Genomic DNA, 57,671 nt, shown 5'->3' with positions numbered 1-57,671 from the left:
GGTCGATCCGCCGTCGGCCTTGGCAAATCGACAGCACGACCATGGCAAAGATCGATGTTGGAAGCAACGACAAAAGCAAGCCGGTCAACAACATCGATGCATGCGGCCGCGGGAAGAGTTCCAACGAATCGGCGATCACCGGACCATGATCGGTGGCAACGGAGCCCTGTGCAGCCAAACTGTTGGCGACGGAATTGGCATTGTCGGAGCTCCCCGAATCGGTGCTACCTAATAAATCGAACAAGGTATCGATGCTTGCGCCAAGATAGCTTTGATAGAGCGCGACGAGTGGGCCCGCCATCAGGCACCAAAAGATAACTGTCCCGATCAGCCCGCTGACCAGAGCAAACGTTCCCGACACACTGCCCTTTTGAATCGCTTCGTCAAACGCGGATTGGGATTGTTCTTGTAGGGCGTCCACGCCTGAAAGCCGCGCCGGCGGAGTGTCGTCGATTTCGTCGCGACCGTCCTCGGCGCCGACTTGTCCGCGACGCAATTGGTTCAGTTCGGATCGAAAGCGATGGGCCATCGGTCCCAGGCGATCGGTGACGGCGGCGGAGGCCCGTTGGCGAAGCCCGTTTCGCAAGTCGTGACCGGTTTCGTGCTGACCACGGATGTTTTGCACGCCGGTGTAGACGGCACCGACCAGCGACGGAATCGAGCCGGAAAATGACAACAGGACTCGGTCCCAGGCCCCGTGAGTCAAATTTAAGAGTGACAAGATCGTACGAAAAGGAAACCAAATCGCAGCGGTGTCGGACAATAGTTCCAGTCGCAAACGATTGCGAACCGCCGCTCGCAACGGGATCGGACCGCCGAGCAGGGTCGACGCAATTTGGGTTGGTAGCTTACGGGCTTCGGCATCGAGACGATCAATCGCGTTCGTCAAATCCGGAAGTTGATTCTGGAGCACTGAGGCGACGGCGGCGGTGAACCGGGCGTCCATGGCAGACAGGCGTGTGCCACGTCGGTGGTCGCCTGAGCCGGCTTCTTCGATGGCGAATTCGATCGATTTGCTAAGTGCTTCCGCCGCCGCCTTTCCAACTGCTTCTTCGCTTCGCGGGTCAATTTCAAAGTCGGGGACAATGACGGCGGGTTGGATACTGCTTTGCGGGGCTGTCTCTCTTAGGCGAGACACCAGTGTCTCGATATCCGCAGCCAGATCGGTTCCTGCCACACTGGATGACGATGTGTTAGACGTTGGTTGAGCACCGGACGAGCTAGCGGCTTCGACCGGGGCCATGTTCACGACGGGAATCACGATCGTGCCTTCGGATGCCGCGGCTAAGCCCGTCACCCGCTGGGAACGCAATTGGTCACGGCGAATCACCAACACCAAAACCGACGCTAATGATAAGGCTCGTTCGGCAACTCCCGCGATTCCGCGTCGATCGTCCGTTGCACCGGGGGCATCGACGATCAAGTAAGGCATTCCAATCGACTGCATCTTGGACGCGGCGCAGGCCACAAAGCGTTCGTGACGCGAATCAAGATCAGCGGGCGGTCGCGGCCCAATCCAGGTCAGCTTTTCGGTCGCTTCGTCGAGATTGTTGCCGCTTCGAATGGTCGCGGCGACCGATGCGTCGCTGAGTAATTGGCGGGTCAGCCACGATTTTCCTTGGCCGGTTGCGCCCACGATCGCAACGACGGTTGCGTCTTCGGCTCGGTCGGCCAAAACCATCTCGCGTGCATCTTCGTGTGAACGACAAAGGTCAAGGATCTCGGTGCCCGCCTCGCTATTGCCTAATACTCGAGTTGCGGCATGGCGAACCCGTTGGACAAACTGCGAACCTGCATCGGAATGGGACGTCTGCATTACACGTTCTCCGATCGAGGTAATAGCTTTTTCAGCTCGGACACAAATTCTTTCCGCACTCGGTACACGGCAATCGACGGGCCGCTGGTTTCGCTGCGGCTGATCTTGGATGTGGGTAACGCAATCTCGCTACCGCCCACTTGCACCCGCATCGGCGGATCAGGACGTGCGATGCCAAGTTCGTCACACAATACGGCGAGAAAGTCCGCGAGTTGTTGTCGGGCGGCTTGTTGTCCTACGTCTCGGGCCCCACGGTCGCTGGCCCACATCGCTGCCAATGTAGACAGCCCGGCGGCAGCCAATAGCTCGGGGATCGACGCGGCTAGGAACAAGTTGGCACCAAAGTCGATCGGCACCATCAGGACGGCACCGAACGTGGCGAATAATGCAGCCAACGGTGTCAGCCCAGTAGCGATCTTTTTGTGGACAGGAACCTCTTTCCACATTTGACGAATCGCGTCATCGAGCCGGCGCGGATCCAGCGTGGTGAAATCGTCTTGTTCGAATCGCGTCACCGCGCGTTCAATCGGCGGCAGAAGCAGGCTGTCTTGAATGATCGCCTCTAAATCGACATCGGTAGCATGGGCAGTCAACGGTGACGGTGCACCGGATTGGTTATCGCGATAATGTGATAGGACAATCGTGCCACCGTGACGCTGGATTTCACGCAGAAGTCCTTTCGGTTCGATCAGGCCGCCGTATTCGCCAGAACGAAATCGTCCTTTGATCTCGTCGGCAGTTTTTCGTGACAGGCCGGACGGCGTCAGGCTGCGCACCAAGTCGCCTGCGCCGCCCACGATTCGCCGCACAGTTGAGTTTAAACGCACGCCCCAGCGAGCATACCAGGGCGCCGTCGCAGCGAACGATTCGGATAGTTGCCGGATGATTCGTTCGCTTTGATGCAGGCGAAGTTCCATAACCTCGCCGCCGACTTTTCGGTTAGCGAAAAATTCTAGCGACGCATCCAATAGAACCCGTTGGCATTCACGGGTCTTGGCGAATGATTCTTCCGCGTCATCGCGAATCGCCTCCAAGCCTTCATCCCAAATCGTTTTTTCAAGATTAATTCGAAGGGCTCGGTGTAGTTGAGCGAACAGTTCGCCTCGATCCAGCTTCATCGGCAATGACGACAACAAGCGGTCGCTGGAGATCGCCGCTGGCGGATTGTCGTCTGGGCTTTCGGCCAACTCAAAGAACACGGGCAGTGGTTCGGTTTCGTCTTCGCCGTCCGGATTGGCGACCGGTTCGTCATCCAGTTTCGGGATGAACGGGCGAGAGGCAGGGACGTCGAAATCGTAGGCTGCGTAGATCGACGATAAGCCAAACTTCTTGGACAGTGGCGAAAACGTTTCGTGAACCTGATCGGGTGTTTGTCGGGGACGCACTTTATTGACGGCCAGCATCCGAGGTACGCCGGGCATCAAATCCGATGCGATTCGAACCAAATCCGCCAGCGTCGTGTCGCGTGAAGATGCCGCGTCGGTGACGATTAAGAACGCACTGCATAAAGTTGCGGCCCGTCCGAGCAAAGCTTTGCGTTCGGCGGGGGAGCCCAATCCGAGTTCCTCATCGGAAACAATATCGGGGCAATCCAACAAGCCGACGCCCACATCGTCCAGACCCGGGTCGGTGGCCAGCAACGCGACTGACAAACTGGAAACATCGCCGGCGCGATTGTTGTACTGGGCCGCGGCGGCTTCAGGATCCTCGGCAAGGTCTTCAGGCGGACTGCCCAATGAATCACCGATCCGCTGAACCAGCAAACTCCACAAGTCCACGTCGTCTCGCCAAGATTGGGGCAACCACAACACGAACCGGTGCGTGCCTTCACGGTTGGATGTGCCGCGGAGCGTGCGAGCTTGGCCGGCCGGACTCAAGAATGAACTGACCAGACTCGTCTTGCCGCTGTTGAGCATGCCGGCGACGGCCACCGTTGGACGCTGAATCAAGCGGCCCGAACTTTCCAGCCGACGACCCGAAGTCATCGTGTCTTTAACAACGGCCGGGCTAATACGGCGAAGTGCGGCAAGGAAACTTTCGCGTCCCTCCGTAGGTGCCAATCGAGCCAATGTGGCACGTCGGTCGTCGTCTTCGAGTAATGCCAGCAGTGCCGGCCAATCGATGTCCGGTTCTTTCGAAGAGCGACGAAGCGGGAACATCAAGCGGAAAGCAACAGGTAGGGGGGAGGAAAAGTCTAGGCAAACTGAAGAAGCGACTCAGTGAAATGCAGTGCCAATCGAGGCCCTTATCATCCTAGTTGAGCGTGCACAGCACAACCGGAGCCCGCAAAATGCACTCACAGTGTAATCGAGACGACTTTGTAGCGAATTCACGCATCTAGCTGGCTGCATAACTCGTGCCAGGGACAGGGCAATCTTTTCAGCTTGTTGCTCGTCATCTGTTGATGCGCAAGGAGGTTCTTGTGAGTGGGGGCGCGGGTAGCGGTGGTCCGGACACGCGGTCCGACACAACATTATCGCGTCGGTTGTCCTATACTTTGCCGCGGCGCCGGTCCTTTCCGTCGTCCGTATCCACCCTTTTCAAGTTGCTTTGGCAGCCGAGTCGATCGCTATGAAGTTCTTTCAACTTCAACCTGCATTCACCGTTGATGTCGAATTCTCGAAAGACGCTGCTATTGAACGCATGAAGGCTGCGATTGCAAGTGATGAGATGTTAGGGTTGGCGGAATCCGCCGGTACGGTTTTCGACTTCAAGATCGAGCGTCGCGAGCGGCGGTTCTGGTCACCGCATCTTTCAGTCCAGCTCAGTTCAACGGACAGCGGTTCTCAGCTTTTCGCCAGGTTTTCGCCACGTCCAGAAATCTGGACCATGTTCATGGCGTTCTATTTCGTTGTTGCTGTGTTAATGCTACTGGCGGCGATCGTCGGCTACGTGCAGTGGAGCCTCGGCTATCAGCCCTCGTGTTTGCTCGTGATCCCGGCAGGAGCGGTTCTGATTGTCGGGCTGCATGTTGCCAGTTTGGTCGGCCAGAGTCTTAGTGCCGATCAAATGACGTTACTGCGAGAGCGGTTTGACCGAGCGGTTGAGATCGCATTTAGCGATTCGTCCTGTGCGGAATGACGCCGGGCGGCTTGCGCCGTTCCGCCAAGTTACGAAGCATCTGGGCTTGAATCCTTCGGTTCCGGGGATCCTAAATCAATAGCCGCTTAGAACTACGCGATCAGCCGAGCTTTGTTGTCGGCATTCTTAGTCGCTTTGCTCGGGCGTTCTGACAAGCGATCGACAAGCAAGCCATCTTGCATTCGGTAGCAGCGATCGGCGCGAGTGGCGATTGCATCGTCGTGGGTGATCATGACAATCGTCAGTCCATCGTCGACGTTGAGCTGTTGCAGCAATTCCAGGATCGACTCACCGGTTTCGGTGTCTAGGTTGCCGGTCGGTTCGTCGGCAAGCAATAGCTGAGGTTCGGACATCAACGATCGGGCGATCGCGACCCGCTGCATTTCGCCGCCGGACATTTCCGATGGCTTGTGCCCTCTTCGTTCGAGCAAGCCAACACGATCCAGCATCGCTTCGGCGCGTTTGGTTAACGAGCGACGTTCACGAAGATAGCCCAGCACGCTGCGGCTGATCATCGCCGGTGCCAGTACGTTTTCCAGTGCGGTCAGTTCCGGCAGCAAGTGATAGAACTGGAAAATGATGCCGATGTCTTGGTTGCGATAGGAATCGCGAACCCGCCGAGACAGATGGTCGATGCGATTGCCGTTGAACCAAACTTCACCCGAATCGGGTTGGTCGAGCGTCGCCAGCAAGTGCATCAGCGTGCTTTTGCCACTGCCGCTGCGGCCGACCAGTGCCGAAAGTTCGCCACGGTGAAACGCAACGTCGACTCCCCGCAAAACGGGCAGTTCGATTTGGTTTTTGTAGTAGCTCTTGCGAATGTCGCGAGCTTCTAAGATGGGCGTGTCGCTGGATGAAGTCATGTGAATCGATCGTGGGGGAGATGCACTATTCAAAACGCAGTGCCGTTACCGGGTGCATTCGGGCCGCACGCATGGCGGGTAACACGCTGGCACCGGCCGCGATCGCGACCGCGCCGGCCATCACCCAGCAAAGGGTGAACGGGTTGATAATCGTTGGGATTTCAGTGAAGTAGTAGACCGTGGGGTCGAAGACTTCTTGGCCGGTGATTCTTTCGATCAAGCCAGCCACATCGTTGATTCGGTGCACAAACAGGACGCCACCAATCAGGCCAACGCCGCTGCCGACGATGCCTAACAACAATCCGTAGCTTAAGAAAATGCTCATCACGCCGGTGCCGCTCGCACCGAGTGCTTTTAGCGTTCCGATGTCACGAGTCTTTTCGACGACGATCATGAAAAACGTTGCCAGGATGCCAAAGCCAGCAACCGCGATGATCAGGAACAAAAGGATGTTCAGGATCGTTGTTTCCAAGCGGACGGCCGCAAGTAGTGGGCCCTGCATATCACGCCAGGTTTGGATGCTGTACGCGTAGGTGTCTGGTGGGAACCGCTGTCGTAGTGCGTCGCGAACGGCGTTGAGGTTGGCGCCCTCGGCCAGTTTCAGTTGGATCGTTGTGATGCTCTTGCCGCCGGAGATCGGATCGATCATGCCGCGGAAGTCTTGCAGGTGATCTAAGCGGACAAACGCAAACGTGCTGTCATATTCGCTCATTCCCGACTCGTACAAATCCACCACAGTGAACTTTTGGTTAACGACCTTCGGGTTTTCCGACGCGTTGGGGAACATCATCCGCACGTCGTCGCCGGGACGGCAATAGTAGTGATCGCGAACGGTGCCGGAATCGTCTCGAAGCTTGTTGCTACAAGTTGAAATGCCCAGAATAATCCCGGGGTATTGTTCTTTGGAGGGATCGAACATTTCGATCTCACCGTCGTCGTTGGTGCCCACGCCGCCAAGCATTTCTGCTGGAATCATGCGGCCCGTTGATGGTCCGTCGGCTGCTGTGTCGAAGCTGTTGGCGGCCGCATCATCGGATGGGGGTTCGGTGGACGAATCTTCGTTAGCCAGAAGTTCACCCGTGGAGCGTTGCAGCGATTCGTTTTCAAGCCGGCTAACAGCTCGGTCCATTTCTTCGATGCGGGCGCGTTCTTCGGAGAGTGCCTTTTCGTAAGCCAGGCGAGCTTTGCGGTATTGCCAGCCCGATGCGGGGAAGTTTTCGCGTTCGTCGCTGAAGCCATCCTCGCGAAGGTCGAATGAAACTTGTTTTTGGTTGTCTGGGTGAATCAGGTAACGCCCAAAGTGGCTGACCGTGTCGTAGGTCTTCGCGTCGATCCCGACCAAATTGACGTGGCGGGTGATCAACTGGCCATTGAAGTCAATTCCCAGCATGCTAGGGACGTGGACGCTGACCGATGAACCGACCAAGTCGTCGCCAACGATGCGTTCGATTTCCTCCAGGTGCCCTTCTGGGTCTGGCATGCCGCCGCTGGCGTGACACTCGATCAAAATATCTGACGCCAGACCGTGCAGGCGTTCGTGCATTTCAGCCGAAAAGCCAGCCATGACGCTGTTGACGACAATCAACGTCGCCACGCCGAGCGTCACGCTGATGATCGACGCGAGCGCGATATACCGGGTGCGAAGATATCGAAAACAGAGCAGCAGTCGGTACATCCGTGTGCCTTTGCGAGTATGGATTGTCCGTCTCGGTCGAATCGGCAGCCTAAAACAGGGCGATTTCCTTGGTGACCAAGCGGCATCAATCGCTAGTCTACGCGTGGGGCCGGGCTCGTAACAACGTCAAAAATGACCGGTCGCATGACTGTGGGCTAGCCGATTCCGGCTTACGCGTTCATTCTTAGCGGAATCCCTCTCGATGGCCTCGCGATGTCGTATTGCTTGGCCTGATTTCGTCAGATTACGAATTTCCTCAGCAATATTGACCATGATTCGAACTCGTTTCGCGCCCAGCCCGACCGGTTACCTGCATATCGGCGGAGTCCGCACCGCATTGTTTAACTGGTTGTTGGCCAAACAGTCCGGCGGCCAATTCGTGCTTCGTATTGATGACACCGACGCCGGGCGAAATGTCGAGGCGGCGTTGGAGCCGATTCTGGAGGGCTTTCGTTGGTTGGGTATGGACTGGGACGAAGGGCCTCAAGTTGGCGGGCCGCACGCTCCCTATTTTCAATCTGAAAGAGGCGAGTTGTACCGGGAGGCAATCGCTCAATTACTAGAGTCGGGCCACGCGTACAAGGATTTCGCCAAGCCCGACGAGCTGCAAACGCTCCGTGATGCGGCCCGCGAAAGCGGTGGCAACTTCGTTTACGATCGTCGCTGGATGGCGGAGTCCGAAGCCGACATTGCCCGCTTCGAAGCCGAAGGCCGGGAAGGCGTCGTGCGTTTGAAGATGCCACGTGAAGGTCAATGCGTGATGAACGATTTGATCCGCGGCGAAGTGATTGTCGAATGGGCCGGCGAACCGGATCACGTCGTTGCTCGCGCTGATGGCAGCCCGCTGTATCACCTTGCCAGTGTGGTCGATGACCATGCGTTCGAAATCACTCACGTCGTTCGGGCGGCGGAGCACCTACCCAACACACCGCGGCAAATCTTCATTGCGCAATCGCTCGGTTACCCGCTGCCAACCTACGCTCACTTGCCTTACGTCGCTGAACCCGGCGGTTCAGCCAAGCTCAGTAAGCGCAAGCTGGACAAGTACCTCAAGAATCGCGACTTTGCCAATCTGATGGCTCGCGGCCAAGCGATTGCAGATCGCTGCCAAATGGAAACCGACGCGGATACATTCAATCCTGTGTTGGTCGACTTCTATCGTGAGATCGGGTTCTTGCCCGACGCGCTGCTGAATTACCTGATGCTACTGGGATGGTCACTCGATGGTGAGCGTGAAAAGTTCACGCGAGCGGAAATGATCGAACTGTTCAAGCTTGAACGAGTCAATAAGGCGCCCGCCTCGTTCGATCCGGCTAAGTTGTCCTCGTTCCAAGGCGATGCGTTCGCGGCACTCAGCGACACCGAGCGTGCTGAACGAGTCAAGCCGTTCGCGGCCGCCGCTGGCTGGGTAGTGTCCGGCGATGCTGAATCCGAACAACGTTTGTTGGATGTCGTGACCGCCGCTGGGGATCGGCTGAAGATGGCCGGTGATATCATCGATTTCGATTATTGCTTCGTCGACGATTACGAAGTTAACCAGAAGGCCTATCAAAAACGATTGGTGAAGCCCGAGCGAGCCGTTGAGCTTCTTGGCAAGTTGCGAACTCATCTTGCCGAAGCGGATGACTTCCAGGCCGAAGCGGTTGAAGCTGAAGTGAAGCAGTTTTGTGAAAACGAATCGATCGGAATCGGCGACATCATCCACGCCTTGCGAGTCGCCACGACAGGCGCCGCTGGCGGTTTCGGGATGTTTGAAACGCTGAGCGTCCTAGGCAAGGAACGAACGTTGGCAAGGATCGATCAAACGCTAGCAGGTTTGGCGGAGGCGTAGTCGCTCTCGCATCAATCTCGATGGCCAGTTAGGCCATCAAGATCGCTATTTCAAAGAGCGGGCTGCCGCTCTGTAATCCAAACGCGAGTTCAATCCAAGCACGAGTTCCTGGTTGGCGCTTCGTCGCCAGCCAGGCGAGCCCCCAAACAATAGATAGCCCCCGAACGCCAGGTCGGCGGCGGGGCGGAATACGTTCAAAGTGCCTAAGTCTAAGCGGCTAAACGGCAAGTAGAGCCGGACTCAGGAAACGGCCCCAGTAATCACCCCATACTACCCCGCCGCTCCCAGTCTCCACGCCAGGCCCGGTTTCTATTGCTATTTATGTTGGCTTAAGGCAAACCTTGCCCCACCCCACGAAATAGCCCAGAACCTATTCTTTTCCCCCGGGCGCCCCTGCGTTTATCACGACAGGCTGTCGCCTATACACATGTTGTCCGGACGAGGCGTATCTTGGTTGCTGTCATCTGCCCCTACTGTGGTGCCGGCATGGACGCTACTCCTGACTCGCGTGACATCGCCCAATGGTACGCAGACCATCATCCGCACCTTCCGGTTCATTCGATCATTCCCGACGCGTGCGCAGATTGCGCTCGTCCATACTCAATCGGCGAATCGGTTATTCTTCGCTCCGAACCTGACGGTGACGTTTACACTGTGATCGCGGTGATTGCTTCGCCCGACAATCCCGAACTTGTGACCGTACAACACCCAGACGGCCCCGAACCGACGTTCGCGAAATCGCAGATTCGACTCTACATCCCTTCAGAGCCAGAACCCCCGCACGACGTCAAACAGGATGGCTTTTTCTGATGGAACGTCTGCTGGCAGTTCCGCCGGACAACATGGTTTTTACGCTAGGCCTTCGGCACACCTTCCTTGGTTGGTCACGCGGCCTGGCACTGGTACAATCTTCTCGTAGTTCAGGCATCACTCGCTTCGTTCAGGGCGGTGTCGTAAAAACCTTCCGTTGTCGGTCGCTAGTTTTTCTCTACTTCGATGCTCATTTCCTGACCGCCGCGTAGCACTCGGATCACCTCAATCGTTTCCTCTCGCTCAATATAAAACACAACGTGGCTGGGGAAATCCTTCACCAATTTCGTCCGCAGTCCCTCAAGCTCAGGAACGCGAGAGGGGAACGGTGCGCCGCTCGCTGGAAACAATGCCAAGCCCTTGATTGTCTGCTCGGTCCGCTCCAGAAATCGCAGCGCTGCGTCGATACTTCCGTCGGCAATGTACATCGCGTGTTGCTCGACATCTTCTGCGGCTTTAGGACGTCGAAAGATTGGTTTCAAGCTACTCACTTACCAGATGCCTTTGACACCACGCGGCTCTTAATTGCTTGCCATTGGTCGTCCGTCCAAGGTTCCGCTGGGCCACTTGCGATTCCCGCCATCAGCGATTGTTCGATTTCACCCTGCTTCTCGCTGGCCGCTGCAACCAGCGCCGCGATGTATTCGCCGGCGCTGGAATAGCCGGCTTGTTCGGCTCCCTGGGAGACATATGTTACTAAATGTTCTGGCAATTCTACGGGGATGCTTGACATCGAAATTCAACCTTTTCTCTCGTGGCTCGCGACCGGCAACATGGTTTTTACGCTGAGGCCCTTCGGGCACACCTTCGCCGTAGTGCTAGCCTCGTTTTCATTATACAATCAAATCGGCTCCAAACCACCTTCGCTTCGGTTGCGTCGGTGTCTTAAAAACCTTCCGTTGGCCGCCACGGTCGAAAATGAATTCACCCGACAACGACGACCTCCAGCGAATCGCCGCGCAAATTGGAGCTGAATACCGCGACAGGCTCACTCGTGCTGACTTTGCGTCGTTTGAATCGGCGACGGGCCTACAACTGCCGGATTCCCTCCGTGCGTTGTATTCCAATACGTCTCTGCTGCTTTCGACGCCCGGGTGTTTCGCCCCCGATTTCTGGATTCAAAGCTTCTCCCCACTTCCTCCCTTCACGGAAACGTTCATCTTCAATGGCCGCACAATGATGCATCTCGCTTGTGGCGAGGACGGTGAACCAATACTCGCGGAATTGACCGGTGACGCCTCTGGTATTCCATTGTTAGTGCAATGGGATCAGCCGGACCATCCCGCCCATGATATCGAGGATTTGGGCATAACACTTGAGGCCTTACTCCAGCGCGAGTGGCGGCCAACATAGTTTTTACGCAAAGGCTCTTCGGGCACACCTTGGCTCTTCGGGCACACCTTGGCTCTTTGGCAACGGGCCATGGCCTTGGTACAATCTCTCGTAGTTCAGGCATCGTTCGCTTCGTTTAGGGCGGTGTCGTAAAAACCTTCCGTTATGCGGCCTACGCTCGATTGAAATCCGACCCTTACCGCAGTCCAGCCTCAATACCCGACGACACCGCCGTCTCGAAGGTGTCTGAACGCGGTTTGCGTTTCATCCGCTTCACACTTTACGGACACCTGACCGCCGTCGTGCTAACCGCGGTTGCATTGGCTCACGACTCCGAAACGTGGGTGTGGTCTGATCGATGGGAGCCGATTCTTGAAGTCCTCCTTCTGATTGGGCTGCTCGGTTTCGTTATCTGCCCGATTTTACTGCTCGTCGGCATTCTTCGCTCCACTCTCTCGCCCGCTCGACGATTCATGGTTCTCTGTGTCGGCGGCGGGATAGCGTTTGCACACTTGCTTGTTCTCCTGCCTGGTGTCCAGTAGTTGCCGGGCGCTTAACATGGTTTTTACGCGAGGTCGTGCCTGTCGTCGTTGGAAAATCTTTCGGTTCGCGAACGTCAATTGATTCGGTCACACTCCCTCTGCTGCAAACCCGTGATTGCTTTCGCTGTTTGGCAGCGTGCGTTCGCGTTGGTAGATTCTTTTCGTAGTTCAATGTCGTACTCTTCAGTGGAGAACGGCGACGTAAAAAACTCCCTTTCTACGCCCTAAGCAAATCCCCATGAGTATCGACCTATCCGACCTCAGGAACCTGCCGGTATCCGAGAAACTCCGCATCGTCGAAGCGTTATGGGACGACATCAGTACGTCCGATGAACCGGTGGTGCTTCAACCATGGCAGCGAGACGAATCGCGACGCCGCAGCGAGGAACTGAAAGCTGATCCTTCGATCGCTATCGACCGTGATGAGCTTTGGCGGCGAGTCAATGGCTGAACCGCTACGCTTCCATCCGCTGGTAGCCGACGACTTGGAAGCCGCCTCGAACTAGTACGACAACATTTCTCCCGAACTTGGAAACCGCGTCCGAGCTACGGTCGATGCCCGCTTTGGCTCCATCGAACTACGCCACGAGTCCTACGGAATGGTTGACCCACCCTGGCGTGCTGCTCGTATTGACCGGTATCCTTTTTTCGTTGTAGTCGAACACTTTAGACTTGCAACGGAAGTTGTCGGAGTATTCCATTGTGGGTCCGACCCGGCTAAGTGTCAGTCGCGAAAACGATAGCAGGACTGGTGAACAACATTGTTTTTGTGTTAGGACCATGGCACACCTTCCATGTTTGGCGACGCGGGCTGACATTGATGCAGTTCCTTGTAGTTTAGTCGTCGTGTGATTCGTTCAGGGCGGTGTCGTAAAACTCTGTGTTCTCCGCTGCTAGTCGAGTTGTGATCGCTTGAAACGTCGACGTCTCATCGCTGCTTTGGCCTCCGTCGCTGTTCTCGCAATATTTGCGTTTTTCGTGCTGTCACCCGCCCCGCCGACTGTCAGCGTTACAACGCATGTCATCGTCGTCGACGACGTTGAACGTTCTTACCGTATCGCGTTGCCGCTAGAACTTCCTGGGATCGCGTCTGTCGTTTTTGCGTTTCACGGAATTGGCGATTCTCCCGATTCGATGGCAACATACTCGCAACTGGATCGCTTCGCGTCCGATCATGGCTGCCTCTTGGTCTATCCAACAGGGCTCAACGCGATGTGGGCCGCGATTGACGTCGACCCTAAAAACCTGGACGAAAACCGTGACGTTCGGTTTTTCGATGCCATGCTCGAGCATATTACTGCGCAATATGCGATTGACCGTGAACGCATCTACCTAACTGGAATGTCCAACGGCGCGTCTTTCGCCCAACTCCTAGCCAATGTTCGGTCGGCTGAAGTTGCTGCGGTTGTCGCATGCTCCGGCCCGAGGCCTCGTGCTCTCAACGTCGCTCGACGTCCGTTTCCAATTCTGTTGATCGTTGGCGATGACGATTTGGCGTCTGGTTCAATGCAATCTGATTTCGACTACTATCGGACCGCTGGGCATGATGCAGGATTGATCGTCGTTCGTGGGCTCGGTCACGAGTGGTCGACCCGACACAACGCGGCAGTTTGGGCGTTTATGGCCGATCGCCGGCTTTCTCCATTGTGGCCGGAGCGAACAACATGTTTTTTATGGAAGGTTGCGGCTGTTGTAGTTGGAGAGTCAGTTGGTGGTCAGGATCAACCGCTTCAATAGGGAGCCATCTGCCGACAACCCTCGATTGCCTTCTCCGTTTGGCGACGAGAGTTTGCCTTGGTAGAATCTTCTGGAAATCAAAATCGTTCTTTTCGAAGGAGAACGTTGTAGTAAGTGCCTTCCGTTAGGCGACGTAGGTCCCTCCATTGTCTGGCGAACATCCGTGCTCCCCACCGAACCAAGACCCTGATGCTGAGCGTCACGCGAACGCTGTTGGCATTGCCGCCGCGTCCCTCATGATTGCATTCGTTGCTATGTTTTTGCTTCACCGCGGTGTCGCACTGATGGGCCGCGACGCACGCCCTGCTGCGTTTCTTGGCTTCGCACTTCTTTACGTCCTTTGGCCGCTCTTCGCACTGATGCCACCTCGGCGGTATCTTTTCGGGATGGTCGCCTTTCCGTTGTTCGGAATCTGGCTTGGTATGTCGTTCACTGGCGACATGGGAGCAGAGTCGTACATGTTTGCGGCTCAGCCACCTTGTTTCGGTGGGTTGATTGGAGTTGTAGGTACAGCATGGATTGCGATCCACCGTGCTATTAAGGGCTGGTGACGATGCAAGCGTCGGCTAACACGATTTTTTCACGCGAGGTATTCTGCTCATGGGTGAAGGCGTTGGGCTTGCTGCAATTTCTTGTAGTTCAGATGTCGCTCGCCTTGATCGCAGCGGCGACAAATAAAGCTTTCGTCAGATGCCGGTGGTTGGTCGTCCTTCATGAATGAAAAGCCAAAGCCGACATCCGTTCTTATCGTTACATCGGTATTGGTGATCGCCTTCTCGCTGTTCTTGGCGTCGGTTGCTATTGCAGCCATGGCGGTGATGTGGGACCCCTGCTCGCTCATTGGCGGCATCATCATGCTTCCGTGGCCTGCCGCTTTAGCCATTCAGCAGTACCGCGGCACGTTCCGGTTGTTACGGTCGGCGGCATCGCAGTCCGCGATTCTGCTCTTCGTTATCGGAGGGTTCGCCGCTTTTAGTTTTGTTGCTGCGACGGTTGAAATCGCGACGGCCGACGGCGATTTGCCTTGGTTTGGTCTCCTTTTGCCGATGTTAGCAATGGCCGCGTTTTGCTTATTCGGCGGGTGGTTGAATTGGCGATGGCGACGTGATTTACCCCGCAACGGAAGTGGTGCGGGTTGGCGCTTTTCTATGCGTGAAGTGCTTGCTGTGATAACGGTGATGGGTTTCTTCATCGCATCAACGTCGTTGTTGATTCGTTCCACGCCGCCGCGCTATGCCGAGAACGTGTCTGCGGCTGAGGCTCCGTTTGGCCTTCCTGTTAATGCGACCGACGTTTCTTTTTGTCAGGGTTATCGTGGCATAATCGCCTATGAATTTACAATCGACGAGATGTCGTTTCGTGAGTGGGTGGCTGACGGCATCGGCTCCATTGAATCCAATTCATCCAACACGAAAATCCAAACGATCGCCGAGCCGATCTCTATCACGCGATATCACTTATTGTCAGCGGATCTACATGGCCCAGATTCAGTCACCGTGACAAGCGGCCTGCACTACTCGTGGTCGTCTGAGGATCGTGGCGTCTACGCGGTATTTGATTCCAATACGAACCGTGCGTACTACTTTGCCCATTTCCACTAACGGTCCGCGGTGTCGGTCATCATTGGGGCGGCGGACTGCGAAGTGTTCATTGGGCCCTTAACGGGATCGACGTTTCAGTCGAAGGGTTGACGTGTTTCGGCGCACCGTTTGACGTACATCGTCATTAAGGCAACTTGTTTTGTATTTGTTAAACTGTGGTGTGTCTCGACGTCCGTTGGCCTGGAAGAGAAGCGGCTTCGAGTCGATTCCCTGTTTAGTATCGCTGGCGAACCGAATGGAAACTGACTATCTCGCTGAAGTTCGGAAGTACTACGAGCAGCATGTTCTCCCGCTGATCGGGGAGCCGGTAGGTTGTCTTGAATCGGATATTTCCGATCTTGAACGTGCCCTTGGTTCTTCGCTTCCTGTTGCGTATCGCCAATATCTGCGATGGATGGGGCGTGATCACAACGGCATCTTTGTCGGTTGCGATTGGTTCCTCAAGAACGTTCTGTCGAACACCGAGAATCTTCCCGAGTTGCTCGCCGAAAACAGTGTCGATTGGCAGCTCCCGGAAAACTACATTGTTTTCATGGGCCATCAGGGTTACATCGCGGCTTACTTCTCACTTCCTGCGGTGTGTGACAATCCACCGGTCTTTCTCTATTCCGAAGGACGCGAACCGGACACGGTGACTGAGGAGGGAACGTTCACTGACTTTCTTTTCCGCGACTTGGTTGGAATGGCTGCTTGCTTGAATCGCCGGTCAGAGTAGTGACGCCTAGTGCTTCGACAGCTTTTCATTTGGGTTGGTCGTAGTGGATGAGGCGACGAATCCGATCCGCTCATCAACCAGACGGGCTCGTCGCCTCGCCCACTACTCCCGACTTGAATCTGGATGAAGCACTAATATGTTTTTTCGAAAGGTCGCGGCGGTAGTCATCCAAGAGCTTTCGAATGAGCGGCGGTCAGTTACCAACGGAGGTGGCATTTTGCATGGCCGCCGTTCAACTATCAGCATTATCGTTCATTGGCCCTTCTTGTTCAGGAGGCCTGTCAGGCGTTGCCGTTGAGTGTGAGGGCTGGCGTGTTGGTCGCCGGAGTGGCTTTGTCAACAGAGCCCGCGTTGCAAGTTTCGAATGGCCGTGGGTAGGATTCCACATCGGCGAGACGCGTTTGCTGTCGTAAGAGCAGTGCGTCGAACACGGACTGATAACTGACGGAGATCTTTGATGAGTGGTATTTCTGACCTTCGGAACTTGCTGGCAAACCTGTCACCGGTAGTGTCGCCGCAAGTGTATGTGTTTCTGTCGCGTCCATCCGCAGCTTACGGTGTTGGGGCGGAGCTTGATCCGATTGCGACGTTCGCCGAAAAGGAAGGGCTGACATTGATAGTCCCCAAGGAGCGTGCCGATGCGGCGGGGGAAGGCTATGAAGGTGAATACGCCTTGATCTCGTTGAGTGTGCATTCGGACCTGCAGGCGGTTGGTTTGACGGCAGCCGTTGCCAGCGCGCTTTCAGAACGTGGTATCAGCGCGAACATTGTCGCCGCCTTTTACCATGATCACCTCTTCGTCCCGTTGTCGCGTGTCGACGACGCCGTGGCTGCGTTGTCACAGTTGGCAGCGGAGAACCAATAGTGCCGTTCGCCACACGTGGCTGCTGCTTAAGTGCCTTCGGAGCCCTTTCTGCTGGGCTGCTTTAACTCACGATCGAACGGGTCTTAGACGACGAGGGCTTCGATAGCGTTAACGGCGAGACGCAGCGAGCGAGCGGCCATGACGAAGTTGGTGTGTCCACTCACCTCCGGCTGAATTTCCTCATACAGAGCAACCGCGCCACGCAAGCGACGCAGTTTCTTTTTGGCCATTTTCAAGTAGACGGCTGTGTCTTCCACTGCATCAACAGGGCCGACGGCGAGGATGAAGTCGTATAAGTCTCGCACGACTTCACGCAGGTCTTCGTCGTCTTCGGCTTCATCGCAATGCTTCAAGAACGTGCGTACCATCCAAACGTGGGTGAGCTGAGAATCGATTTCGCGAACTCGCTCGATGGGATCTGGCACGTTCATTGGCTATGAATCCTGGGACGGCGGGGTTACCGCTGGGGCCGAATCAAGGGTAGTGGATGCGGCGACCTCGACTGGCTTCTTGGGTGCGGCGTGGCCGTGAGGTGTACTTCGGGCCGTCAGAACGACGCCGATGACGGTCAGCGCCATGCCCACCCAAAGCATGGGCGAAATCGGAGTTCCACCGTGCAGCCGTAAAACGGAAACGAGGGCGGTCACCGAGACGGCACCACCAAAGACGATCGGCATGACAAGGAGGGCGTTGCCGCGGCTGGTCATCATGGCGGTGGTCAAGCATAACGCGCCCAACGCACCGAGCGTGCCAGCTAGGAATCCCCACTTCATGGTCGGGAAGTGATCGCCGGTAAACGAAAAGCTGTCGCCTTTCACTTTCATCATGACGAGCCCACCGGCAATCGCGATCACGAGGTAGGCGATGCCAATGAAGACATAAGGCTTAAACGGAGTCCAGCCTTCGGGTGGCAAGAGTGGTTTGCCATCCAAACGTGGCGTTTGTGCGTTTCCAATCGTCGGACCGTAGCATCCCCAGAAAATGGCCGTGAGGATGGCAAACAAGATAGGAATCATCATTTTGTTCATGCAAGCATCAGTGGAAGGATTTTGGCGTTGTTCCGGTTATGGACTCTCGGCGGTTCAAGCAAAACGCGAAGGGAACACAGTGGAGCAATCGACAAGGCTAGTGGCGGTGATGACGAGTGGTTGGTGGTTGTGTTTGAGGAACAATTCAGGCAATTGTTTCACGTCGTGTCGAGGTGGTCGTTGAAGAACTTACGGTAGTGGGCGAGGTGTTGAGTCCGATTGGCTTGGGCTGATTCTATTGGTGGGACTCGTTGCTTCGTCCGCTACGATCATGTGGGACTCGTCGCCTCGTCCGCTACGATCATGTGGGACTCGTCGCCTCGTCCGCTACGATCATGTGGGACTCGTCGCCTCGTCCACTACGGTCATGTGGGACTTGTTGCCTCGTCCGCTACGATCGTGTTCGGTTCCCTGGGGGGAGTTTTGGTTTAAACGTTGAAGAGGAAGTGGCAGATGTCGCCGTCTTGCATGATGTATGCTTTGCCTTCGACTCGCAGTTTTCCGGCGGCTCGGATTTCCTTTTCTGACTTGTACTGTTCGAGGTCGTCAACCTGGTAGATTTCCGCTCGGATGAACCCACGCTCAAAATCGCTGTGGATGACTCCGGCTGCCTGCGGGGCGGTTGAACCGACGCGAACGGGCCATGCGCGGACTTCCGTTTCACCAGCGGTGAAGAAACTTTGCAGACCGAGAGTCTTGTAGGTTTCACGGGCGATGATGTTCAGCGACGGTTCTTCCAGTCCGACGTCGGACAGCATTTCAGCCCGGTCCTCTTCGTCGAGTTCCGCAATTTCGGCTTCGAGTTTTGCACAAACACAGGCCACACCAGCACCGGTTTTGGCGGCGTGTTCGCGAACGCGGTCGACCAATTCGTGCTTGCCTTCGAGGTCGTTTTCGTCCACGTTGGCGACGTACAAGATGGGCTTCGCCGTCATCAGTCCGTAGCTTGAAATCGCCAACGCTTCCGCTTCGGGAAGGACGAGCGTACGCAGCGGTTGTTCAGCTTCAAGTTGGGCATTGCACTTTTCAATCGCGGCTACTCGCACGATCGCTTCTTTATCACCGCCACGGGCGGAGCGTTGTGCTTTGGGTAACGCGTTTTCGAGCGTTTGCATGTCCGCGAGCAGGAGTTCCGTTTCGATCGTGTCGATGTCCGCGATGGGGTCGACATTCCCAGCAACGTGGGTGACGTCGGGATCTTCGAAGCAACGCACGACCTGCATGATTGCGTCGACTTGGCGAATGTGCGACAAAAACTTGTTGCCAAGCCCTTCGCCTTCAGCGGCTCCCTTCACGATTCCGGCAATATCGACCAGCTTCAACGCCGCCGGGATGATTTTCTTGGGAACGATGTACTTGGTAATTTGTTGCAATCGAGGGTCAGGCACGCTGACGATGCCCTCGTTCGGTTCGATCGTGCAGAATGGGTAGTTGGCACTTTGGGCGGCAACGCTGCTGGTTAGCGCGTTAAACAATGTGCTTTTACCGACGTTCGGCAAGCCAACGATTCCGGCTTCCATCAAAGTTTCTTGGGGTTAGTGCGATTGGGGCGGGAGGATTCCGCGATGTATCAAGCAGTGGCGATGTGATGTTATCGCTGCCCGATCGCGTTTCGTCGACCCGATGGGAATGAACAAGTGTGGGAATGGGAGGTTGTTTTGGGTGTGGCTCGGCTTGGATTTGCGATGGGGCCGAACGGCTTTTGCGTCAGAATTGGGCGGTGGGCTAGTTGAGGTGAAGGACCGACCAGCCGGAGCGAATCGCTTCGCGTAGGTTCAGTTTGCTGCTGCCCTGGACTCGTTCAGTGAACGTGATCGGTACTTCGGCAAACGTGGCTCCGAGCGTTTTGAGTCGATAGAGAATTTGCTGGATGAACGAATAGCCGTTGGACCAATCGGCTTGCCAATCTAGCCGTTCTAAGCAGGCAACGCGGTAGCATCGGAAGGAGCCACTGGCATCGTTGACGGGCAGGTTGGCTTTTCGCTTGGCGAGCAGGTTGATGAATCGGCTCATCCACTTGCGGCGAGTAGGCCAGCCCAGAATTTGACCGCCGGGAACATAACGTGATCCGACGGCGACATCGACGTTGGCGTCAATCACTGCGTCGACTAAGCGGGGCAGATCCGCTGGGTCATGGGACAAATCAGCGTCTAGGTTGCAGAACAAATGGTAACGCTCGTTGATCGCGGTCTGCATTGCCGCGCGGATCGCACCACCGAGGCCTCGTTCGTTTCGAACAAAACAGTGGACGGTGCCGCCGGCAGAATGCTGGGCGGCGAATTCATTAACCAGCTTTGCGGTGCCATCGGGAGAATCATCGTCAACGACAAGGATGTCTGCATCCGGTAGAGCGCTCGCGACCCGCTTGAGCATTTCACGAATATTGCCAGCTTCGTTGTAGGTGCAGATGCCGACCAGGGTTCGCGGATGACCGTCCATGGTATTGGCTAACGTCCTACAAGGTGGGGCTCAAGCGGCGTCTAGCAATTGAGTGTCGCTAGACTGCCTTTGGCAAGATCGGCGGGGGCGACATCGCTTCGGTGAAGTGCGTCGTGAGCGAATGGTGGCTGGTAATCGGATGGCCAGCCAAGGGTTCGTGTTTTGGCGGGGTTTCATTTCGGTGGTACCCAACTGCTTGCACCGTACCGCCAGCATGTTTTGGATGCCGGGCGGCAGGTGATGATTGGTTACCACGTTGGACACCGATTGGTTTGTGCCCAACCGCAAATGGACTTAGCGGTTGGGTGTGAGGCCAGCGGTGCCATTGTTGAAATTAAAGGGCCAACAGCAAACGGCTGGGAGCTTGCAGGAAGCCGATGACGTCGTTGAGGAATCGGGCTGCGGTTCCGCCGTCGACGAGTCGGTGATCGTATGACAAGCTCAGTGGCATCATCAATCGTGGCTGGATCGAATCGTCGGGCATGACGACAGGCAGCTTGCGAGATCGTCCGACCAACAGGATTGCGACTTCGGGGATGTTCACGATTGGTGTGCTGTATTGGCCACCGATTGCGCCCAAGTTACTGATCGTGAAGGTGCCGCCCTTGAGGTCGTTCATGCCGAATTGGCCGCCGCGAACCTTGCCAGCGGTTTCCGCTAGTGCTCGTGCGATATCGGGAATGCCCATGCGGTCCGCATCTGGCAAGACTGGAACAACCAGGCCGCGGTCGGTGTCGACTGCGATTCCGATGTTGACGTAATCCTTGTAGATCACCTGTTCGTTTTCCGAATCGATGACAGCGTTCATCGACGGGTGATGACGCAGAGCCGTCGCGACCGCTTTGATCAAGAACGGCATCGTGGTCAGCTTCAAGCCTTGGGCGGCGTAGTCTTCTTTGCTACTTTGGCGAAGTCGTTCCAGGTCGGAAATGTCGGCATCGTCGAAGTTGGTCACGCGAGGGACGTTGGACCACGACCGATGCATTTGAGCTGAGATCGTTTTACGGATCTTGCTCATTCGCTCAACGCGGATTGGACCGTATTCGTCTTGGTCGGCGGTACCGGGCAAGTCTGGGTTGGCGGCAGCGGCAGGGCGAGCGGAAGCAGCTTTTGCTGGAGCAGCCGCTTTCGCTTGGCTGGCGGTGCGGACGACTGCCAATACGTCGTCGCGAGTGATTCGTCCGCCTGGGCCGCTGCCGGGCACCGTTGACAGGTTAACGCCGGTTTCGCGAGCGAAACGACGGATGGCTGGACCAGCGGGAATTGGGTCGCCGGAAGCTGGGGCTGCTGCTTCGGCAACGGGAGCCGGAGGGGCTGGCGGTGCGGCGGCCGGAGCAGGCGGTGGTGTTGGTGCCGCGGCAGCAGGTTCTGGAGCCGCGGGTTCGGGCGTTGGAGCCGGTTCAGGTGCTTTGGCGGCCGGCGGTTCAGCCGCAGGTGCTGGGGCTTCAGGAGCAGGTGCGTCGGATTCGGCGCCCGCTTCCGCTTCGACTTCGATCAAGACGCCACCGATGGCAACCGTGTCACCTTCGTTGATCGAGATCTTGGTCACCTTGCCACCGACATCGGTAGGGACAGGCACGGTGGCCTTGTCCGTTTCCATTTCAACGATGTCCTGGCCTTTGGTGATGACGTCGCCAACCGCGACAAAAATTTCAAGGACATCGCCAGATTCGATGCCATCGCCGAGTTCAGGGAGTTTGACTTGCATGAGAGTTGCTTTCAGGAATTAATGTCATATGACGGTGATCGGATGCCAGTCCAACAACCAGGCAACAGCGGCATCGCTGACATCTGGTGTTGGGGATCTGGCATCTTGCGGCATTGCCGCTATGCAAAATACGGGTCGACCTTGTCAGCGTCGTAATCGAGTTCTTTGATCGCCGCAGCGACGTCTTTGGGCTCGAGGACACCTGACTTCGCAAGGCGGCCGAGGGCGGCGATGGTGATCGATTCGCCGTCAACTTCGAAGTGGCGACGAAGAGCTTCACGCGTTTCGCTGCGTCCCATGCCATCGGTGCCCAAGACGTAATAATCGCCGGGGATCCAAGGTGTGAGTTGCTCGCCGAGTGCTCGCACGTAATCGCTGGCCGAGATGAAAGGTCCTTCGACGCCTTCCAGGGTTTCTTCCAGGTAACTCTTGCGAGGCGTTTCGGTGGGGTGCAAACGGTTCCAACGCTCGACGGCGTGGGCGTCACGACGCAATAGCGTGTAGCTGGTTACCGACCAAACGTCCGAAGCGATGTTGTACTTCTCGGCCAAAATTTCTTGAGCCTTCAAAGCACAGTTCAAGATCGCACCGCTACCGAACAGTTGAACGCGAGCCTTGGCTCCGTCGACTTCACGGCTCTTGAACTTGTACATGCCCTTGATGATGCCTTCTTCGCATCCTTCAGGCATGACTGGTTGGACGTACGGGTCGTTTTCGGCGGTGATGTAGTACAAGCACTCTTCGCCGTCGGCGTACATTCGTTTCAAACCTTCGTGAACGATCACGGTGACTTCATAAGCGAACGCAGGATCGTAGGCACGAACGGTTGGGAACGCGATCGCGTTAAGCAGGCTGTGCCCGTCTTGGTGTTGCAATCCTTCACCGTTCAGCGTGGTGCGTCCCGCGGTACCACCGACCAGGAAGCCCTTCGCTCGCATATCGGCGGCGGCCCAGATCGAATCGCCGATTCGTTGGAAGCCGAACATGCTGTAGTAGATGTAGAACGGAATCATGTTCACGCCGTGGCAACTGTATGCAGTACCGGCGGCGTTGAAGCTGGAAATCGAACCACACTCGGTGATGCCTTCTTCCAGGATTTGTCCGTCTTGTGCTTCCTTGTAGAAAGCGACTTGGTCGGAGTCCATGGGTTCGTACAGTTGGCCAGCGTGAGCGTAGATGCCGAACTGCTTGAACATGCCTTCCATGCCGAACGTTCGTGACTCGTCAGGCACGATTGGGACAACGTATTTCCCGATGGTTTTGTCGCGGCACATCGCGACCAGCATTTGCACGACCGCGAAGGTGGTGCTGACTTCCTTGTTGTCGGTACGCTTGGAAACGAATTTTTGGAAGACCTCCAGTTCCGGGATATCCATCTTAGGATGTTCGGTTGGACGGCTTGGGACCGGACCACCCAGGGCGGCGCGGCGTTCGGCCAAGTACTTCATTTCTTGGCTGTTAGCCGGTGGCTTGTAGAAGGGGGCCTCGCCGACCTTCTCGTCGCTGATCGGAATCCCGAACCGGGTGCGGAATTCAAGCAGTTCCGCTTCGTTCATCTTCTTTTGGTTGTGAGCGACGTTTCGCCCCTCACCGGCTTCACCAAGTCCGTAGCCCTTGACCGTTTTGGCCAGGATGACGGTTGGCTTGCCGTTGTTCGCCTCGTGAGCTTCCTTGTATGCGGCGTAAACCTTTTCAGGGTCGTGGCCACCTCGACGAATCTTTTCAAGCTTCTCATCGGACAGGTGTTTGACCAATTCGAGCAACTCGGGGTACTTGCCGAAGAAGTGCTCGCGGATGTAGCTGCCGGGCATCGACGTGTACTTTTGGTACTGGCCGTCGACGACTTCGTTCATGCGTTTGGCCAGCAGTCCGGTCGTGTCGCGAGCAAGAAGTTCGTCCCATTCGCTGCCCCAGACGACCTTGATGACGTTCCATCCGGCACCGTGGAAGATCGATTCGAGCTCTTGGATGATCTTTGCGTTACCGCGGACGGGGCCGTCAAGTCGCTGCAGGTTGCAGTTGATTACGAAGATCAAGTTGTCCAGTTTTTCACGAGAGGCTAGGCCGATCGCGCCGAGTGTTTCGGGTTCGTCGCATTCGCCGTCGCCCAAGAACGCCCAGACCTTTTGGCCCTTGGTGTCTTTGATGCCGCGGTCGTTGAGGTATTCGTTGAAGCGAGCTTGATAGATCGCCATGATCGGACCGAGGCCCATCGAGACGGTTGGGTATTCCCAGAAGTCGGGCATCAACCAAGGGTGTGGGTAGCTCGACAGTCCGCCGCCGGGTGCGAGTTCGCGTCGGAAGTTGTCCAGGTTTTCGTCTGTCAGACGGCCTTCGAGATAGGCACGAGAGTACATTCCGGGCGAAGCGTGGCCCTGGAAGTAAATCGAGTCGCCGGAGTAGCCGTCTTCGCCACGACCTTTGAAGAAGTGGTTAAACGCGACTTCGTAAAGCGTTGCCGAACTGGCGAAGGTACTGATGTGACCGCCAACACCGCCGGGACGTTTGTTTGCTCGGACGACCATCGCCATCGCGTTCCAGCGAATGATCGACTTGATGCGTCGTTCGAGTTCGCGGTTACCGGGGTACGCGGGCTGGTCTTTGGGGGAAATCGTGTTGATGTAGGGCGTCGAAGTGTCCGACGACAAAGGCACGCCTTCTTCGGCGGCGCGGTCGCGAAGTTGGTCCAAGAGGAACTTAACGCGTTCAGGACCTTTGCTTTGCAGGACATATTCCAGGGACGCGAGCCATTCCTGGGTTTCGGCGGCATCAATATCGACGTCGACAAACTGTTTCAGTTCGCCGAGGTTTTGAGAGATTTCGGCCTGGGCGACGGTTTTGGAATCAGACATCAAAAACGGGAAAACTCCCCGGCCTCACAGTGCGAAGATTTTGGTCAGTAGCTTATGCAACTCTTGCGGTCCATTACTGTAGTCAGATTGCAGTAAACGGAACAAGGTATGGTGCCCACAAGTGGGGTGAACGGTTTACCGTAGAAACGGGGGCAGTGGGCGGCTTTTTTGGCAAAGTGCGTCAATCAGTCAAGCACTTTGAGTCAATCAGTCAGGCGGTTTCCAATCGGGGCACCCCGTGCTGGAGTTTTCGCCCCCACAGCAATCCTGTACCGAGCAGGATTCAGTTACAGAGCAGGAATCAGCCTCCGTCCGGTGCGGGCCCGCGATAGTCGTGTCTTGTATTGAAGCATCTTGCGGGATCGTTTCGCGAAATTTTGTGGCGGCTTTTCGGGCGGTGAGCTGGAATCGTTACGAACCTTTTTAGGTAGTGGTTTTGACGCGTGCGTCCATTTCACTTGCCCTCAAGACAGCTTTTTCCGTCCTGACGGAAACGGATCACGACTCTTCCGGTGGTTCCAACGCCTTGCGAGCGAGATTTCGCAGGATCGGGACAGCATCGCGAGTGGGGGCGTACAGCACATGGGTGCCCGCTTTTCCCAACAGGATTTGGAAGGATTCCTCGCGTTCGGCGTCCGTCAGCCAACCTTTGTGGTGCAATAGCTGGATCTCAGCGAGCTTTTGTAATGTCGAAACGGATTCATCGGCCATCAATTGAGCCACTCGGCGGCGAGAAATTTCTGGCGTCAGGGGCGGCAATGGCGTCAACGCGGTCCGGGAGTCGATGATTTTCCAGAACGAATCAAGCTGTTTGTCGACCAGGGTTTGAGGCCGGCCGGTGAGTCGAGCAATCTCTCGGTTGTCGACAGCGCCGGATGCAACCAAGGTTTTGCCCGATTTGCAATCCACGACTTTGACGCGACAAATATTCTCAACTTCTTCGTTGCGGAATTGCTTCAAGTTGACCGCGACGAAAAGCAAGAATTCGAGATCATCTTGGATCGCCTTCTTGGTCATGTCGCGAACGTTGCCTTCGCCTAGGTACACGATTCCCGGAACCCACATCGGCACGTCGCCGGCTTCGACTATTTCGCCGCCGATCGTGAATCCAGCATCTGGATCGCTGTCGGCATCGCCAATTTGCTGGAATGCCGACCCGAAGCTGCCCGAATCGAATCGACTTTCCATCCCCTGGGTCAGTGTTTGGCCGACGATTCCGGTTAGATCCGCTAAGCGTTGACGAATCTTGGGATCAGCGATTTGGGCCGGTGGGGCCTTTTGCACTGGCGGGGCGGGGGTGCCGTCCCTGGCCATCCGCTCGCCGTCGAATGAGTCTTCGAACGCACCATCGATGGAAGCGTCCATTCGCTCCTGCTCTCGGAAGTCAGGCTCGTCGTCAAATTCCTCTCTCATCTCGAAGTCATCGGGTGAGGGCCCGCGGCGGGGGCCGTCTCCGTCTTGGCCTTCACTTTCTTCGCCGAGGACTGGGTGGTAGTCGGTCACGTCCGTATCGCCTGAAACTCCCAATGCCATGCCCCAGCGAAGGTGCCAGGCCGGACGCCGCAGCAACGGGCTAAAGCGAATCGCCTCGAGGTCCTCGACTGCCGCATCGCCACCCAGCGCCAAGTGGGCGTAAAACAATTCCCGGGCTAGCGGCAAATTTCCGTAGCGAAAGGCCACTTGGGATTCATTCTTCAGCACGGGACCGGTGCGAATGGGCTGGGGGGGAATCGCAGGCGGGCTGACTAGACGAGTCAATTCTTGTTTGACGGCCGAGAAATCCGGTTCGACCATTCGCCAGATCACGCTCGGGGCTTTGCCGGTCTGGGTGGTGGGGATCGCGGCCGCACCGTTTTCTGATTCTCCAGATCCGGGTTCGCCGGAACGTGGTGAGCCTTCAAAATCTAGGTCTTCGTCGAATTGGGCAAACGCAGGCTGCCCAAGCCACCCGCCGGCGCTGACAATCCATCCGCAGATGCCGAACAGGACAAGGGATGCGATGAGGCTGAAAACAGAGGATCGGCGGTCAGGGGACGGTCTAGATTGGTGCATCAGGGAGGCAGGCTTACGGCAAGCAATCGAAAAAGTTAGAAAACGAAAAATTCAGGGCGGCAATGGAACGGATTGCGCGATTATTCCACCGCTGACGCGTCTATAATAAGCCAGTCCACGTCCTGACAGGTAGTTTTTCCGGCAGTGTTTTTGGCTGATCCAGAACTTTCGGGGAACCTTTTCCCCCTGAATGGCGTCGACGGTTACGTCGAAATTGCTTGTTGCATTCAGTTGCAAGGGACAAATCGCCGGACGATTTGCGTTTAATCCTTTCAATCACCTATGGAATTTGCCAGTATGGCTCGATCTTCACGTCGGACGCGGCGAAGCGACCGCCCCGCTAAACGCGTGGGGGTACGGCGTTCGTTGAGAATTCAAGTTCTCGATGATCGGCGAGTTTTGGCTGCGGTGACAGGCGCCGTTTTTGAAGATCTGAACGATTCCGCTCGGCGTGATGCTCAGGAAGATGGGCTGGCCGGCCGGTTGGTTTACCTAGACCAAAATCATGACGGTGAACTGAACGCGACGGAACGCTACGCCGTGACGGACGAATCGGGCCAGTTTTCGATCGATGGGCTGACCGATGGCGAATACGCCGTTCGTGTTTTTAACGGAACAAGCAGCCAGTTCCAGACGACGATCACGCACGCGGAATTGAAGCACGACGTCGTCGAGCAATCCGACATCTCACACACGCTTGCGCCGCACATCATCGATCGTGGTACGCCCGACCAGCGAACTGCTCCGGCCGTGATCGCGGTGGGAAGCACGCTGCGGACGATCGGGCATGATGGAACCCTTGGGGCACCGTTGGATTTAGGAGCAGAGATCATTTCGTTGTCGCGGGTATCCGACGGTAATTTGATCGCGATGAGCGATACAGTCTCCGGACATCGGGGATGGATGGTCAATGATTCGCTTGAAGCGGTTACGCCGTTCGTCGATTCGGATCAAGGTCCGGCGATCACGGCGGTCGCATTGGATGACACCGGCACAGGAGTCGTAGTCGCTAACCCTGTCGGTGAGAATGCCGAACTATGGTCGGTCAGCGGCGGTGGGTTCGTCGCTACGTCGGTTACCGTTTCCAGTGATGCTCGGGTGACTTCAGATACGACGCCACGACTTACCGACGGGCCGACTCGATCGATCGTCAGCTACGTTTCTCAAGTCGATGATGGAAACGGAGGCACTCAAGAGGCACTCGCGCTATCGATCTGGAGTAACACCGATTCATCAATGATTTCGTCCGAGCCTATCTATGTGGCCGGGGCGATGGAGGTGGTCGCGTTCAGTGATGAAGCCAGTTTGTTGGTCGTTCGCGGGCAAGACGCACTGACGGTGTTGGATGTCGATGGCAATTTCGCCAGTTTGTACACAATCGAAGACACTGGCGGTGCGGTCGATATCGACTCGGCCCGTGGGTTGGTTGTCACGACGTCGCCGACGACCGCATTGGCGGAAGAAGCTGGCTTGCGAGTTTGGGATGCCGACACCGGTGTTCTTGTCGCGGATCTGGCAATCGATCTTGCTGCATTAGGCGAAGTGTCTTCTGTCGCCTTGGACGCCCAATTGAGCTCGGTCGTGGTTGCGGGGGCCACTGGTTTGGCTCAAGTGAACCTGCGGAAGGCTGGAGCACAACGCGTTCAGGTCAGTAGCGATGAAGCTTCGCCGGCTTTGACATTTGGGCTGCGAATGATCGGAGCGAACACGGCGCCCACGCCGGGAGCGTTGTCGACACTATCAACCTTGGAAGACACGGCGCTGCAATTGCCTGCACCTGGAATCGCAGCAGGCTCGAGCGATGCTGAAGGTGATCAGTACGTTGCGCTGCCTGGTGAAGTTTCGTTTGGAGCTTTGGATGTCAATCTTGATGGCAGTATCACGTATGTCCCGCCGATTGATTTTGAAGGTGTTGCGGAGTTTAGCATTACCTTGACCGATGGTCGTGACTCAACGGAAACCGTTGTCTCAGTTCAGGTGGTTGGTACACCGGATGAGCCCACGGGCGTGTCGGTGACGATCGCTGCGGTGCCTGAGAATATTTTGATCGATGAAGTGATTGGCGTGATCAACGTCATCGATGTCGATCTCGTCAATGACCATCAAATTGAAATTGACAACCCAGCGTTCCAGGTTATCAACGGAAATGTTGTGTTCGTTGGACCGGAAAGGTTGAACTATGAGGCGCTGCCCACGGGGGCGATTCCATTAACGCTGACCGTGATCGATCCTGACACGGATACTGCCCATGAATACACGGCTTCGATCACGGTAGAGAACGTCGACGATCCAGTGACCGATATCCTTCCCGGCAGCGCATCGGTCTTAGAAAACCGTCCTGGCGAATCGATTGCATCGCTAACCATCGTCGATGAAGACCACAACGATTTCCACAACGTGACTACCAGTGACGACCGCTTCGTCGTTGAGTTTGGCGATCTGAGGCTGGCCGACGGTATTTCGCTGGATCGCGAGGCGGAAGAGAACGGAACGGTGGCGGTCGATGTGACGGCGACTTTCAAAAGCGACTCATACACTAAGACGATTGTCCTGACGGTTCTGGATGCTCCCGAAAAGCCAGTCGGTCTGGCGTTGGATAATGCGACGGTATTCGAAAAGGATCCCGGCGGGCGCGTCGGGAATCTCACCATTGCTGGGAATCCAGGTGGCAACGGTCACACGCTTACGAGTAACAACGAAAATTTCGTGTTCGTTGGCTCCACACTGAAATTGGCCGAGGGAGTCGAACTGACTAAGACGCCTAATGTGGTGACCGAGATCACGATTGAAATCACTGCCACTCCCGATTTGGGCGGTGAATCAACGACCGAAGCGTTCACGATCGAAGTCTTGGAAAGTGACGTTTCGTTTCACAACGATGAGTATCCCGAAGATGTCGATGGAAGCGGAGACGCACGGCCGGAAGACGCTTTGGCAATCATCAACTACCTGAACGAATATGGGCCCGGACCCGTGGGGTCGGGAAACCCGAACTACGGTTATGATGTGAATGCCGATGGTCTCGTGACTGCGTTGGATGCCTTGCTGGTGATCAACGAACTGAACGCGGGTGGTGGCGGCACGGGAACGGTCGGATCTGAGCAGGTGCCAAACGAGGGCGAGCCCCAAGGTGAACCTGTGACCGAAGGATCGTCTGTTTCGGCAGACGGGTTGACTCCATCGGGCGAGCCCATTGCGACTGCACCGTCTGCTGGTGACGATACACCTGAATCGCAAAGTATTGCGGGACGAGCGAATCGTTCGCAGAATATCCAGAGCGATACGCAGGGCAATAAACTCGTCGCGGTTCAGGACAATGTCGAGACTGTTTCGTCAGAGGCAATTTCCGATGATTCGCCTATCTCCGATTCGGATGATAGCGAAGGGACTCAGTCTGAGTTAACTGACCTCGCGTTTCGTGATAACGATTTGGGCTTGCTCAGCTAGCCAACGTTGGCATCACCAACGACACTAGGTGCATGGTATCACCAGCACCCGTCATCGATTCCCTGACGCACCTGCATTTCGTCACCGGACGACTGGCGGAAGTGGCGTTGCGATCGCAGGTTGAACAGGCATCGCGTCGCCACGGGTTTTCGTATTCTGTTCAGGTGATGCCGATCACGGTCGCCGCACTGATCACGCCCAAGTGGTTACTTAGGCATCTCGACGTTCCGTCCAATGCGACCCAGGTCGTGTTACCAGGTTATTGCCAGTCATCGCTTGACGATCCGAGCGATACCGACAACCCGGCTGATTCATGGCGGTTTCGAATTGCGAAGGCGGCCAGCTTGCCGCCCAGCGACATTTTTTGCGGGCCAAATGATTGCCGCGACATTGAATCTTGGCTGAGTGGCAAGACGACCCAACCTGACTTGTCAAAGCATTCAATTGAGATCATTGCTGAGATTAACCATGCGCCTCGCATGTCAATCGAGGAAGTGGTCACGATAGCTGGGGGATTGCGTGATGAAGGTGCTGATCGGATCGATCTTGGATGCGATCCCGCCCGTCGCTGTGAATCGATCGCTGAATACACTGCCGCGTTGGTCGAGCAGGGGCATCGGGTCAGTATTGATACGTTTGACGAGTGGGAGGTTCAGCGTTCGGTCGAGGCGGGGGCCTCGTTGGTGCTATCAGTCAATTCGTCGAATCGGGAACGGGCAAAAGATTGGGGTTGCGAGGTTGTGGCCATTCCTGACGTGCCTGATGATTTATCGAGCCTGGATGAAACGATCGCGTTGCTGGATCGTAATCAGGTCCCCATGCGATTGGACCCGATTCTGGAACCCATTGGATTTGGTTTCGGAGCCAGTTTGCTGCGTTACATCGAAGTACGTCGGAGATACCCTGATCACGCGATGATGATGGGGATTGGGAATTTGACGGAGTTAACGGATGTCGATTCAGCCGGCGTGAATTTCCTTTTGCTGGCGTTATGCGAAGAGTTTGCGATCCATAGCGTGTTGACGACTCAGGTGATCAATTGGGCGAGTTCCAGTGTGAAGGAGTGCGAGATCGCACGTCGACTGGTCCACCATAGTCTGGCCGAAGGTGTGCCTCCCAAACGGCTGTCTGACCAATTGGTGATGTTGCGGGACCCAAAATTGCAGCCCTTCGCCGCCAATGCGATCGAGGCATTGGCCGCAGGAGTTCGTGACAACAACTATCGCATCATTGCGCAGGATGGCACGATTCATCTGATCAGTGCCGGTGTTCACATCCAAGGTAGCGACCCGTTTGCGATCTTGGAGAAATTATTGAGTTTGCCGCAATCGGACAACGTCGATGCATCGCATGCGTTCTATCTGGGGTATGAGATGGCGAAAGCGACCACTGCCTTGCAATTGGGGAAACAATACGAACAAGATCAGGCACTCCGGTGGGGACACCTCACCAAGCCCGAAGATCTTCACCGCTTGTCCCGCAAGAGTCGACATAAAAAAGACGGGCAATCCGGATCGGAAAACAAGTAGTTGCGCCAGTTTTGTCGCCCGTCATTTTTCGCGGTTGTCGGTCTGGCTTTTAACACGACTCCCGTCCTAGTAACATAGGATCGCTGTGATCAAGTCTGGTCGCTTAACGAATTGTTTGGGAATCCATCGATGCCGCTCTGCAACCATTCGCCCTTGGTATGCCTGTTAGCTATTGGGTTGATCGCGTGTTTACCCGTGGCCAGTTGTGCCACTGAGCCGGCAAACAAGGTGACGTCATCGGATCCGGGATTCCCATCGACCGATTCGGGAAGTAGCCATGATGGACTTATTTTGGTGAAGCCGACCTCAGGGCAATTTCCAAGTCTTGGTAATCTGTTGCAGGTTTCCAGACGGATCTTCACCGGCGCGGAGCCGCACTCGGAAGAAGCGTTTGAAAGCTTGGCCAAGCTCGGTGTGAAGACTGTCGTTAGTGTCGACGGGGCGAAGCCGAATATCGAAATGGCGCGTAGACATGGACTGCGGTACGTTCATGTACCTATCGGTTATGACGGCATTGACCAGAAAGCAGGGCTCACGTTTGCACGACTTGCACGTGAAATTGACGGGCCCGTTTACGTTCACTGTCATCACGGACGGCACCGTGGGCCGGCGGCCGCGGCGGTGGTATGTATCGCATCGGGCGAAGTGGATGCGGTATCTGGACTTGCCATTCTCGAGCGTGCAGGCACTAGCAAAGAGTACGCGGGGTTGTGGCGAGATGTTTCAAAATATCAAGCACCGGGGCGTGGAGTTGAACTGCCGGCTTTGGATGAGGTTGCGAAGGTGCAATCGTTCCCAGCGGCAATGGCCAACATTGATCGGGCGTACGATAACCTTAAGCGTTGTCGCGATGCCGGTTGGATGACACCCGAGGATCATCCGGATTTGGTGCCTTCGCAACAAGCATTGTTGCTGAGAGAGTCGCTGCACGAGTCCGGCCGAAATCTCGCCACTGAATTCAATGATGAATTCAGGCGGTGGCTCAAAGATTCGGAAGAAGTCGCGAGGGGGTTGGAGGAAGCCTTGCGGGTCGGGAACGCGGACCAAATTACGCGTCACTTCCAAGCACTGTCGGACTCATGCAAACAGTGCCATCGAATGTATCGCAACTGACGAGCGCGAAAGCTCGGTCGCTAGCACTCGATTGTTGATCACCCAAGCGAAACGGACGAATGAACTTACGAGCTAATCCGTTTCGCTGCTTCGCGTGCGTTCGGGACGCTTCGCGTGATGGAATGAAGACCGTTAGCCGCTATGGCTAGTACGGTTTGAAATTTGACGTGCCCGATCCCGGTAGCTGGGTTCGCCAGATTTCAGTTTGTGGTTCGTAGGCCGGACCAAGCGCAGCGACGTTCCGGCAATCACGCGACTGCCGGATGGGCGTCGCAAAGCCTCCTTCATCCGGCCTACTTTGGGTCGTTACATGATTGGTTTTTGTAGCTGGATTCGACAGAATTTGGAGCACTGGAGTCTGGTGAAACCGGCTGCATCCTTTACAAAAACGCTCTAATTCCGCAGTCCGATGACTGTATCTGACCCGTTCAGATAACAGTCTTGGGTGTAGACTGCGATGCGAGTTGGACCGGTTTGCTAGACCAGTTTCGTTTTTCCTGGAACGGCAAAGCCAGGACTTTCGATTTGGGTGTCCATTGTCAGGTTCTCTGGGAACAAGTTCAACGTGGACTTGTTGGCAACAAAATCCCAATCGACCTTCTTGCCTGTGTAAGCGGACATGCGTCCCATGACTGCGGTCAATGAACTGTCTGCGGTCTGCTTCAGTTCCACGATTGGCTTGTCTGCTCGAATCGAGTCGACAAGATCTTTGTGTTCTTGTTGGTAAGCGTCTGCGATGCTTCCCTTCATGCTCCAGATTTCTTTTCCGTCATGATCTAGGATTTGTGATCCCCGGCTGCCACCCCAAATCACCATGTTCGCGTCCGAACCGTGGATGACGGTATTGTTTTCACCGGTGGAACCGGGCCATTGGCGGCACTTGAAGGAGATAAATCGTCCACCGGGATATTGGTAATCGACCGACATGCTGTCCCACATTTCGCTATCGTCCGGTCGAGTGAATCGACCACCGGAACCGTACGCGGATTCAGGGACCGCATCCATTAACCAGTTCATCAAGTCGATATTATGGACGGCTTGTTCGGCGATCTGGTCACCGGACAACCATACGAAGTGCATCCAGTTACGAAGTTGATATTCCAGATCGGTCATGCCTTCGGTTCGGTTGCGATACCAGATACCCGCTGAGCAATAACGTGATGTCGCACTGGTTACTTTCCCGATTGCGCCAGCACGCAACTTTTCAATCGCGCCAACGTAGTTAGTTTGTCGGCGGTACTGGGTACCGGTGACGATAGCGGTCTTTTGATCGATCGCCTTTTGATGCGTATCGACGCAAATACGGTAGCCGGCCGGATCGATGCAAACTGGCTTTTCGGCGAACACATGTTTGCCCGCCTGGACAGCTTCGGTAACGTGGAAGGGGCGGAACGCTGGTGTTGTGGTTAACAGAACGATGTCAACGTTGGGATCATCCAGGACCTTTTTATAGGCGTCCAGGCCGATGTGCATCTTGTCATCGGCAACATCAATGCTTTCTCCGAATCTCGCTGCCAGACCTTTTCGCGAGCGTGCGCAATTCGCTTCATCCAGATCCGCCATCGCGACTAGCTTGACGTTCTGGTTGATCGATAGAGAATCCTTCACGGCGCCTGTGCCACGTCCGCCGCAACCGACCAGTCCGATCCGCAAAGCTCCGTTGGCCGAATTGTCGGTTGCCGAGGTGGCGGCCTGGACTTGAGATTGAACTCCAGCAACACCGCTGGCGATGGCGGCCGAAGCGGTCAATTGCGTTCGCAGAAAGTTGCGGCGGGATTCACAACGCGGGTCGTTTGAGGTGGGATTCATAGCGAGAGTTTTCCGGGGAAGGTGAGGTGGGACGAAAACAAGCGATAGGGTTAGACCGGGAGATCGAGCTTTAGGTTAGCTCGACCGTTTTTCCAGTGCGGAAGGACTCGTCGGCAGCCAGTACGATTCTCATCGAGTTGATGGCGTCTTCGAGATGATCGGTGAGATCGATGTCCGTTGTGATCGCACGCAAAAAGTAAGCCTGTTCGCGTGCGCACAGTTCGTCGTGATTGGGCTCGTCATCCAGATGAATCATCTCATCTTGCTTTACGAATTTGCCGCTTTCGTTCAACGCCGAATGGTGAACCTTCAAAGCTTCGGTTTGAGTGTGCGCGTCGATGCTGGCACTTTTTCCGTCGTCGGAGGCTTTTTCAGCAACGATCGACACGCATCCTTTAGGACCCACCACGTCTTTCACGAAGAATGCGGTTTCGCTCATCATGGGACCCCATCCGGCTTCGTACCAACCGACCGAGCCATCTTCAAAGGTGACTTGCAATTGGCCGTAGTTCACCATGCCATCGGGTAGCTCATTGGACAACCGAGCACCAATACCGCTGACGCGAACAGGGCGAGAGCGAGTCATTTGACACATCACGTCAACGTAGTGGACACCGCAGTCAACAATCGGCGAAATCGACGACATTAAGTTCTTGTGGGTCTCCCACATCGCGCCAGAAGATTGCTGGTTGAGGTTCATACGCATGACCAGCGGCTTCCCCAGATCCTGGGTCAGCTCGATGAATTTTTCCCAGCTTGGATGGTGCCGCAGGATGTAACCGATCACGACCTTGCGTTGTTTGTTTTTTGCGAGAGCGACAATCTTCTCCGCATCTTCGATGTTGGTCGCCAGCGGCTTTTCGACAAACAAATGGCATCCCGCTTCCAGTGCGAGCATCGCAAATTCAGCATGCGTGTCTGGGTAGCTGGCGATACACACGGCGTCGGGCTGGACGTCGCTGAGAGCGGCTTTGAAGTCTGCAAAATGAGGGTAGCTGCTTTTCAGTTCCGAGTTCAACGCTTCGGCGGACGCGGAGGAACGTGTGCAGATTCCGACGATTTCAAAGCTGGGGTCGTTGTGATACGCCAAAGCGTGTGAACGTCCCATGTTTCCTGCGCCGACACAGAGAACTTTGACAGGTGCTGGTGTTTCTTGGGTCATGCGTTTGCAGTCGATGCCATTGAAGAGGTGGTGTGGATTGGGAACATGGATGCGAGAATGTCCTGGGACGGATGACCATGGCCGCGATGCTGCACGAACGCTTCAGCCGCCGGCACACCGACTTGAACACCTCGTTGGGCGTTGTAGCTTTGCATGGTGGTTAGGTATTCATCGATTCCGTTGTATTGACGTAACCAATCACGCTGGCTGATGTGACAGGCTAACATTTCTGTCTTTCGATCAAGTTGATCGGTGATCTCGACGTTGGTCGTCGGCATGATCGGATTCCCCATGCGGTCGGCTCCGCCATGTCCGTCGCTGTAGTAGAGGTACGGTACCGTGGATCCTTCCAACAATGGACGCTGGGAAGCGTTGGGGGCTGCATACACAAAGCTGGCAGCACGTCCGAGTTGACCTGTAATTTCGTGGTCGGCGTGGTAATCCGATAGCGGCATCGTGATCACTAGCGTGGGCCCGGTCTCACGAAAGAGATCGATGGTTTTTTGAAGTGCTTGCCGATCGTAAACCAAGCGGCCATCTGGTTCGTTGAGGCAGTGGTACTTCGCACCGATTAATTCGGCCGCGTTGGTCCCTTCATCAAACCGCGCACGCGCGGTCTGAGTGGCGGATTCAGTCATTGATCCGCAATCGCCCGCGGACACAGTCGCGATGTGAACGTCCCAGCCATTTTGCACCAATCGGATGAGCGTCCCACCGCACGCAATTTCCGCGTCGTCGGGGTGAGCCATGAGTGCCAGGGCTACTTTGCGGTTGGGGATCATAGCCATCGAAAACTTTACTGGGGCAGTTGGTGGGCTGGAGGTCAGGTCGCTAGTTAGTGGTCGGGAAAGCGTTTGCAATCACCGCTTCGGCGACCGGTAGAGTCCAATCGAAGCAAGAATCCTAGCTCCGATCGCGACCTATCGGTGGCGTTATTGTAACGGGAATCGAGCAAACGACTTGTCGGTGGTTTGCCGTTTTCGGTACGTTGTATGCGCAATAGGTGCCGTTTATGGTGGTTTCTGACGAGTAGAGGGAAGTGGGAGCTGCAGATAACCAGGGGATTGATACAATGTGTGCGCCCTGTCCAATTGCCTTTTCTGCTTGGTGAGTCGTTTGAAGCCCACGTTCGAGAAGCTGGTTACCAATACCGGTGAGTCATTTCGATGCTTTGATCGAGAAAACCTGAATACCACCGTTCGCTGGCACCGGCATCCAGAAATTGAGCTGACCTATTTGCAGCGGGGGACGGGTTCGCGGATCGTCGGTGACCATATCGGAAGCTATGGCGACCATGATCTGGTGCTGATCGGCAGCAATTTGCCTCACAATTGGGCGTCGGACGCGTTCCGGGGACAGAAGATCGACAATCATCCGGCTATCGTGATTCAGTTTAAGCCCGACTTTCTTGGCACTGACTTTTTCAAGACGCCTGAGCTCGCGGGTGTGTCCAGCCTGATTGATCGAGCTCGGCGTGGATTGTGGTTCCCGCCGTCGATCGCTTGTGAAGTCGGGGCAAGAATGACAAGCATGGTGAAGTCGCCCGGTGCCGCAAGGATTGTCGGATTACTGGCATGCTTGGATCAATTGTCCCAGTTTTCAGAGCCGACGGCTTTGTCGAGCGATAGCTATTGCTTCACGGCGAGTCCGGCTGGAGAGGATCGGATTCAGGCGGTGTGTGACTATATCGAGTGCAACCTCTCCAACTCGGAACTTAACCACAAGACGCTGGCCAAATTGGTGGACATGAATCCGTCCGCGTTCAGCCGATTTTTCCGCCATTCGACCGGCCGAACATTGACGGAACACATTGCGGAATTGCGGATCGGGCTGGCATGTCGAATGTTGGCGGAAACGGATCAGCCGGTTTTGAATATCAGTTTAGAAGCCGGGTTCGCGAACTTGTCCAATTTCAATCGGCGTTTCCGCGAGCTGCGTCAAATGACACCTCGAGAATACCGGCAATGTTGTCACCAGCTTTCCTGACGTCGAGATGGCGAGTGGCGTTTCACAAATCCTGATGTACGGGTTGTAGCGATTGGTGTGGCCGAAAGGCTGGGGTTTCTGCCAAGGGGGACCTGCCTTTTTCACTTGAGCAACTAATATTGTCTGCACTGAAGCCTTACTTATCGAAGCCTTTGCGAAATGCCTTCCGGGCTAGTCCAGGCCTCATCGTCGCTTGTTTGCGATCCAAATTCATTCAACCTCTTGCTTTTCGACTATGACTGCTGATTCCTCACCCGCGATCGCGCCTATCCGTAAGATCTGTTGTATTGGTGCTGGCTATGTTGGCGGACCAACAATGGCAATGATTGCTAAGCAATGCCCTGATATTCAGGTCAAGGTCGTCGACATCAATGAAGCGAGAATCGCCCAGTGGAATAGCGACACCTTGCCGATTTATGAGCCTGGTTTGCATGACGTCGTGGTAGAGAGCCGCGGACGTAACCTGCATTTCACCAGCGAAGTGGATGACGCGATCGCCGAGGCGGACATGATCTTCATTTCGGTTAATACGCCGACTAAAGACTTCGGTGTCGGAGCCGGGCGAGCTGCAAACTTGGAGTTCATTGAAAAGTGTGCTCGCAAGATTGCGGAAGTCAGCTCGGGGCATAAGATCGTGGTCGAGAAGTCGACCCTTCCCGTTCGAACAGCGGAAGCCGTCAAGGCAATATTGAGCCGTGCATCATCGGGAGCGACTTTTGACGTGTTGAGTAACCCTGAGTTTTTAGCTGAGGGAACCGCCGTGGAAGATTTGCTCGCGCCCGACCGTGTGCTGATTGGCGGTGAATCCGATGCCGCAATCCAAGCCCTCGTGGAAGTCTACGCCCACTGGGTGCCACGCGAACGATTGCTGACCACAAACCTTTGGAGCAGTGAGTTATCGAAGCTAACCGCCAATGCGTTTTTGGCTCAGCGGGTTTCTTCGATCAACTCGATCTCCGCGTTATGCGAAGCAACCGAAGCCGATGTCGATGAAGTCGCGATGGCGATCGGTACTGACTCTCGGATCGGTCCCAAGTTCCTCAAGTCGTCCGTGGGCTTTGGTGGTTCTTGCTTCCAAAAGGATATCCTCAACCTCGTCTATCTTTGCGAGTTCTTCGGGCTGCCCGAAGTGGCTGAGTACTGGGAACAAGTCGTCAAAATGAACGACTACCAAAAGCAACGCTTCGTTCACCGAATCGTTCGCACACTGTTCAACACCGTGTCGGACAAGAAGATTGCCATTTGGGGATTCGCATTCAAGAAGGATACCAACGACACACGCGAATCGGCGGCCATCTATATCTGTCGCGACTTGCTTCGCGAAAAAGCCAAGCTTTGCATCTATGACCCTCGCGTCGATCCGGAACAGATTCGCAAGGATCTTGCGGCCGTGTTGATGAATGGCGACTCGGAACTCTCGCAAGGTTCGGCGCAACTATTGGCCGAGAACGTTGAGATCGTTTCGGACCTGAAAACGGCTTCCCAGGACGCTCATGCAATCGCGTTGCTGACCGAATGGGATGAGTTTGCCGAGGCCGATTTCGAGAGCATTTACGCCGGAATGAAAAAGCCCGCGTTCATCTTTGATGGTCGGAACGTGTTGAAGAGTCTTCCGCTGGCGGAGATTGGTTTCGAGTATCACGGGATTGGTTTTCGTCGCTAGGCTCGTCGTCGATCAGCATCCGAACCGCCGGCGTGTCGAGATCATCGTACTGGCCCCGGCGAATCGAGAGGATGCAGGCAAGCATGCCTCCGCCGCCTAGCAACAAAGCCATCGGTAGCGCGATATACATCACGCTCATCGAAGAGTTCCTTGGCCAGAAAGTTGTTGGTCGGTCTTTTTAGAACGCAGTGTCGATGTTGCGGTTTCCGCCGTCGGTAGTTTCGGATAGGTCGGCCAAGCTAAAGTTAACGCTAGCACGCTGACGCTGCTTATCGGCATCAGCACAGCGGCGATCAGTGGACTGATGCGTCCCATCATGGCAAGGCCAACGGCCACAAGGTTGTAGGTCAGTGAAACAGCGAATGCGGTCCGGATTAGCCAGTTGGTGCGGTGTGCGGACTGCATTAAACGGTCAATGTCTTGGATATCGCCCGACGCAACAAATACCGGCGCTGCCTGCAGGCTGACTTCCGCGCCGCCACGCACTGCGATTCCTACATCTGCGGCAGCCAGTGCAGCGGCATCATTGGCACCGTCTCCAATCATCACGGTGATACCTGACTTGCTTTGTTCGGAATCGCTTTGCACGGTGGCTAGCTTTTCTTCTGGGCCGACGGCGCCGTGGGCTTCTTTGACATCAATGCCGACTCGGTTGGCTACGTGTTGAACGATTGCCGGATGATCGCCGGACAAGATTCCGATCTTCCAGCCTCGATGTCGCAGGTTTGCGATCGTTGATGCCACGTGAGGCCGCAGCGGATCGGAGATTGCGACCACCGTTTCGACGACTCCATCGACGGCGATCAAGATGGGACTTGCGGACTCGTCGGTGCAGCGCTGGATAGCAGTTGCGACAGATTCACTAAGCGTGACATCGTGTTGGCTCATGAACTCAGCATTGCCTACCAAAACACTGTGTTGGTTAACTCGACCGATGACGCCGTTTCGCTTGACGGCGGTCAGTTCGGACGACTTGATTGGGACTGACAAATCAACCCGTGCTGCTAACCGCTTGATTGCCTCGGCAACCGGATGCTGGCACTCTTGTTCGACTACTGCTGCCAAAGACACCGCGTAATCATCCCCGATAATTTGTTCAGCGTCCGGCCGACCGCTGGTTAGAGTCCCCGTTTTATCAAACCAAATTCGACCGCCGCGAGCGAGTAGTTGGAGCGTGTTGCCATCGCGAATCAGGATTTTGTGTTTAGCGGCCCGGCCCAGTGAGACAGCGATCGCAAGCGGCGTTGCCAGGGCTAGCGCACAGGGGCAAGCGACAATCAAAAGAGACGTAGCGTGTGATGCTGCGATGGCCCAACCGCTCGGCCGCCACCATAGGAATGAACCGATTGCTAGCAGTGAAACGACGACTACAAACACGCCGCCGACGGAATCCGCGAACTGAACGATCGGCGTCTTTTGGTTTGTAGCGTCCTCTACCGAACGCATGACCTTCCCGATTCGACTATCTTCACCGGTCGCATCGACGCGAACATCAATCACACGTTGCAGATTGATCGTGCCGGCTAATACTCGATCGCCAGGTTGAACGTGTTCGGGAACGCTTTCACCAGTCAGCAATGACCGGTCAATCATCGATTCGCCATGCACCACTTCGCCGTCAGCCGGTAGACTCTCGTTACCGGTTACTCGAATGACATCGCCGACTTGAAGTGCATCGACCAAGACGGTGCTGGTTTTATTGCTATCGTCGACGCGGTTGGCATGACGTGGTGTGATTCGCAGGAGTAGATCAACGGCTTTGGCCGCACGATGTTGTTGGTGGAATTGAATCCAGCGTCCGATCAACAATAGGAAAACCAAGATCGCCAACGAATCGAAATAAAGGTGCCCTTCGCCGGTAATCGCGTTGATCGTGCCCACGATGGTGCCGACGCTCAAGCCCAACGCGACGGGTAGATCCATATGGGGTACCCGATTACGCATCGAAGCGAACGCACCGACGAAAAACGTCCGGCCGGGCAACAGTACCGCTGCGACACCCAGTGCAGTGCCGATCATTCGCAAGAAGAAGCGATGTTCCTCTTCCACCCCGTATGCGTCGCCAGCATACAACGCGACAGCGATCCACATCGCGTTGGCCGCGAAGAAGCCAGCGAAAGCGATCTGAATCAGATGGCGTCGATTTTCGTTTTGAAAATGCTGGTCGCGTTCTTTGGAAATCGGCGCCAACTCATAGCCGAGTCGGTCAAGCAAGCTAGCGATTTGACTGAGTGCGGTTTGCGCGGGATCAAAGACGACCTTCAGCGTGTGGTCACTCAACTTAACCCGAGCAACCCGCCATCCAGGAGTCCGAATTGCGGCATTCTCGATCAGCCAAGCACATGCAGCGCAGTGCAATCCATGCACGGCGAGCTCGCATTGCATTAGCCCGTCGGATTGCTCGGTCGGCTTGGATGGCCCTAAGAACTCCGCGTTATCGAACATCTCGTATCGATTCGCTTTAGAGTTCACTCGGCTTGCCGGTCCGCTGGCAAGCTGGTCACGCAAACCGTAGAACCCCTCCAGGCCCCAGCCGTGAATCAGTTCATAGGCACCGCGGCAACCGTTGCAACAAAAGATCTGTTCCGCAGGTTGTTCTAAATTGCTGTCCGTTGGTTCGCCACAATGGATGCAGGGACGAACCACACGCGTGGCTGGTGCGTCTGCCGTTTTAGGCGTCAAGGTTGCGAAGACTCCTGAGCCGACTCGCCTTGGCCAGCATTATCGCTGGTTGATGCGGCGGATTCATCGCTGGCGTGATTCACGCAGCAAGGAAGCGGTGTGTGGGTTAACGCATCGATTTGTTGTTGGATTGACGGGGACGCGCAATTGCACTCCACCGCGGTGGGATCGCAGCAACATGCCGGCTCCGCTGCATCGGTCGATTGATTAAGCGAAATCGAAACGGGCGGTGCGATGTCTGATAATGAATTGATCTCGGCGAAGCCGCGTCCTGACGCAGTGATGCCACCGGTTACAATCAACAGCAGTGCCGCCGCGGTCGGTACCACCTGAACAAACTTGCGGGATAGTGTTTGGGTCCCGGCAATCAACGCGGTCAGAGCGGGAACGGTACCGACCCAAAAGGCGGCCATGGTGATCCCGCCGGATACTGGATCACCCGTACCAGCGGCAACCAGAGCGAACAAGTAGAGCCAGCCGCAAGGAAGTAACGTTGTTAGCAGTCCGGTCGCAAAGGCCCGTCCGCTCGGCGGCAGCCCGAACACGATAGGGCGTAGCTTCACGAGCAATCCGCCAATGCGAGAAGGAGTCGGTCCGGATGCGGGGGCAGACTTGGGTAACCACATTGCAACCAATTTCCAGACGCCGATCAAGATCATGACGGTGCCCACCAGTCGTGCGGCCGCCAATTGAAACCCTAGAGTCTGGCCGCCGATATCAACCAAGCTTCCTAGCGTACCAGCGATCAGTCCAGCGAGTGTGTAGGTTAGCAAGCGACCCAGGTGGTATAGCGTCGTGGACAGAATGACTTGGCGGCGAGGTGCCTTTTCGCCCGCACCACTAGCGAAAATCGCTAACGGGCCGCACATGCCCACACAGTGCATGCTGCCTAGTAAGCTGGCGGTGACGACGGCGCTGATCAAAATCCACATGCGAAGTCTAGCTCCCTAGTTCGATTGTTTGAGTCAGGGTCATCGGCTCGCTCGCGTTGGTAATGTTGAGTTGGATTTGCCATAACCCGGGCTGTCGCATTGACGGCATACCGATGTATCGTCCTTCGCCAACGTCCTTCAGTTCCACGCGCTCGACGTGATCGGCTTGTGCGTGGTGGTAAATCTTTGCGTCAATCGACAAGTTTGAAATTGCGGCTCCGTCTTGGTCAGTCGCATGAACCTGGACTGCACGCAAGCCTTTGCCGTCGGCTACATCAGAAACTTCCACTTGAAGATCCCAGCCAAGTTTCTTTGCCGCCCGGTTGGCCTCTTGAGATTCGTCCCAGCGTAAAGCCGCTTGATGATAGTCCGGAACCACTGCAAGAGCGGGGTCGCCGACAGCAAGGTTGATTGCCGTGCCCAGGATCGTGAACTGGATCGCGAAGAGAAGCAAAACCAAGCCGATATAAAATCGTTTGGCGTGCCGCTCGGCCTGAATTTCTTCGGGCGTTTTGGTGGGGCCCGTTGGCTTTCGCATCGTCGTTTACCTTGGACCGAGTAATTTGAACTTGATGTTGCTGGAATGGTCGCTGCCGTCCTGAACTACTAGTGTGGCTGGCTCGTTGCCGTCGCCGCGTGTCACAGCGGGGGCGAACTCAACACTGAGCGGTATGAGTACGTTGCCGCCCGATGGTAGAGACAGCAAGTCTTTCTGAATCACCTCCAGCGAAACGCCTTCGGGATTGACCACCGAAAGAGTGTAGACCTGTTCGCTGTCGGTGCGATTGACCAATCGCAGCCGGAACGAATTGTTGACGGCACCTTGCGTTGTCATGGAAAACGGTGCACCTTTGCCTCGAAGCAATCGGGCGTCAAAGCCAACTTTGCTGATCACCGCGAACACGAAGCCGGTTGCAACCAGCAACAGGATGATGGGATAGATCATCGTCCGGGCGCGAAACCATTTCTTGGGTTTGTTTGCCAGTTCGTCTTGGGAACTGTAGCGTATCAAACCCTTGGGCAGGCCAATTCGAGTCATTACGTTGTCGCACGCGTCGATACACTGGGTGCAATTAATGCACTCCATTTGCAATCCGTCCCGAATGTCGATCCCCGTTGGGCAGACCACAACACATTGATGGCAATCCACGCAATCACCCGCCGGATCATCAGCGGTGCGTTTTCCTTTGCGGCGAGGTTCGCCGCGGCCTGGATCGTAACCGACAATCTTGGACTGCTCATCCAGCATGACGGATTGAAAGCGTCCGTACGGACACGCGATCAAACACATCTGTTCGCGGAAGATCAGGAAGTCGAATAGCATCGCGACGGTCGTACCCGCCATTACCAAAAAAGCACCGGGGTGATCGATCGGTGATTGCCGTATCCATTGGGCGAGCGTATCGGTTCCAACGAAGTAGGCCAGGAACGTGTGCGCCAAGAACATGCACAACACCACGTAGACACCGATGCGGACGATTTGCCAACCACCGCTAATGTCGCTTTTGGGTTTGCCGCCTTTTCCTTTGGTTCCTTCAAAGAAGCGATCGATCGGCCGGAACAGAAATTCCATATAGACCGTTTGGGGGCACGCCCAGCCACACCAGGCACGGCCAGCGATGGCAGTGACTAAAACGATTGTCACAAAGACCGTCAGCATGAACAGCGCTAGAATGAGCGTGTCGGTCGGATAGAAGGTTTTCCCGAACAGCGTCAATTGCCGCGAAACAAAGTCCAGCAAGACGATTGGCTTGCCGTTGAGCCGCAGGTGCGGGATGGCTACGAAAACCACCATCAAGATGTAAGCGACAACTCGCCGCCGCTTCCACCAGGTTCCCATTGAAAGGCGAGGTCGAAGCCAACGGCGGCTTCCATCCTTTTCCAGCGTTGACAGCACATGTTCATCGGGAACAAGCAGTGCGTCATTATCAGCGAAATGTGACATGATTTCGACTTAAAGCACCAATCATTAAATGAATGCAAACATGTAATTACGTTTGCATGCTCACTCTCGCTTTCACGAAAGTGCCATAGGACATGTCTGCACGACGAATGTTGATCGCGAGCAGCAATGTCCAAAGTGGCTGGATGTTGGAGATTTCCAATCCAGCCACCGTTGCGTCATTCTTTCTCCGTAGCCGTGTCGGGTTCCGCGACCGGTTGTGGCCATGGCGGAATCTCTTTGCCTTCGGCGCCCCGTGGCCCCTCCAACATTTTGCCTCGCATCGAAGCGACATACGCCGATACCAGCACCACTTCATTTGGGTGCAAGCGGTTGGACCACTGAGGCATTGCCCCGGCGGCTGCACCGTTGTTGATCACCGATGCGATATCTTCGATCGTCTTGATATTCTTGAAGCTCTCGTCGGTCAGGTTGGGCCCCACTTTGCCTTCCCCTTCACGACCGTGGCAGGAAACGCAGTGAGTTTGGAAAACAATCTTACCCACGCGCAACCAATTGTCCTTTTCCATGAAGCTCACCAAGGTGGCTTCGTCAGGCTGCAGTTCACCAATTTCCGCGAATTGCAGCCGCGTGTTTGCGGCCAAGGCAACCGAATAGGTTTCCTCGATGGAACGCCCTGGCGTGCCACCGTGGTAGTACAGGAAGTAAGGAGGGCAGAACGCAATGCATGCGATGAACAACCACTTCCACCAACCCGGAAGCGGATTGTCGAATTCCTCGATCCCATCGTACGAGTGTTCCGTAAGGACGGGATCATTCGCTGGGTTTTCAGTTGGTGTCGAACTCATTGACGGGGATCCTCCACTTGATCGGTCAGCGGGATCGACGCGAACCGATCGGTTGCGTCTTGGCTGAGCCTTAATGTTCCGTAAGTAATGGTGGCGAAGGCAACTACAAACAACGCGAGTGCCCATTCAGCACACGACGAGTAGTCCAACGCACAAACTAGATCTTTGATCATCTTAAGAATTGCTTTCGTCGTTCGTGGAAAGGAGCACTCGAGTTTGGTCGGCGACTGGGTTCGGTAACACTTTCAGAAAGGCCACGCCGGGCTCGTCTTCGCCGGAGTCAGGCTCAGCGTCGGACTCTGCGGCCGGTTCTTTCGAATCGGTTGCTTCCGGATCCGCACCATCTGCGGGCGGTTCGGCCGGAGTTTCTTCAGCGAACAAGTCGGCCCCGATGCGTTGCAAGTACGCGATCAAAGCGATTGCTTGTTTCTCGTACGTCTTTGCCGGTCCACCCTGTTGAACAATGTCCGCCGCGATGTATTCCGCCTGTTTCATGGCGACTTCCGCGGTGTTGGTCAATTCTTCTTCGGTGTACTCGGCACCTAAGAACGCGGCCGCTTGCACGTGCGGTGCAATCGCGTCGTACTTCATGTCCTCGGTTAAAAGATGACCGTAGGATGGCATGACGCTGCCGGGCGAAACGTTCTCGGGGTTTTCGAAGTGGGTCCAGTGCCAGAAGCTACTTTGCTTGCCGCCTTCGCGAGCTAAGTCAGGGCCGATTCGTCGACTGCCCCATTGGAACGGGCGATCGTAAATGAATTCGCCGGGCTTACTGTATTCGCCGTATCGCTTCGTTTCTGAAACCATCGGGCGAATCATTTGCGAGTGACAGTTGTAGCAACCTTCGGACACGAAAATGTGGCGTCCCGCTAGTTCAAGTGGCGTGTACGGTTTGACCGTCGCGATCGTCGGCACGTTGGTGCGAATGAGGAAGGTTGGGATCAATTCCGAAAGCGTCGCGATGACGACCGCCAAAGTTACCAACACGGTGAACTTAACTGGCAAACGTTCCCAGCGACGGTGCCAACCCATTCGGCCGAAGATATCAAGCTTTTTGCCCATCTCAAGAACGGGCACTTCGTCGAGGTGGCTTTTAACTTGAGGCTCTGAAGGACTGTATTCCTTAGTCAATCGCGGAGCCGAGTAAACCGGGACTTCGTAAGTGGAAGGACGATTCATCCAGGTCATCAACGCGTTGATTCCCAGCATGATCGCACCGCTGACATAGAGCACGCCCCCAACGACTCGCAGCCACCATAGCGGGACGATCGATTGAGTTGTTTCGATGAAGTCTGGGTACATCAGGTGACCAGTGTCATCCATCGCACGCCACATCCAGCCTTGCATTAGACCGGCAGCGTAGATCGGGATGATGTACAGCAGGATCCCAATGGTGCCTGTCCAGAAGTGCAGGCTCATCAGCTTGGGACTCCACAATTTGGTTTGGTAGAGCCTCGGCAAGAGCCAGTACAGCATGCCGAACGCCATGAAGCCGTTCCAGCCGAGTGCACCGGAGTGGACGTGGGCGATCGTCCAGTCGGTGTAGTGAGTGAACGCGTTGATCGCCTTGATCGACAACGCTGGGCCTTCAAAGGTAGCCATGCCGTAGAACGTGATCCCTACGACAAAGAACTTTAGCACTGGATCAGCGGCGACCTTGTGCCAAGCACCTCGAAGGGTGAGCAAGCCGTTGATCATCCCGCCCCAGCTAGGCATCCATAGCATGATGCTGAATAGCATCCCCAGCGTGCTGGCCCATTCAGGCAGCGCGGTGTAGTGAAGGTGGTGGGGACCCGCCCAGATATAAATGAAAACCAACGACCAGAAGTGGATGATGCTCAACCGGTAACTGAACACCGGGCGATCCGCCGCTTTGGGCAAGAAGTAATACATCAGCCCCAAAAACGGCGTTGTCAGGAAGAACGCCACCGCGTTGTGCCCGTACCACCACTGCATGAATGCGTCTTGCACGCCGGCGTAGATCGGGATGCTGGCGAAAACGCCGATTGGAACGACAAGGTTGTTAAACACGTGCAGCAATGCGACGGTCACAATCGTGGCGATGTAGAACCAAAGTGCGACGTACATGTGACGTTCGCGTCGTTTGATCAACGTCATCAAGAAGTTGCCACCAAAGATGAAAAGCCAAACGATGGCGATTAAAACATCGATGGGCCATTCCAGTTCGGCGTACTCTTTACTTTGGGTGATCCCAAAAGGCAGCGTGGCAGCGGCCAGTACAATGATCAGTTGCCATCCCCAGAAGTGCATCTGGCTCAGCACGTCGCTCCACATCCGAGCTTTGCACAACCGCTGGGTGCTGTAATAGATCGCGGCGAAGATTGCGTTGCCGGCGAAGGCGAAGATGGCGGCGTTGGTGTGCAGAGGGCGAAGTCTGGCGAAGTTCAGCCAATCTAATCCGCTGGACAATCCGGGCATCACCAACAAGACGGCAACGGTCAGTCCCGCCAAAGTGGCAACAATCCCCCAGAAGATGGTCGCCGTAGCGAACATCCGCACGATTCCATCATCGTAGGAAAACTGCTCCATCTGGCCAGCTTCGCCGGAGCCCGCAGAGCCGGTGCCCCCCGAGGATACTCCTCCGGGTTGGGGACGGTTGGTCGACGTCATTGTCGCCATGTTTTGCCTCAGATTTGGTCAATGTAGAGAAGGATCGTTGTTGCCCAGCACTTAATATTGCACACTCAGGTGCCTTTTTGCCAGTGCGGCAAAATGTCGTTGCCAAAGCTTTGTTTCCGAGGTGGATGAATGCGATGCTTGCGAGCTAGGCAACAGCCGGTTGGTGTGCTTCGACTATTTAACCAGAGATCGTCTCTACGATCGACATTGGGAGCGGAAGCTACGCTAAGATAAGGCAACGATTTTCACCTTGAACCACCTTTCCTAACGTCTGGTCTTCGCTCGATGTCACTGGTCATGCCGCACGGCTTCGAACTCGCTCACTTTCAATGGTCGCTTGCCCAAGGGATGCCCCTTCCGCCCAGGGAAGAGCCGTTTGGTGGCTACTTGATGATCGTCATCGTCGGGATTTTGTTCGCTCTGTTTGCGTTTGCAATCCTGGGCTACTTCTTCCTGCGGTACGGCAAGTTGTGGTTCCAAGCGTTCATGTCCGATGCTGACGTGAAGCTTGCCAACTTGATTCGCATGCACTTCACCAAGGTCAATCCGAACGTGATTGTGCAAGCCAAAGTGATGGCGGCTCAAGCGAAGTTGGATATCGGCCGGGAATCCGGAATCAGCACCCAGCGGTTGGAAGCCCATTATCTTGCCGGTGGGAACGTGATGAATGTCATCAACGCGATCATCGCCGCCCACCGAGCTAAGATCCCCTTGGATTTTGATCAAGCCGCCGCGATCGACTTGGCTGGCCGTGACGTTCTTGATGCGGTGCAAACGAGCGTGTACCCCAAAGTCATTGATTGCCCCGATCCGAAGCGAAGTGGCAAGACAACGCTAAGTGCTATTACGAAAAACGGCATCGAGTTGCGGGTTCGTGCTCGAGTGACGGTGCGGACAAACATCGAACAACTGATCGGTGGTGCGACCGAAGACACGATCATTGCTCGAGTGGGCGAAGCAATTATCAGTTCGATTGGCTCTGCTGAATCACACTTCAACGTGCTCGAAAACCCCGACATGATTACCAAGGTGGTTTTGTCGCGTGCCCTCGATGCTCAGACCGCATTCGAGATCGTTTCAATCGACATCGCCGATATTGATGTAGGCGAAAACATTGGTGCTCGATTGCAAAGCGATCAAGCGGAGGCGGATACCCGTGTCGCACGTGCGAAGGCTGAACGACGACGTGCCGAGGCGATTGCTCAGGAACAACAGATGAAAGCTCGGGTGTCGGAGAACCGTGCAAGACTCGTGCTCGCCGAAGCGGAAGTCCCCAAGGCGATGGCAGAAGCTTTCTCGGCTGGCCGGATCGGCGGGAATGACCGAATCGGCGGAAATGACTCGTCCGGTGGATCGATGTCGAGGGATCTGTCCCGTTGAGTAGTTCGTTAGCGATGGAATCAGATTCGGCTTGCGATCCGTTTAAGCGGCGCAGCTATCGGGTGGAGTTCGAAGGCGGAAACGGGTTTCGGTTGGCGGGAATCGTCGATCGGCCTGTTGTTGCGACGCAAGAAGCTACACCGCAAGGATCTGCAGATGAAGATGCGGCTCCTCTACCTGACAATGTACCGGTGGTCGTGTTCAGTCATTGCTTCACTTGCGGCAAAGACATTAAGGCCATCGCTCGAATATCTCGCCGAATGTCCGAATGCGGTGTCGCTGTCTTGCGGTTTGACATGACCGGTTTGGGTGGCAGCCAAGGCGATTTTTCAAGCACCAGTTTTTCGACGAACCTGGCTGATCTTTCGGCCGCGATTCGTTTTGCATCAGAATCACTTGGCCCAGTGACCGGATTGATCGGGCACAGTTTCGGTGGTGCGGCCTCGTTGGCGATTGCGGCAGGCTTGCCACATGAGATCGGACAGCAATTGACCGACGCCGAACGCGATTCGATTAAAGCAGTTGTCTCGATCGCTGCGCCCAGTGACACCCAACACCTTGCCGCACTGATGGAAGCGATGAACCCAGCTATCGTTAGCGATGGATCGGGTGATGTCGTGATTGGCGGGCGAACCTGGACGATTCGTCGGGAAATGCTAGACGATTTTCGCCAGCACCAACTGGCCGATCAGTTAGGCCAGATTCGTTGTCCGGTGATGGTGTTTCATTCGCCAGTCGATCAAACATTGGGGTTTGATCACGCTTTGCGAATTGCCGGTTTGGTGCGTGACCAAGACGGGCTCAATCACACTAATGTCATCACGTTGCCGGGTGCTGACCACTTGTTAATCAGCAATCCGAACGACGCATTGTTTGTAGCGGAGACCGCTGCGGTCTTCCTGCGTCGTTATCAATCTTAGCCGATTGCGCTCGTCCTTGGTCAAACACGCTCGTCATTTGATGACGAGCGGTCGACCGTTGAAAGTATCGAGACTCGAATGCTATGCCGGTCAATTACTCCGGGCGACTCGCAATCTCGACCGGTTCGACTAGACCCAGGTAAGCCATCAGGTCACTGACCTGGTTCATGGTGAGGTTATCAATCAACCCGCTAGGCATGATGCTCGATTGGCTCGGCAGAATCGAGTCGACATCAGCCGTTGCGATCGTGGTCACTTGATTGTTCGAGTCACGCACCTCAATACCGGTTCCGGTCTTGCTGACCATGCCGACGTAAACCTCGCCGTCCAAGGTCAGGACTTTCTTGCTGGCGTATTGATCGCTGACGACATGCGAAGGATGCAGGATCGATTCCAGAATCTCTCGGCGGGTAAACCGCTTAGACATGTTGGTCAGGTCGGGGCCAATGCGATGACCGTTGCCGTTGTGGCGATGGCAGTCCGCACAGGAAGCACTTGCAAACAAGCTCGCACCCGCGTGAAGGTCGCCAGTATTGCCTTCGGGCGATTCAAGGTAAGTCAGCAGTTGGTCCAGGTCCCACTTCGATTCGTCTTCGCGAGGAAGTTCCGCTGCGGGGCGGTCTGGGAACGTCTTGGCGTACCAGCGTTGCCACGGCACCATTGATTTGGCAACTCCCTTGGGCCGTTGCATTCCGGTCCAGTGCTCAAGAAGCTTTTCGACGTTTTCGAATGAGGTTCCTTGTTGTTCGGCGCGAAGTCCCATTAGGGTCAGTGCACGCAGAGCCATGGGGTCGTCGGTTGCGATTGCCACGCTATGCAATTGCTTGACCACTTCTTCGGCGGCAGGACCGTCGAGGATGTTCAGGCTGCGGACGAGGTAGTCCCAGTTGTCGCCGTCTGGCTTTTGCGATAAAGCCAGTGCAACCACGCTGCGACGTTGCGGTTCGGTTCGCCAGATCCGACGTAGGTGTTCAGCGGATTCTTCGTCCGAGGCGGTCGATAGCATCGCGATGATACCGGTTCGCAGTCGGCGGTTGACATCATCGATCTTGGGTTCAGCGACGAGTTCTTGGTCCAGGTTACGCAGTTTGCGAGCTGTTTCGTCGTCGATGGGCCGCTTCAGTCGGAAGATTGCTCCGAGGGCAGCGTTTCGCCATCGCGAGCCTTCGTCCAGGATCGCTTGGACATCGTCGTCGGACAGGTGACGAGCGAAGTCGCGAGTGACGGCGACCATGTACATCGGCAGTGATCCTTCGGAATCTTCGCCAGCGATTTGCTCGTACATCTTCAGCAATGCGAATCGTTCACGAGCAGTCCACTTACGGTCAATTCGTTGTAGGCACATTGCCGTCAGGGCACGGTCCATCTTAGGAGCGTCCGATTCCAAGTATTCCATTGCCCGCGGTACGATTGAGTCGGCCTGCAGGTAGGCAGCCAGTCGAATCAATTCGTGGTTCATGCGAGAATCGCCGGAAGGGAATTCGGCGGCGACTCGGTCACGAAGCCAAGGCACGGCCTGAGCGGGGATCTCGCATCGATCCAGTGTGACCTGGCATAGACGCAGCGTATCGACAAAGTCTTTATCGCTAAGGAACCCTTCCATCATTGCGGCGGCACGTTTAAGCACTTCACCACCGGTCTTGGTGTTCGGTTCGGCGGCGACCAACGCCAGCATGCCAACCAGTGCGGTGCGAGTGTCATCGGTGGATAACACCTCACTGCGCCAAGTTGATGACGGCATGCGTTGAAGTACTTGTCGAGCCAAGAACGAGATGTTTCGGTCGTTGGATGACAGCAGTTCGATCACCGGTTCTGGATTGCGTGGGAATTGCCCGCTACGAAGGATCGCTTCGCATGCGGTGCGAACGACGCGAGCGTCTCCGTCGCCCAGTAGTTCTTGCAATCGTGCTGCGGCACCGCGACTTGGCGAAAGGCCAAGTTGCATTGCGGCGCGACGTCGAACGGATTCGCTTTCGGTTCGTGAAAGTTCAACCAGCAATTCTTCGCTCGGTGCGGGCCCGTACATCTGCATTAGATTCAGTGCACGGATACGGTAGGCCGGCGGGTTGTCTTCGCTGTATGCGACGCCAGCGACTTGCTTGTTCCAATCGCTGCCTAGCTTACCGCGGATCGCAGCGATTTCTTGTCGCGACCATGCGGCGTCGAGTTGCGGTTGGCGGATGGCGGCGGCAATACCGCTGCCTAGTTGTTTCATTGCGTCAGGAATTTTGCCTTGATAGACAACACGGTAAACGCCGCCCGCGGTACCGCGTCCGCCGGTGCAGAAATACAGTGCACCATCCGGGCCGACGGTCAAATCGGTGACGTTCAGTGGAGCTCCTTGCAGGAAGACTTCGCTGTCGGCGGAAAAGCCGCTGCCGTTTGGTTTCAGTCGTACGTTCAGGATGCGGCCTTCGGACCAGTCCGCTAGGAACAAGCTGTCGTGGTATCGGACCGGGAACATGTGGTGTTCGTAGCACTCGATCCCGGTTGGGCTTCCGCGTCCGGTGTCGAGCAAGTTCGGTAGACGGTCAAAGTAGTATTCAGGCCACTTGGCCCAACCGGTGCGCCAGCCGAATTCGCCGGCTTCGGTGACTTCCATCAAAGCGGTAGGCCGATACCAAGGTGTTTCCACGTCGGCTTCCATATCCGCGTCATGCACGAACAGGCTGCCGCTGGGGTGGAAGGCAAGGTCGTAGGTGTTTCGCAAACCGCCGGCGACTCGTTCGACCACATCGCCTTCGATATCGGTTCGAATGATCGTTCCGCCCGGTGCTTTGACGCCGCGTCCGTGTCCACCTGGATCTTCATAGCGAGGTAGAAGGTCGCCTTCGTAGATGTCGCGAAGGGTCTCGCCCTTGCCGGTCTTGCCGATCGCTTGAACATGGCTTCCCAGGGAAAGGTAGATCATTCCGTCGGGGCCGAGTCGCAATCCGTGTGGCCCGTGTTCGCCGCCATCGCCGCGAAACTTCATGACAGTCTTGATGTTTTCCAGCTTCCCGTCGCGATTCGAGTCTGAAAGACGGTACAACGCGGTGCCGTCAGGCCCTTTGCCCGTGACGAAGACTTCGCCATTGAGCGGTAGGATCCCCTGCACTGATTCGACTTGGTCGCAATACGTGCGGACGTCTTCAGGAATGCCGTCTTCATCGCGGTCAACGACGATTAGCAGTGGGCCTTGTTCTTGGGCCAAGATAATGTGGCCGAATTCATCGAATGCCATCGCGATGGTGGAGCCGACTTGTTCGTCGTTGATCAGTCGTTGGACACCGAATCCCTTTTGGATCTGGAATCGCTCGGATTGTTCTTTCGCAGTCTCGACGGCGACCGTGGACCCACGGTCCCAAGGCGTTGTTTCGCCAAGCAGGCCGAATGCGGTGGCAGTTTGCCAAGTCCGGTCGTTCAGTGCGGCGTTGTCCCACATTGCCTCTTCGGACAAGCTTGTTCGCCACGTTTCGTCGGTACTGAAGGTGTACCATTTGTCTTCGTTGTCAGGGCGAATCGAAACCCGGGCGACCAGTGCAGCGGTGTCGCCGTTGGTGTTTCGCACGCGAATGGCGACAACGTTACGGCCCACTTCTAGGTAATCCGAGATGTCGAATTCTTTCATTTGCCGGTACGACTTGCCGTTGCCGATCACTCGACCATTCACGCGAACTTCATAATCGTCGTCCGCTGCGATTTCGACAATTCCTTCACCGCGGTCCCGCAGGTTCAAAACCTTGCGAAACCAGCAGGTTTCACCGGCAGGAATGGCATCGTCCACGGCAACATCGCCGGACCAAATCCATTTCGCTTCGGCGGCCGAGGCGATGCTCGTACCTAGTTGTGTGACGAAGACGAAGCCGAGGGCGAGCACGGCGATAGTTGTTAGTTGGCGTCTTGTAGACATCCCTGATTAGCCTTCCCTGGCGAGAAATCAGACTTTTTAACGGGTCCGCTTCCATCTTTTAATTGATAGAGAACCCAGACATTCTGTGGTGGGTTAGCATGTTTTCTGGCCAGAATGCAAGACCTCCCCCAGAAATAGCTGCTTTTCTAGCCCCTTTCCACCGATGGATGAGTTTGACACCCCCGGTGTTTGCGTTACCATTGTACGTACTGTAGTGGTTGTTACTGTCACGCTAGTACTGCTTTGCCTATCCAGCCGTGTGCACGGGTAGAGCTTTCCAATGAGCCTGAACTAGACCACCGCACCTACCTAAGAAACTTGATGATCCAGAGGACAGGAATCCTGTCACGCTGAATCATCGGGCCCCACCTACCTGTCTTACCAGTTCTAATAACTTCGCCCGGATCAAGGGCTCGGTTAAGCTGGGGAGATGATCCCACCTTCGCTTCGCTCAGAGCATCTCGATTGACCTCATTTACGAGAGGTTTTGATATGCGCCCGAACGTTAGCATCCACACGATCAAGTTAAAGGAGTTGGCAGTATGACTTGTCAAGGAAATCCAATGATCCGCCCAGGAGTCTTTGGACGCCGTGGTTTTCTAGTGGCGGGAAGCGCCGCAGGACTTGGGTTATCGCTTCCCGAATTGCTAATGCATCAGGCGGCTGCGGAGAAGAAACAGTACGACTTCATCAAGGCGAAAGCCAAAAGCGTCATTCATATCTTCCTGCCCGGCGGCATCGCCCAACAGGAATCGTTCGACCCCAAGCCGTACAGCCCGCTGGAATATCGCGGCGAGATGGGGACCATCAAAACGAACACGGGCGAGGTGATTTGCAATTCATTGCCTCGTCTGGCTAAGCAAGCTGATAAGTACTGTGTCATCCGTTCGATGAGTCATGGCGAGGCTGCCCACGAACGCGGCACGCACAACATGTTCACCGGCTACAAGCCCAGCCCTGCGCTGCAATATCCCAGCTTCGGTGCCGTGGTGAGTCATGAGTACGGTCCACGAAACAATTTGCCAGCCTACATTTGTATTCCCAATGTGCCTAATGAATTCGCGGGCACCGGTTATCTGCCGAGTAAGTACAGCGGTTTCGCGTTAGGGGCGGATCCGGCTCGCGATGATTTCAAAGTTCGTGATTTGAACTTGGCTGGCGGTGTCGATGCGGATCGTTTTGTGCGACGACGTGCGATGCTGGAAAAAATTAACCAGCGATTTAACTCCGCCACTTCGGCCGACAATGTTTCGGCAATGAACACGTTCTATGAACGAGCCTACGGTTTGTTGGATACGCCAGCGGCCAAGGAGGCGTTCGACTTGTCCAAGGAAGACGCCAAGATGCGTGACCGCTATGGTCGCAATCAGGCGGGGTCCCGAATGTTGATGGCACGTCGTTTGGTTGAAGCAGGGTCTCGGCTGGTGACGTTGACCTATGGTAGCTGGGACATGCACGCGAATATCACGACGGGAATCAAGGGACAAATGCCGTCGCTCGATCAGGGGCTGTCGGCTTTGCTAGAGGATCTATCTGAACGCGGCATGTTGGACGAAACGTTGGTCATGGTGACCAGCGAGTTCGGACGGACGCCAAAGATCAACGCCGATGCGGGACGCGATCACTGGCCCAAGGTCTTCAGCGTGATGCTTGCCGGTGGTGGCGTGAAGGGCGGCATGATTTATGGTGCATCCGATGCAACTGCGACTGAACCTGATTCGGACCCGGTATCGCCTGCGGATTTGGCGACAACGATGTACCACCTTCTGGGCATTGTGGCTGATAAGGAGCTGATGGCTCCCGGGGCACGTCCGATCGAAATCGTTGATGGCGGCAAGATCGTCAGCGATATCCTCGTCTAACGCGAACACGCTCTCATTGAGAGCGACTTCCGTTCTTTGCTTCAGATGCAGTGTTTTCTTCACATGAAGGTTTGTTTGTGAAATTTCAACTCATGAGCTGTCGGAAACGAAATTCTTTCTTCGTTGTGCCGGCGTCGTCGATGTTGTTAGCGATCGTGCTCGCTGGCCAAGGTTGGGCCGCGTTTCCTATCGTTCGCTATCACCAACCGCTCGGTGCGACCCGAGGTGGTGAAGCGACGATTGTTTTGAAGGGGGAACGGATTGGCGACGCCAGTCAAGTTTTGTTCGATGACCCCGGCGTGGAAGTGTTGGAGGTCAAACCGACGGACGAGAAGTCTGTTGAGATGAAGATCAAAACGGACAAAGAATTGCAGCCAGGTCGGTATTCATTTCGCCTGGTGACCGCGAGCGGAGTTGCAAACCTGCGGTTCCTCAGCATCGGCACCATGCCGATGGTGACCGAAGTGGAGCCCAACAACCAGTTTGATTCGCCTCAGCCGGTTCCCATGGATCACACGATCGAAGGGAACGTTGATCGGGAGGACATCGACTATTTTCAAGTCGAATTGAAGGCCGGACAGCGTCTTACGGTTGAAGTCGAAGGATTGCGTCATCGTTGGGAACTGAATAACCGGGATTTGCTTGACCCGCATATTGCGATCTTGAACGACAAGCGTTTCGAGGTCGCCAGTAGCGATGATTCGACGTTGTTTCAGCAAGACGGTGTTTGTTCTTTCACCCCGGAAGAAGCAGGCAAGTATGTCGTCGCAATCCGCGACAGCTCGTTCGGTGGACAGAAAAACGTGTGCGGCTACCGGCTTCATGTAGGCTCGTTTCCGAGGCCCACTACGATCGTTCCCGCTGCCGGAACGCAAGGCGATGTGTTGAAGGCCAATATCATCGACATCGATGGTTCGGTGCGTGACGTTTCGCTGCAGTTGCCATCAGCTTGGATG

The 57,671-nt window shown here is 55.6% G+C and carries 45 protein-coding genes (2 of these 45 only partly in view); 20 read left to right on the top strand and 25 right to left on the bottom strand.

All coding sequences use genetic code 11. From position 1 onward, the window contains the following. A protein-coding gene (locus ACR3ZL_RS18705) for a hypothetical protein (RefSeq protein WP_486172869.1) crosses the window boundary here: on the bottom strand, positions 1–1,816 show its 5' portion. It extends 146 nt beyond the left edge of the window; only the first 1,816 of its 1,962 coding nucleotides appear in the window; it begins with the start codon at positions 1,814–1,816; its stop codon lies off the left edge, out of view. After that, on the bottom strand, positions 1,816–3,975 hold the full coding sequence (locus ACR3ZL_RS18700) for a hypothetical protein (protein WP_473651586.1): 2,160 nt from the start codon (positions 3,973–3,975) through the stop codon (positions 1,816–1,818). The genes ACR3ZL_RS18705 and ACR3ZL_RS18700 overlap by 1 nt, the downstream gene beginning before the upstream one ends. A gap of 412 nt (positions 3,976–4,387) precedes the next feature. Between ACR3ZL_RS18700 and ACR3ZL_RS18695 the strand changes: the two genes are divergently transcribed. Next, on the top strand, positions 4,388–4,897 hold the full coding sequence (locus ACR3ZL_RS18695) for a hypothetical protein (RefSeq protein WP_473651587.1): 510 nt from the start codon (positions 4,388–4,390) through the stop codon (positions 4,895–4,897). Positions 4,898–4,989: 92 nt separating this feature from the next. Here the strand turns inward: ACR3ZL_RS18695 and ACR3ZL_RS18690 are convergent, their stop codons facing one another. Together ACR3ZL_RS18690 and ACR3ZL_RS18685 are read right to left on the bottom strand one after the other, a co-directional pair. Next, entirely contained in the window at positions 4,990–5,760 is a 771-nt protein-coding gene (locus ACR3ZL_RS18690) for an ABC transporter ATP-binding protein (RefSeq protein WP_473651588.1), read from the bottom strand. Between the two features lie 25 nt (positions 5,761–5,785). Next, positions 5,786–7,435 carry an ABC transporter permease gene (locus tag ACR3ZL_RS18685; RefSeq protein ID WP_473651589.1) on the bottom strand — a complete coding sequence of 550 codons (1,650 nt, stop codon included), beginning with the start codon at positions 7,433–7,435 and terminating at the stop codon, positions 5,786–5,788. A 271-nt stretch (positions 7,436–7,706) separates the two neighbouring features. On the opposite strand from ACR3ZL_RS18685, the gene gltX reads away from it, so the two are divergent. Continuing rightward, entirely contained in the window at positions 7,707–9,266 is a 1,560-nt protein-coding gene (gltX, locus tag ACR3ZL_RS18680; protein ID WP_473651590.1) for a glutamate--tRNA ligase, read from the top strand. 486 nt (positions 9,267–9,752) lie between these two features. Then, positions 9,753–10,076 carry a hypothetical protein gene (locus ACR3ZL_RS18675; protein WP_473651591.1) on the top strand — a complete coding sequence of 108 codons (324 nt, stop codon included), beginning with the start codon at positions 9,753–9,755 and terminating at the stop codon, positions 10,074–10,076. Positions 10,077–10,243: 167 nt separating this feature from the next. On the opposite strand, the gene ACR3ZL_RS18670 is transcribed toward ACR3ZL_RS18675, so the two are convergent. Further along, positions 10,244–10,567: a type II toxin-antitoxin system RelE/ParE family toxin gene (locus tag ACR3ZL_RS18670; RefSeq protein WP_473651592.1), complete on the bottom strand. Its 324-nt coding sequence runs from the start codon at positions 10,565–10,567 to the stop codon at positions 10,244–10,246. After that, complete coding sequence (locus tag ACR3ZL_RS18665) at positions 10,564–10,809, bottom strand: ribbon-helix-helix domain-containing protein (RefSeq protein WP_473651593.1); 246 nt, start codon at positions 10,807–10,809, stop codon at positions 10,564–10,566. Before ACR3ZL_RS18665 ends, ACR3ZL_RS18670 begins: the two co-directional genes overlap by 4 nt. A gap of 185 nt (positions 10,810–10,994) precedes the next feature. Here ACR3ZL_RS18665 and ACR3ZL_RS18660 point away from each other — a divergent pair, with 185 nt between their 5' ends. The 8 genes from ACR3ZL_RS18660 to ACR3ZL_RS18625 all read left to right on the top strand — a co-directional run bounded on the left by ACR3ZL_RS18660 (position 10,995) and on the right by ACR3ZL_RS18625 (position 16,868). Beyond that, complete coding sequence (locus ACR3ZL_RS18660) at positions 10,995–11,429, top strand: SMI1/KNR4 family protein (RefSeq protein ID WP_473651594.1); 435 nt, start codon at positions 10,995–10,997, stop codon at positions 11,427–11,429. Between the two features lie 161 nt (positions 11,430–11,590). After that, positions 11,591–11,950: a hypothetical protein gene (locus tag ACR3ZL_RS18655; protein ID WP_473651595.1), complete on the top strand. Its 360-nt coding sequence runs from the start codon at positions 11,591–11,593 to the stop codon at positions 11,948–11,950. Between the two features lie 238 nt (positions 11,951–12,188). Next, positions 12,189–12,401: an addiction module protein gene (locus ACR3ZL_RS18650; protein ID WP_473651596.1), complete on the top strand. Its 213-nt coding sequence runs from the start codon at positions 12,189–12,191 to the stop codon at positions 12,399–12,401. Positions 12,402–12,862: 461 nt separating this feature from the next. Further along, on the top strand, positions 12,863–13,687 hold the full coding sequence (locus tag ACR3ZL_RS18645) for a CE1 family esterase (RefSeq protein ID WP_486172868.1): 825 nt from the start codon (positions 12,863–12,865) through the stop codon (positions 13,685–13,687). 254 nt (positions 13,688–13,941) lie between these two features. Then, on the top strand, positions 13,942–14,238 hold the full coding sequence (locus ACR3ZL_RS18640) for a hypothetical protein (protein WP_473651598.1): 297 nt from the start codon (positions 13,942–13,944) through the stop codon (positions 14,236–14,238). 162 nt (positions 14,239–14,400) lie between these two features. Continuing rightward, complete coding sequence (locus ACR3ZL_RS18635; protein ID WP_473651599.1) at positions 14,401–15,288, top strand: hypothetical protein; 888 nt, start codon at positions 14,401–14,403, stop codon at positions 15,286–15,288. Positions 15,289–15,523: 235 nt separating this feature from the next. Continuing rightward, complete coding sequence (locus tag ACR3ZL_RS18630) at positions 15,524–16,003, top strand: SMI1/KNR4 family protein (protein ID WP_473651600.1); 480 nt, start codon at positions 15,524–15,526, stop codon at positions 16,001–16,003. Between the two features lie 457 nt (positions 16,004–16,460). Beyond that, positions 16,461–16,868, top strand: a complete 408-nt coding sequence (locus ACR3ZL_RS18625; protein ID WP_473651601.1) for an ACT domain-containing protein — start codon at positions 16,461–16,463, stop codon at positions 16,866–16,868. 83 nt (positions 16,869–16,951) lie between these two features. On the opposite strand, the gene ACR3ZL_RS18620 is transcribed toward ACR3ZL_RS18625, so the two are convergent. The 7 genes from ACR3ZL_RS18620 to ACR3ZL_RS18590 all read right to left on the bottom strand — a co-directional run bounded on the left by ACR3ZL_RS18620 (position 16,952) and on the right by ACR3ZL_RS18590 (position 26,947). Then, entirely contained in the window at positions 16,952–17,299 is a 348-nt protein-coding gene (locus ACR3ZL_RS18620; RefSeq protein WP_473651602.1) for an amidohydrolase, read from the bottom strand. Positions 17,300–17,302: 3 nt separating this feature from the next. Beyond that, positions 17,303–17,896 (bottom strand): hypothetical protein, encoded by a 594-nt coding sequence (locus ACR3ZL_RS18615; protein ID WP_473651603.1) that lies wholly within the window; start codon positions 17,894–17,896, stop codon positions 17,303–17,305. A gap of 428 nt (positions 17,897–18,324) precedes the next feature. Continuing rightward, entirely contained in the window at positions 18,325–19,416 is a 1,092-nt protein-coding gene (ychF, locus tag ACR3ZL_RS18610) for a redox-regulated ATPase YchF (protein WP_473651604.1), read from the bottom strand. Positions 19,417–19,621: 205 nt separating this feature from the next. Continuing rightward, positions 19,622–20,335, bottom strand: coding sequence for a polyprenol monophosphomannose synthase (locus ACR3ZL_RS18605; protein WP_473651605.1), 714 nt, complete (start codon positions 20,333–20,335; stop codon positions 19,622–19,624). Positions 20,336–20,669: 334 nt separating this feature from the next. Beyond that, positions 20,670–22,043 carry a 2-oxo acid dehydrogenase subunit E2 gene (locus tag ACR3ZL_RS18600; protein ID WP_473651606.1) on the bottom strand — a complete coding sequence of 458 codons (1,374 nt, stop codon included), beginning with the start codon at positions 22,041–22,043 and terminating at the stop codon, positions 20,670–20,672. Between the two features lie 119 nt (positions 22,044–22,162). Next, a complete protein-coding gene (gene aceE / locus ACR3ZL_RS18595) occupies positions 22,163–24,895 on the bottom strand; it encodes a pyruvate dehydrogenase (acetyl-transferring), homodimeric type (RefSeq protein WP_473651607.1) in 2,733 nt (910 codons plus the stop codon). A 498-nt stretch (positions 24,896–25,393) separates the two neighbouring features. Further along, entirely contained in the window at positions 25,394–26,947 is a 1,554-nt protein-coding gene (locus ACR3ZL_RS18590) for a hypothetical protein (protein ID WP_473651608.1), read from the bottom strand. Between the two features lie 297 nt (positions 26,948–27,244). Between ACR3ZL_RS18590 and ACR3ZL_RS18585 the strand changes: the two genes are divergently transcribed. The 3 genes from ACR3ZL_RS18585 (at position 27,245) to ACR3ZL_RS18575 (ending at position 33,036) form a co-directional block, all read left to right on the top strand. Further along, entirely contained in the window at positions 27,245–30,394 is a 3,150-nt protein-coding gene (locus ACR3ZL_RS18585; RefSeq protein WP_473651609.1) for a dockerin type I domain-containing protein, read from the top strand. 32 nt (positions 30,395–30,426) lie between these two features. Further along, positions 30,427–31,923: a DUF6513 domain-containing protein gene (locus ACR3ZL_RS18580; protein ID WP_473651610.1), complete on the top strand. Its 1,497-nt coding sequence runs from the start codon at positions 30,427–30,429 to the stop codon at positions 31,921–31,923. Positions 31,924–32,052: 129 nt separating this feature from the next. Then, a complete protein-coding gene (locus ACR3ZL_RS18575) occupies positions 32,053–33,036 on the top strand; it encodes a cytochrome c (protein ID WP_473651611.1) in 984 nt (327 codons plus the stop codon). Positions 33,037–33,513: 477 nt separating this feature from the next. On the opposite strand, the gene ACR3ZL_RS18570 is transcribed toward ACR3ZL_RS18575, so the two are convergent. The 3 genes from ACR3ZL_RS18570 to ACR3ZL_RS18560 all read right to left on the bottom strand — a co-directional run bounded on the left by ACR3ZL_RS18570 (position 33,514) and on the right by ACR3ZL_RS18560 (position 36,795). Continuing rightward, positions 33,514–34,845 carry a Gfo/Idh/MocA family protein gene (locus ACR3ZL_RS18570; protein ID WP_473651612.1) on the bottom strand — a complete coding sequence of 444 codons (1,332 nt, stop codon included), beginning with the start codon at positions 34,843–34,845 and terminating at the stop codon, positions 33,514–33,516. Positions 34,846–34,915: 70 nt separating this feature from the next. Next, positions 34,916–36,007: a Gfo/Idh/MocA family protein gene (locus ACR3ZL_RS18565; protein ID WP_473651613.1), complete on the bottom strand. Its 1,092-nt coding sequence runs from the start codon at positions 36,005–36,007 to the stop codon at positions 34,916–34,918. Beyond that, entirely contained in the window at positions 36,004–36,795 is a 792-nt protein-coding gene (locus ACR3ZL_RS18560) for a PIG-L deacetylase family protein (protein ID WP_473651614.1), read from the bottom strand. Before ACR3ZL_RS18560 ends, ACR3ZL_RS18565 begins: the two co-directional genes overlap by 4 nt. Before the next feature lie 319 nt (positions 36,796–37,114). Between ACR3ZL_RS18560 and ACR3ZL_RS18555 the strand changes: the two genes are divergently transcribed. Together ACR3ZL_RS18555 and ACR3ZL_RS18550 are read left to right on the top strand one after the other, a co-directional pair. Beyond that, positions 37,115–37,993 carry a helix-turn-helix domain-containing protein gene (locus ACR3ZL_RS18555; RefSeq protein WP_473651615.1) on the top strand — a complete coding sequence of 293 codons (879 nt, stop codon included), beginning with the start codon at positions 37,115–37,117 and terminating at the stop codon, positions 37,991–37,993. Positions 37,994–38,228: 235 nt separating this feature from the next. Further along, on the top strand, positions 38,229–39,656 hold the full coding sequence (locus tag ACR3ZL_RS18550) for a UDP-glucose 6-dehydrogenase (RefSeq protein WP_473651616.1): 1,428 nt from the start codon (positions 38,229–38,231) through the stop codon (positions 39,654–39,656). Here ACR3ZL_RS18550 and ccoS read toward each other — a convergent pair. The 8 genes from ccoS to ccoN form a co-directional block, all read right to left on the bottom strand. Continuing rightward, positions 39,571–39,786, bottom strand: a complete 216-nt coding sequence (ccoS, locus tag ACR3ZL_RS18545) for a cbb3-type cytochrome oxidase assembly protein CcoS (RefSeq protein WP_486173594.1) — start codon at positions 39,784–39,786, stop codon at positions 39,571–39,573. The two genes, ACR3ZL_RS18550 and ccoS, sit on opposite strands and share 86 nt — an antisense overlap. 5 nt (positions 39,787–39,791) lie before the next feature. Continuing rightward, positions 39,792–42,338, bottom strand: a complete 2,547-nt coding sequence (locus ACR3ZL_RS18540) for a heavy metal translocating P-type ATPase (RefSeq protein ID WP_486172867.1) — start codon at positions 42,336–42,338, stop codon at positions 39,792–39,794. Continuing rightward, positions 42,335–43,270: a sulfite exporter TauE/SafE family protein gene (locus ACR3ZL_RS18535; RefSeq protein WP_473651622.1), complete on the bottom strand. Its 936-nt coding sequence runs from the start codon at positions 43,268–43,270 to the stop codon at positions 42,335–42,337. The genes ACR3ZL_RS18540 and ACR3ZL_RS18535 overlap by 4 nt, the downstream gene beginning before the upstream one ends. Before the next feature lie 7 nt (positions 43,271–43,277). Further along, on the bottom strand, positions 43,278–43,808 hold the full coding sequence (locus ACR3ZL_RS18530) for a FixH family protein (protein ID WP_473651623.1): 531 nt from the start codon (positions 43,806–43,808) through the stop codon (positions 43,278–43,280). A gap of 6 nt (positions 43,809–43,814) precedes the next feature. Next, positions 43,815–45,215 (bottom strand): cytochrome c oxidase accessory protein CcoG, encoded by a 1,401-nt coding sequence (gene ccoG, locus ACR3ZL_RS18525; RefSeq protein WP_473651624.1) that lies wholly within the window; start codon positions 45,213–45,215, stop codon positions 43,815–43,817. 176 nt (positions 45,216–45,391) lie between these two features. Next, entirely contained in the window at positions 45,392–46,021 is a 630-nt protein-coding gene (locus ACR3ZL_RS18520; protein WP_473651625.1) for a cbb3-type cytochrome c oxidase N-terminal domain-containing protein, read from the bottom strand. Beyond that, the gene (locus ACR3ZL_RS18515) at positions 46,018–46,194 is read right to left on the bottom strand and encodes a hypothetical protein (RefSeq protein WP_473651626.1); all 177 of its coding nucleotides are present in this window, start codon (positions 46,192–46,194) and stop codon (positions 46,018–46,020) included. Before ACR3ZL_RS18515 ends, ACR3ZL_RS18520 begins: the two co-directional genes overlap by 4 nt. 1 nt (position 46,195) lies before the next feature. Continuing rightward, complete coding sequence (gene ccoN / locus ACR3ZL_RS18510) at positions 46,196–48,661, bottom strand: cytochrome-c oxidase, cbb3-type subunit I (RefSeq protein WP_473651627.1); 2,466 nt, start codon at positions 48,659–48,661, stop codon at positions 46,196–46,198. 348 nt (positions 48,662–49,009) lie between these two features. Between ccoN and floA the strand changes: the two genes are divergently transcribed. Together floA and ACR3ZL_RS18500 are read left to right on the top strand one after the other, a co-directional pair. After that, positions 49,010–50,041, top strand: a complete 1,032-nt coding sequence (gene floA / locus ACR3ZL_RS18505) for a flotillin-like protein FloA (RefSeq protein ID WP_473653517.1) — start codon at positions 49,010–49,012, stop codon at positions 50,039–50,041. Then, the gene (locus ACR3ZL_RS18500) at positions 50,038–50,961 is read left to right on the top strand and encodes an alpha/beta hydrolase family protein (protein ID WP_473651628.1); all 924 of its coding nucleotides are present in this window, start codon (positions 50,038–50,040) and stop codon (positions 50,959–50,961) included. The genes floA and ACR3ZL_RS18500 overlap by 4 nt, the downstream gene beginning before the upstream one ends. Positions 50,962–51,055: 94 nt before the next feature. On the opposite strand, the gene ACR3ZL_RS18495 is transcribed toward ACR3ZL_RS18500, so the two are convergent. Next, positions 51,056–54,853, bottom strand: coding sequence for a DUF7133 domain-containing protein (locus ACR3ZL_RS18495; protein WP_473651629.1), 3,798 nt, complete (start codon positions 54,851–54,853; stop codon positions 51,056–51,058). Positions 54,854–55,395: 542 nt separating this feature from the next. Here ACR3ZL_RS18495 and ACR3ZL_RS18490 point away from each other — a divergent pair. Both ACR3ZL_RS18490 and ACR3ZL_RS18485 read left to right on the top strand, forming a co-directional pair. After that, the gene (locus tag ACR3ZL_RS18490; protein WP_473651630.1) at positions 55,396–56,715 is read left to right on the top strand and encodes a DUF1501 domain-containing protein; all 1,320 of its coding nucleotides are present in this window, start codon (positions 55,396–55,398) and stop codon (positions 56,713–56,715) included. Positions 56,716–56,792: 77 nt separating this feature from the next. Next, positions 56,793–57,671: the 5' end (the start) of a PPC domain-containing protein gene (locus ACR3ZL_RS18485; RefSeq protein ID WP_486172866.1), read on the top strand. The gene runs 1,626 nt beyond the window's last position; only the first 879 of its 2,505 coding nucleotides appear in the window; its start codon is at positions 56,793–56,795; the stop codon falls past the right edge of the window.

This window comes from Rhodopirellula sp. J20-39 (assembly GCF_057365095.1).
Note: the sequence above shows the minus strand (reverse complement) of the source record. Positions and strands in the feature narration are given on the sequence as shown.

What these genes read in the sequence shown, in the direction of transcription:
- ACR3ZL_RS18700 (WP_473651586.1), bottom strand. Translation starts at nt 3,975, where the DNA reads ATGTTCCCGCTTCGTCGCTCTTCGAAAGAACCGGACATCGATTGGCCG.
- ACR3ZL_RS18695 (WP_473651587.1), top strand. Translation starts at nt 4,388, where the DNA reads ATGAAGTTCTTTCAACTTCAACCTGCATTCACCGTTGATGTCGAATTC.
- ACR3ZL_RS18690 (WP_473651588.1), bottom strand. Translation starts at nt 5,760, where the DNA reads ATGACTTCATCCAGCGACACGCCCATCTTAGAAGCTCGCGACATTCGC.
- ACR3ZL_RS18685 (WP_473651589.1), bottom strand. Translation starts at nt 7,435, where the DNA reads ATGTACCGACTGCTGCTCTGTTTTCGATATCTTCGCACCCGGTATATC.
- gltX (WP_473651590.1), top strand. Translation starts at nt 7,707, where the DNA reads ATGATTCGAACTCGTTTCGCGCCCAGCCCGACCGGTTACCTGCATATC.
- ACR3ZL_RS18675 (WP_473651591.1), top strand. Translation starts at nt 9,753, where the DNA reads ATGGACGCTACTCCTGACTCGCGTGACATCGCCCAATGGTACGCAGAC.
- ACR3ZL_RS18665 (WP_473651593.1), bottom strand. Translation starts at nt 10,809, where the DNA reads ATGTCAAGCATCCCCGTAGAATTGCCAGAACATTTAGTAACATATGTC.
- ACR3ZL_RS18660 (WP_473651594.1), top strand. Translation starts at nt 10,995, where the DNA reads ATGAATTCACCCGACAACGACGACCTCCAGCGAATCGCCGCGCAAATT.
- ACR3ZL_RS18650 (WP_473651596.1), top strand. Translation starts at nt 12,189, where the DNA reads ATGAGTATCGACCTATCCGACCTCAGGAACCTGCCGGTATCCGAGAAA.
- ACR3ZL_RS18640 (WP_473651598.1), top strand. Translation starts at nt 13,942, where the DNA reads ATGTTTTTGCTTCACCGCGGTGTCGCACTGATGGGCCGCGACGCACGC.
- ACR3ZL_RS18635 (WP_473651599.1), top strand. Translation starts at nt 14,401, where the DNA reads ATGAATGAAAAGCCAAAGCCGACATCCGTTCTTATCGTTACATCGGTA.
- ACR3ZL_RS18630 (WP_473651600.1), top strand. Translation starts at nt 15,524, where the DNA reads ATGGAAACTGACTATCTCGCTGAAGTTCGGAAGTACTACGAGCAGCAT.
- ACR3ZL_RS18625 (WP_473651601.1), top strand. Translation starts at nt 16,461, where the DNA reads ATGAGTGGTATTTCTGACCTTCGGAACTTGCTGGCAAACCTGTCACCG.
- ACR3ZL_RS18620 (WP_473651602.1), bottom strand. Translation starts at nt 17,299, where the DNA reads ATGAACGTGCCAGATCCCATCGAGCGAGTTCGCGAAATCGATTCTCAG.
- ACR3ZL_RS18615 (WP_473651603.1), bottom strand. Translation starts at nt 17,896, where the DNA reads ATGAACAAAATGATGATTCCTATCTTGTTTGCCATCCTCACGGCCATT.
- ychF (WP_473651604.1), bottom strand. Translation starts at nt 19,416, where the DNA reads ATGGAAGCCGGAATCGTTGGCTTGCCGAACGTCGGTAAAAGCACATTG.
- ACR3ZL_RS18605 (WP_473651605.1), bottom strand. Translation starts at nt 20,335, where the DNA reads ATGGACGGTCATCCGCGAACCCTGGTCGGCATCTGCACCTACAACGAA.
- ACR3ZL_RS18600 (WP_473651606.1), bottom strand. Translation starts at nt 22,043, where the DNA reads ATGCAAGTCAAACTCCCTGAACTCGGCGATGGCATCGAATCTGGCGAT.
- aceE (WP_473651607.1), bottom strand. Translation starts at nt 24,895, where the DNA reads ATGTCTGATTCCAAAACCGTCGCCCAGGCCGAAATCTCTCAAAACCTC.
- ACR3ZL_RS18590 (WP_473651608.1), bottom strand. Translation starts at nt 26,947, where the DNA reads ATGCACCAATCTAGACCGTCCCCTGACCGCCGATCCTCTGTTTTCAGC.
- ACR3ZL_RS18585 (WP_473651609.1), top strand. Translation starts at nt 27,245, where the DNA reads ATGGCTCGATCTTCACGTCGGACGCGGCGAAGCGACCGCCCCGCTAAA.
- ACR3ZL_RS18580 (WP_473651610.1), top strand. Translation starts at nt 30,427, where the DNA reads ATGGTATCACCAGCACCCGTCATCGATTCCCTGACGCACCTGCATTTC.
- ACR3ZL_RS18575 (WP_473651611.1), top strand. Translation starts at nt 32,053, where the DNA reads ATGCCGCTCTGCAACCATTCGCCCTTGGTATGCCTGTTAGCTATTGGG.
- ACR3ZL_RS18570 (WP_473651612.1), bottom strand. Translation starts at nt 34,845, where the DNA reads ATGAATCCCACCTCAAACGACCCGCGTTGTGAATCCCGCCGCAACTTT.
- ACR3ZL_RS18565 (WP_473651613.1), bottom strand. Translation starts at nt 36,007, where the DNA reads ATGACCCAAGAAACACCAGCACCTGTCAAAGTTCTCTGTGTCGGCGCA.
- ACR3ZL_RS18560 (WP_473651614.1), bottom strand. Translation starts at nt 36,795, where the DNA reads ATGGCTATGATCCCCAACCGCAAAGTAGCCCTGGCACTCATGGCTCAC.
- ACR3ZL_RS18550 (WP_473651616.1), top strand. Translation starts at nt 38,229, where the DNA reads ATGACTGCTGATTCCTCACCCGCGATCGCGCCTATCCGTAAGATCTGT.
- ccoS (WP_486173594.1), bottom strand. Translation starts at nt 39,786, where the DNA reads ATGTATATCGCGCTACCGATGGCTTTGTTGCTAGGCGGCGGAGGCATG.
- ACR3ZL_RS18535 (WP_473651622.1), bottom strand. Translation starts at nt 43,270, where the DNA reads ATGTGGATTTTGATCAGCGCCGTCGTCACCGCCAGCTTACTAGGCAGC.
- ACR3ZL_RS18530 (WP_473651623.1), bottom strand. Translation starts at nt 43,808, where the DNA reads ATGCGAAAGCCAACGGGCCCCACCAAAACGCCCGAAGAAATTCAGGCC.
- ccoG (WP_473651624.1), bottom strand. Translation starts at nt 45,215, where the DNA reads ATGTCACATTTCGCTGATAATGACGCACTGCTTGTTCCCGATGAACAT.
- ACR3ZL_RS18520 (WP_473651625.1), bottom strand. Translation starts at nt 46,021, where the DNA reads ATGAGTTCGACACCAACTGAAAACCCAGCGAATGATCCCGTCCTTACG.
- ACR3ZL_RS18515 (WP_473651626.1), bottom strand. Translation starts at nt 46,194, where the DNA reads ATGATCAAAGATCTAGTTTGTGCGTTGGACTACTCGTCGTGTGCTGAA.
- ccoN (WP_473651627.1), bottom strand. Translation starts at nt 48,661, where the DNA reads ATGGCGACAATGACGTCGACCAACCGTCCCCAACCCGGAGGAGTATCC.
- floA (WP_473653517.1), top strand. Translation starts at nt 49,010, where the DNA reads ATGCCCCTTCCGCCCAGGGAAGAGCCGTTTGGTGGCTACTTGATGATC.
- ACR3ZL_RS18495 (WP_473651629.1), bottom strand. Translation starts at nt 54,853, where the DNA reads ATGTCTACAAGACGCCAACTAACAACTATCGCCGTGCTCGCCCTCGGC.
- ACR3ZL_RS18490 (WP_473651630.1), top strand. Translation starts at nt 55,396, where the DNA reads ATGACTTGTCAAGGAAATCCAATGATCCGCCCAGGAGTCTTTGGACGC.